The sequence below is a fragment of the Paraburkholderia mimosarum LMG 23256 = NBRC 106338 genome (assembly GCF_000739815.1).
GTDB lineage: Bacteria > Pseudomonadota > Gammaproteobacteria > Burkholderiales > Burkholderiaceae > Paraburkholderia > Paraburkholderia mimosarum.
Genome location: NZ_BBJJ01000001.1, coordinates 228,444 through 284,628 on the forward strand (window position 1 = coordinate 228,444; position 56,185 = coordinate 284,628).

General features: G+C 61.8%; 50 protein-coding genes, 1 tRNA gene and 4 pseudogenes (1 of these 55 running past the window's edge). 34 read left to right on the forward strand and 21 right to left on the reverse strand.

Features of this window, described 5'->3' with window-relative positions; translation table 11 throughout:
- Window positions 1–69: 69 nt before the first annotated feature.
- Window positions 70–876 (forward strand): GTP cyclohydrolase FolE2, encoded by an 807-nt coding sequence (gene folE2, locus BMI01S_RS00970; RefSeq protein ID WP_028211034.1) that lies wholly within the window; start codon window positions 70–72, stop codon window positions 874–876.
- A 75-nt stretch (window positions 877–951) separates the two neighbouring features.
- On the opposite strand, the gene tsaD is transcribed toward folE2, so the two are convergent.
- Window positions 952–1,980, reverse strand: a complete 1,029-nt coding sequence (tsaD, locus tag BMI01S_RS00975) for a tRNA (adenosine(37)-N6)-threonylcarbamoyltransferase complex transferase subunit TsaD (protein WP_028211033.1) — start codon at window positions 1,978–1,980, stop codon at window positions 952–954.
- A 169-nt stretch (window positions 1,981–2,149) separates the two neighbouring features.
- Here tsaD and BMI01S_RS00980 point away from each other — a divergent pair, with 169 nt between their 5' ends.
- The 4 genes from BMI01S_RS00980 to dnaG all read left to right on the forward strand — a co-directional run bounded on the left by BMI01S_RS00980 (window position 2,150) and on the right by dnaG (window position 6,461).
- Complete coding sequence (locus BMI01S_RS00980; RefSeq protein ID WP_028229820.1) at window positions 2,150–3,370, forward strand: BaiN/RdsA family NAD(P)/FAD-dependent oxidoreductase; 1,221 nt, start codon at window positions 2,150–2,152, stop codon at window positions 3,368–3,370.
- 222 nt (window positions 3,371–3,592) lie between these two features.
- The gene (gene rpsU, locus BMI01S_RS00985; RefSeq protein WP_013434742.1) at window positions 3,593–3,805 is read left to right on the forward strand and encodes a 30S ribosomal protein S21; all 213 of its coding nucleotides are present in this window, start codon (window positions 3,593–3,595) and stop codon (window positions 3,803–3,805) included.
- Between the two features lie 223 nt (window positions 3,806–4,028).
- Complete coding sequence (locus BMI01S_RS00990) at window positions 4,029–4,475, forward strand: GatB/YqeY domain-containing protein (protein WP_028229821.1); 447 nt, start codon at window positions 4,029–4,031, stop codon at window positions 4,473–4,475.
- Between the two features lie 111 nt (window positions 4,476–4,586).
- The gene (gene dnaG / locus BMI01S_RS00995; RefSeq protein WP_028211030.1) at window positions 4,587–6,461 is read left to right on the forward strand and encodes a DNA primase; all 1,875 of its coding nucleotides are present in this window, start codon (window positions 4,587–4,589) and stop codon (window positions 6,459–6,461) included.
- Window positions 6,462–6,572: 111 nt separating this feature from the next.
- Here the strand turns inward: dnaG and BMI01S_RS42835 are convergent, their stop codons facing one another.
- Window positions 6,573–6,803: a hypothetical protein gene (locus tag BMI01S_RS42835; RefSeq protein ID WP_028211029.1), complete on the reverse strand. Its 231-nt coding sequence runs from the start codon at window positions 6,801–6,803 to the stop codon at window positions 6,573–6,575.
- On the opposite strand from BMI01S_RS42835, the gene rpoD reads away from it, so the two are divergent.
- The 5 genes from rpoD (at window position 6,751) to iolB (ending at window position 13,266) form a co-directional block, all read left to right on the forward strand.
- Window positions 6,751–9,006, forward strand: a complete 2,256-nt coding sequence (rpoD, locus tag BMI01S_RS01005; protein ID WP_238327712.1) for an RNA polymerase sigma factor RpoD — start codon at window positions 6,751–6,753, stop codon at window positions 9,004–9,006. The genes BMI01S_RS42835 and rpoD overlap by 53 nt on opposite strands.
- Before the next feature lie 171 nt (window positions 9,007–9,177).
- Window positions 9,178–9,265: transfer RNA gene (locus BMI01S_RS01010), tRNA-Ile, on the forward strand.
- 583 nt (window positions 9,266–9,848) lie between these two features.
- Entirely contained in the window at window positions 9,849–10,901 is a 1,053-nt protein-coding gene (uxuA, locus tag BMI01S_RS01015; protein WP_028211027.1) for a mannonate dehydratase, read from the forward strand.
- Entirely contained in the window at window positions 10,888–12,423 is a 1,536-nt protein-coding gene (locus BMI01S_RS01020; protein WP_036044062.1) for a mannitol dehydrogenase family protein, read from the forward strand. The genes uxuA and BMI01S_RS01020 overlap by 14 nt, the downstream gene beginning before the upstream one ends.
- A gap of 12 nt (window positions 12,424–12,435) precedes the next feature.
- The gene (iolB, locus tag BMI01S_RS01025) at window positions 12,436–13,266 is read left to right on the forward strand and encodes a 5-deoxy-glucuronate isomerase (RefSeq protein WP_028229822.1); all 831 of its coding nucleotides are present in this window, start codon (window positions 12,436–12,438) and stop codon (window positions 13,264–13,266) included.
- Between the two features lie 16 nt (window positions 13,267–13,282).
- Here the strand turns inward: iolB and BMI01S_RS01030 are convergent, their stop codons facing one another.
- Complete coding sequence (locus tag BMI01S_RS01030) at window positions 13,283–14,278, reverse strand: LysR substrate-binding domain-containing protein (RefSeq protein WP_028229823.1); 996 nt, start codon at window positions 14,276–14,278, stop codon at window positions 13,283–13,285.
- Between the two features lie 184 nt (window positions 14,279–14,462).
- Between BMI01S_RS01030 and BMI01S_RS01035 the strand changes: the two genes are divergently transcribed.
- Together BMI01S_RS01035 and BMI01S_RS01040 are read left to right on the forward strand one after the other, a co-directional pair.
- A complete protein-coding gene (locus tag BMI01S_RS01035) occupies window positions 14,463–15,629 on the forward strand; it encodes a M24 family metallopeptidase (RefSeq protein WP_028229824.1) in 1,167 nt (388 codons plus the stop codon).
- Window positions 15,630–15,718: 89 nt separating this feature from the next.
- A complete protein-coding gene (locus BMI01S_RS01040) occupies window positions 15,719–17,104 on the forward strand; it encodes an MFS transporter (protein WP_028229825.1) in 1,386 nt (461 codons plus the stop codon).
- 296 nt (window positions 17,105–17,400) lie between these two features.
- Here BMI01S_RS01040 and BMI01S_RS01045 read toward each other — a convergent pair whose 3' ends face one another.
- Window positions 17,401–18,711, reverse strand: a complete 1,311-nt coding sequence (locus BMI01S_RS01045; protein WP_042287963.1) for an MFS transporter — start codon at window positions 18,709–18,711, stop codon at window positions 17,401–17,403.
- A 232-nt stretch (window positions 18,712–18,943) separates the two neighbouring features.
- Here BMI01S_RS01045 and BMI01S_RS01050 point away from each other — a divergent pair, with 232 nt between their 5' ends.
- The 6 genes from BMI01S_RS01050 to BMI01S_RS01075 all read left to right on the forward strand — a co-directional run bounded on the left by BMI01S_RS01050 (window position 18,944) and on the right by BMI01S_RS01075 (window position 25,508).
- Window positions 18,944–19,789 (forward strand): phytanoyl-CoA dioxygenase family protein, encoded by an 846-nt coding sequence (locus BMI01S_RS01050; protein WP_042287966.1) that lies wholly within the window; start codon window positions 18,944–18,946, stop codon window positions 19,787–19,789.
- Window position 19,790: 1 nt separating this feature from the next.
- Window positions 19,791–21,230, forward strand: coding sequence for an aldehyde dehydrogenase family protein (locus BMI01S_RS01055; protein ID WP_036044064.1), 1,440 nt, complete (start codon window positions 19,791–19,793; stop codon window positions 21,228–21,230).
- Between the two features lie 78 nt (window positions 21,231–21,308).
- On the forward strand, window positions 21,309–22,223 hold the full coding sequence (locus BMI01S_RS01060) for a LysR family transcriptional regulator (RefSeq protein WP_042287969.1): 915 nt from the start codon (window positions 21,309–21,311) through the stop codon (window positions 22,221–22,223).
- Window positions 22,224–22,248: 25 nt separating this feature from the next.
- Window positions 22,249–23,196, forward strand: a complete 948-nt coding sequence (locus BMI01S_RS01065; protein WP_028211019.1) for a D-2-hydroxyacid dehydrogenase — start codon at window positions 22,249–22,251, stop codon at window positions 23,194–23,196.
- Window positions 23,197–23,378: 182 nt separating this feature from the next.
- A complete protein-coding gene (locus tag BMI01S_RS01070; RefSeq protein ID WP_028229828.1) occupies window positions 23,379–24,542 on the forward strand; it encodes a CaiB/BaiF CoA transferase family protein in 1,164 nt (387 codons plus the stop codon).
- A gap of 33 nt (window positions 24,543–24,575) precedes the next feature.
- A complete protein-coding gene (locus BMI01S_RS01075) occupies window positions 24,576–25,508 on the forward strand; it encodes an HpcH/HpaI aldolase/citrate lyase family protein (RefSeq protein ID WP_028229829.1) in 933 nt (310 codons plus the stop codon).
- Window positions 25,509–25,675: 167 nt separating this feature from the next.
- On the opposite strand, the gene BMI01S_RS01080 is transcribed toward BMI01S_RS01075, so the two are convergent.
- The 8 genes and pseudogenes from BMI01S_RS01080 to BMI01S_RS01110 form a co-directional block, all read right to left on the reverse strand.
- Window positions 25,676–28,327 (reverse strand): ATP-binding cassette domain-containing protein, encoded by a 2,652-nt coding sequence (locus BMI01S_RS01080; RefSeq protein WP_028229830.1) that lies wholly within the window; start codon window positions 28,325–28,327, stop codon window positions 25,676–25,678.
- A 30-nt stretch (window positions 28,328–28,357) separates the two neighbouring features.
- The gene (locus tag BMI01S_RS01085; protein WP_028229831.1) at window positions 28,358–28,660 is read right to left on the reverse strand and encodes a putative quinol monooxygenase; all 303 of its coding nucleotides are present in this window, start codon (window positions 28,658–28,660) and stop codon (window positions 28,358–28,360) included.
- 359 nt (window positions 28,661–29,019) lie between these two features.
- Window positions 29,020–29,577: pseudogene (locus BMI01S_RS01090) on the reverse strand (zinc-binding alcohol dehydrogenase family protein); the annotation flags it as partial.
- A gap of 314 nt (window positions 29,578–29,891) precedes the next feature.
- Window positions 29,892–30,248, reverse strand: a complete 357-nt coding sequence (locus BMI01S_RS01095; protein ID WP_028229832.1) for a host attachment protein — start codon at window positions 30,246–30,248, stop codon at window positions 29,892–29,894.
- 88 nt (window positions 30,249–30,336) lie between these two features.
- A pseudogene (locus tag BMI01S_RS01100) lies at window positions 30,337–31,550 on the reverse strand (alkene reductase).
- Window positions 31,551–31,661: 111 nt separating this feature from the next.
- The gene (locus BMI01S_RS41805) at window positions 31,662–31,823 is read right to left on the reverse strand and encodes a hypothetical protein (RefSeq protein ID WP_167334401.1); all 162 of its coding nucleotides are present in this window, start codon (window positions 31,821–31,823) and stop codon (window positions 31,662–31,664) included.
- A 316-nt stretch (window positions 31,824–32,139) separates the two neighbouring features.
- Window positions 32,140–32,670, reverse strand: coding sequence for a DUF1269 domain-containing protein (locus tag BMI01S_RS01105; protein ID WP_028211012.1), 531 nt, complete (start codon window positions 32,668–32,670; stop codon window positions 32,140–32,142).
- A gap of 334 nt (window positions 32,671–33,004) precedes the next feature.
- The gene (locus tag BMI01S_RS01110) at window positions 33,005–33,778 is read right to left on the reverse strand and encodes a helix-turn-helix domain-containing protein (protein ID WP_238327710.1); all 774 of its coding nucleotides are present in this window, start codon (window positions 33,776–33,778) and stop codon (window positions 33,005–33,007) included.
- A gap of 625 nt (window positions 33,779–34,403) precedes the next feature.
- Here BMI01S_RS01110 and BMI01S_RS01115 point away from each other — a divergent pair.
- From BMI01S_RS01115 to BMI01S_RS01125, 4 genes are all read left to right on the forward strand, one after another.
- The gene (locus tag BMI01S_RS01115; protein ID WP_028229834.1) at window positions 34,404–34,979 is read left to right on the forward strand and encodes an HdeD family acid-resistance protein; all 576 of its coding nucleotides are present in this window, start codon (window positions 34,404–34,406) and stop codon (window positions 34,977–34,979) included.
- 159 nt (window positions 34,980–35,138) lie between these two features.
- Entirely contained in the window at window positions 35,139–35,768 is a 630-nt protein-coding gene (locus BMI01S_RS01120) for an Hsp20/alpha crystallin family protein (protein ID WP_028229835.1), read from the forward strand.
- 61 nt (window positions 35,769–35,829) lie between these two features.
- Complete coding sequence (locus tag BMI01S_RS40580; RefSeq protein ID WP_154671115.1) at window positions 35,830–36,072, forward strand: hypothetical protein; 243 nt, start codon at window positions 35,830–35,832, stop codon at window positions 36,070–36,072.
- Between the two features lie 137 nt (window positions 36,073–36,209).
- Window positions 36,210–39,041: an ATP-dependent Clp protease ATP-binding subunit gene (locus BMI01S_RS01125; RefSeq protein ID WP_028211008.1), complete on the forward strand. Its 2,832-nt coding sequence runs from the start codon at window positions 36,210–36,212 to the stop codon at window positions 39,039–39,041.
- A gap of 70 nt (window positions 39,042–39,111) precedes the next feature.
- Here the strand turns inward: BMI01S_RS01125 and BMI01S_RS01130 are convergent, their stop codons facing one another.
- The 4 genes from BMI01S_RS01130 to BMI01S_RS01145 form a co-directional block, all read right to left on the reverse strand.
- The gene (locus BMI01S_RS01130; RefSeq protein WP_028229836.1) at window positions 39,112–39,384 is read right to left on the reverse strand and encodes a UBP-type zinc finger domain-containing protein; all 273 of its coding nucleotides are present in this window, start codon (window positions 39,382–39,384) and stop codon (window positions 39,112–39,114) included.
- 55 nt (window positions 39,385–39,439) lie between these two features.
- Complete coding sequence (locus BMI01S_RS01135; protein ID WP_244145267.1) at window positions 39,440–40,654, reverse strand: NAD(P)/FAD-dependent oxidoreductase; 1,215 nt, start codon at window positions 40,652–40,654, stop codon at window positions 39,440–39,442.
- Window positions 40,655–40,852: 198 nt separating this feature from the next.
- Window positions 40,853–41,092: a DUF6566 family protein gene (locus tag BMI01S_RS01140; RefSeq protein WP_051381256.1), complete on the reverse strand. Its 240-nt coding sequence runs from the start codon at window positions 41,090–41,092 to the stop codon at window positions 40,853–40,855.
- 27 nt (window positions 41,093–41,119) lie between these two features.
- Complete coding sequence (locus tag BMI01S_RS01145) at window positions 41,120–41,362, reverse strand: hypothetical protein (RefSeq protein WP_028229838.1); 243 nt, start codon at window positions 41,360–41,362, stop codon at window positions 41,120–41,122.
- A gap of 611 nt (window positions 41,363–41,973) precedes the next feature.
- On the opposite strand from BMI01S_RS01145, the gene BMI01S_RS01150 reads away from it, so the two are divergent.
- Entirely contained in the window at window positions 41,974–42,540 is a 567-nt protein-coding gene (locus BMI01S_RS01150) for a phosphate-starvation-inducible PsiE family protein (protein WP_028229839.1), read from the forward strand.
- 51 nt (window positions 42,541–42,591) lie between these two features.
- Here BMI01S_RS01150 and BMI01S_RS42840 read toward each other — a convergent pair.
- Window positions 42,592–42,879 (reverse strand): annotated as a pseudogene (locus BMI01S_RS42840) (XdhC family protein); the annotation flags it as partial.
- A gap of 777 nt (window positions 42,880–43,656) precedes the next feature.
- Window positions 43,657–44,419: pseudogene (locus BMI01S_RS01160) on the reverse strand (DMT family transporter); the annotation flags it as partial.
- 80 nt (window positions 44,420–44,499) lie between these two features.
- On the opposite strand from BMI01S_RS01160, the gene BMI01S_RS01165 reads away from it, so the two are divergent.
- From BMI01S_RS01165 to BMI01S_RS01210, 10 genes are all read left to right on the forward strand, one after another.
- On the forward strand, window positions 44,500–45,480 hold the full coding sequence (locus BMI01S_RS01165) for a chromate resistance protein ChrB domain-containing protein (protein WP_036044067.1): 981 nt from the start codon (window positions 44,500–44,502) through the stop codon (window positions 45,478–45,480).
- Window positions 45,477–46,661 carry a chromate transporter gene (locus BMI01S_RS01170; RefSeq protein WP_028229842.1) on the forward strand — a complete coding sequence of 395 codons (1,185 nt, stop codon included), beginning with the start codon at window positions 45,477–45,479 and terminating at the stop codon, window positions 46,659–46,661. The genes BMI01S_RS01165 and BMI01S_RS01170 overlap by 4 nt, the downstream gene beginning before the upstream one ends.
- Before the next feature lie 105 nt (window positions 46,662–46,766).
- Complete coding sequence (locus BMI01S_RS01175) at window positions 46,767–47,357, forward strand: superoxide dismutase (RefSeq protein WP_028229843.1); 591 nt, start codon at window positions 46,767–46,769, stop codon at window positions 47,355–47,357.
- Between the two features lie 39 nt (window positions 47,358–47,396).
- A complete protein-coding gene (locus BMI01S_RS01180; RefSeq protein ID WP_051381258.1) occupies window positions 47,397–47,717 on the forward strand; it encodes a hypothetical protein in 321 nt (106 codons plus the stop codon).
- A gap of 40 nt (window positions 47,718–47,757) precedes the next feature.
- Window positions 47,758–48,189 carry a chromate resistance protein ChrB domain-containing protein gene (locus tag BMI01S_RS01185; protein ID WP_028229845.1) on the forward strand — a complete coding sequence of 144 codons (432 nt, stop codon included), beginning with the start codon at window positions 47,758–47,760 and terminating at the stop codon, window positions 48,187–48,189.
- Complete coding sequence (locus tag BMI01S_RS01190; protein ID WP_028229846.1) at window positions 48,176–49,432, forward strand: MFS transporter; 1,257 nt, start codon at window positions 48,176–48,178, stop codon at window positions 49,430–49,432. The genes BMI01S_RS01185 and BMI01S_RS01190 overlap by 14 nt, the downstream gene beginning before the upstream one ends.
- A gap of 117 nt (window positions 49,433–49,549) precedes the next feature.
- Window positions 49,550–50,473, forward strand: a complete 924-nt coding sequence (locus BMI01S_RS01195) for a DUF1259 domain-containing protein (protein WP_028229847.1) — start codon at window positions 49,550–49,552, stop codon at window positions 50,471–50,473.
- A gap of 81 nt (window positions 50,474–50,554) precedes the next feature.
- Window positions 50,555–51,598, forward strand: coding sequence for a YncE family protein (locus tag BMI01S_RS01200; RefSeq protein ID WP_042288087.1), 1,044 nt, complete (start codon window positions 50,555–50,557; stop codon window positions 51,596–51,598).
- 148 nt (window positions 51,599–51,746) lie between these two features.
- Complete coding sequence (locus BMI01S_RS01205) at window positions 51,747–52,895, forward strand: DUF3182 family protein (protein WP_028229849.1); 1,149 nt, start codon at window positions 51,747–51,749, stop codon at window positions 52,893–52,895.
- Window positions 52,892–53,671, forward strand: a complete 780-nt coding sequence (locus BMI01S_RS01210; RefSeq protein WP_028229850.1) for an alpha/beta hydrolase family protein — start codon at window positions 52,892–52,894, stop codon at window positions 53,669–53,671. Before BMI01S_RS01205 ends, BMI01S_RS01210 begins: the two co-directional genes overlap by 4 nt.
- Before the next feature lie 62 nt (window positions 53,672–53,733).
- On the opposite strand, the gene BMI01S_RS01215 is transcribed toward BMI01S_RS01210, so the two are convergent.
- From BMI01S_RS01215 to BMI01S_RS01225, 3 genes are read right to left on the reverse strand one after another with little or no spacing between them, the layout of a single operon-like run.
- Window positions 53,734–54,231 (reverse strand): TPM domain-containing protein, encoded by a 498-nt coding sequence (locus tag BMI01S_RS01215; RefSeq protein WP_028229851.1) that lies wholly within the window; start codon window positions 54,229–54,231, stop codon window positions 53,734–53,736.
- A 2-nt stretch (window positions 54,232–54,233) separates the two neighbouring features.
- Window positions 54,234–55,064 carry a TPM domain-containing protein gene (locus BMI01S_RS01220; RefSeq protein ID WP_407668919.1) on the reverse strand — a complete coding sequence of 277 codons (831 nt, stop codon included), beginning with the start codon at window positions 55,062–55,064 and terminating at the stop codon, window positions 54,234–54,236.
- 17 nt (window positions 55,065–55,081) lie between these two features.
- Window positions 55,082–55,708 (reverse strand): LemA family protein, encoded by a 627-nt coding sequence (locus tag BMI01S_RS01225; protein ID WP_042287984.1) that lies wholly within the window; start codon window positions 55,706–55,708, stop codon window positions 55,082–55,084.
- Window positions 55,709–56,110: 402 nt separating this feature from the next.
- Here BMI01S_RS01225 and BMI01S_RS38720 point away from each other — a divergent pair, with 402 nt between their 5' ends.
- On the forward strand, window positions 56,111–56,185 hold the 5' end (the start) of the coding sequence (locus BMI01S_RS38720) for a DUF2933 domain-containing protein (protein WP_028229853.1). Its footprint extends 186 nt past the window's final position; the window shows 75 of its 261 coding nt (coding positions 1–75); it begins with the start codon at window positions 56,111–56,113; its stop codon lies beyond the right edge, outside the window.

A 56,185-nucleotide genomic window follows, 5' to 3' on the forward strand; every position in this document is an offset into this window, starting at 1 on the left:
TATCTGGCCGTTGTTTGGTCGCCGTTTGAAATTTGCGCGCCGCTTTCCGCGCGGCTTGAGGATAAGAACATGAATCAGATGAACCCGGCCTTCGTGATGCCGGACGTCCAGAGCTCCGTCGATACCCGCCAGATCGCGATCCAGCGCGTGGGGGTGAAGGCCGTGCGCCATCCGCTCACGGTCAAGACGGGCACGGGCGACGTCCAGCCGAGCGTCGGTATGTGGAACCTCGACGTTCATCTGCCGGCCGACCAGAAGGGTACGCACATGTCGCGCTTCGTGGCGCTGCTCGAAGAAAACAAGGCGCCCCTGGAACCCGCGACGTTCCGCATGATGCTGGCCGCGATGCTCGCGAAGCTCGAATCGCAGGCGGGCCGTATCGAAGTGACGTTCCCGTATTTCGTGAAGAAGGTGGCGCCCGTATCGGGCGTCGACAGTCTGCTGGACTACGAGGTCACGCTCACGGGCGAGGCGCGCAACGGCCAGGCGCGTCTGTTCCTCAAGGTGCTCGTGCCGGTGACGAGCCTCTGCCCTTGCTCGAAGAAGATCTCGCAGTACGGTGCGCACAACCAGCGCTCGCATGTGACGATGGATGTCGAGTTCGAAGGCGATCTGCCGGTCGAAGACCTCATTCGCATTGCAGAAGAAGAGGCTTCATGCGAGCTGTGGGGGCTGCTCAAGCGTCCGGACGAGAAGTTCGTGACCGAGCGCGCGTATGAGAACCCCAAGTTCGTGGAAGACCTCGTGCGCGACGTGGCCGTGCGCCTGAACGCCGATGCGCGCGTGATCGCCTATACGCTCGAAGCCGAGAACTTCGAGTCGATCCACAATCACAGCGCCTATGCCGTGATCGAGCACGACAAGCGCCTGGGCTGAGCGCCGCTCCTGGTTGCGTCATCAACGAAAAAGCCGCCCACGGGCGGCTTTTGTACTAGAGCAGCGGCAATCGCATCAATGCTGCGCGAGCGATGTCAAATCCCAGCGCGGCTTCACCGTGAACGCATAGTCGCGCGTGGCCTGCTCCGGCCAGCGCTGCAGACGCAGCGCGCCCGCGAGTGCGATCATCGCGCCGTTGTCGGTGCACAGCGAGAGATCGGGGTAGTGCACCTCGAAGCCGCGCTTTTGCGCCGCCGCCGAAAGTGTCTCGCGCAACTGTTTGTTCGCGCCCACGCCGCCCGCCACCACGAGGCGCTTCATCTTCGTGCGCTTGAGGGCTGCGAGCGATTTCGCGGCCAGCACCTCGACGGCTGCGTCGACGAAACCGCGCGCAATATCGGCCTTGCCCTGCTCGCAGATATTCGTGCCGAGCTTCTTGACCTGCGTGAGCACCGCTGTTTTCAGGCCGCTGAAGCTGAAGTCGAGATCGCCCGAATGCAGCATCGGGCGGGGCAGTTCGACTGCGCCCGGGGTGCCGAACTCCGCGAGCCGCGACACTTCCGGGCCGCCGGGATAGCCGAGGCCGAGCAGCTTGGCCGTTTTGTCGAAGGCTTCGCCGGCGGCGTCGTCGAGCGTTTCGCCGAGCGTCTCGTAGACGCCCACGTCGGTCACGCGCATCAGTTGCGTATGGCCGCCCGATACGAGCAGCGCGACGAACGGAAACGGCGGCGGCGCATCGACCAGCAGCGGCGACAGCAAGTGCCCTTCGAGGTGGTGAATACCCACGGTCGGGCGGTTCCACGCCATGGCGAGCGCGTTGGCGATACTCGCGCCTACGAGCAGCGCGCCGGCGAGGCCCGGACCCTGCGTGAACGCGATGGCGTCGATGTCGCTTTTCGCCGCGCCGCTCTTTGCGAGCACTTCCTCGAGCAGCGGCAGCGCGCGGCGGATGTGATCGCGCGAAGCCAGTTCGGGCACGACGCCGCCATACTCGCGGTGCATGGCGATCTGCGAGTGCAGCGCGTGCGCGAGCAGGCCGCGCTCGCTGTCGTAGAGCGCGAGGCCGGTTTCGTCGCAGGAGCTTTCGATGCCGAGAACGAGCATGGTGTAGAGCCAGGCAACGGCATTGCCTTGTAGAAGCAGGCAAAAATCGTCGCGAAATCAAGAAGTAAGGGAGCCCGAAAGTATAGCAGTGCGCGTGAAAGCCGGCTGCGTGCGGCAAGCCCCGCTCTCCGGGGACGAGCCCCGCCGCCGCGCAGGTAGAATGCGCGCCATGGAATCTTTCGATATCGCCGTGATCGGCGCAGGGGCGGCCGGCATGATGTGCGCGGCGGTGGCGGGCCAGAAGGGCCGCCGCGTGGCGCTGATCGACCACGCGCCGCGTCTCGCGGAAAAAATCCGCATTTCGGGTGGCGGCCGCTGCAACTTCACCAATCTGTACGCGGGCCCGGCCAACTATCTTTCGAGCAATCCGCATTTCTGCCGCTCGGCGCTCGCGCGCTATACGCCGCGTGACTTTCTCGCGCTGCTGCGCCAGCATCGCGTGACCTGGCACGAAAAGCACAAGGGCCAGCTCTTTTGCGACCAGTCGAGCGACGCGATCATCGACGTCCTGCGCGCCGAATGCGACGCGGGCCAGGTCGCCTGGCGCCGGCCGTTGCCCGTCGAGGCCGTGAGCCAAACCGACGGCGCGGGCTTCACGCTCGGCACACCGCAGGGCCAGATACGCGCGAAGGCGCTCGTGATCGCAACCGGCGGTCTCTCGATTCCGAAGATCGGCGCGACCGACTTCGCGTATCGCATCGCGAAGCAGTTCGGCCACAAGCTCGTCGACATGCGCCCGGCGCTCGTGCCGCTCACGTTCGCGCAAGACGAGTGGGCCCCTTACGTGCCCCTCGCGGGTGTTTCGCTCGAGGTTCACGTCGCGACAGGCGAGCGCAAGGCCGGCGGCGCCTTCGACGAAGACCTGCTCTTCACGCACCGTGGCCTCTCCGGCCCCGGCGTGCTGCAGATTTCGAGCTTCTGGCAACCGGGCCAGCCGATCCGAGTGAACCTGATGCCTGAGCGCGACGCTTCTGCGGCGCTGATCGAGGCCAAGGGCGAGACCAAACGCCAGATCGGCAACCTGCTCGCCGAATGGGTGCCGGCGCGCCTCGCGCACGTCTGGCTGGAGGCGCACGAGGTGAGGGCCGACGCGCGCCTCGCCGACCTGCCCGACAAGACGCTGCGAAAGATCGGCGAAGGACTCGCGCAGTGGACGCTCACGCCCACGGGCACCGAAGGCTACAAGAAGGCCGAAGTCACGCGCGGCGGGGTGGACACGCGCGAACTCTCCTCGGCGTCGATGATGAGCCAGCGCGTGCCGGGCCTCTATTTCGTGGGCGAAGCCGTGGACGTGACGGGCTGGCTCGGCGGCTACAACTTCCAGTGGGCGTGGGCCTCGGGCGTCGCGGCCGGGGAGGCCGCCGCGGAGTACGCGGCAAACGCGGGCTAGTCGCCCTCGGCACGCTGCCGCGCGGCGCCGCTCGTGGCCATCGGCCTCACGCGCGGCGACTTCGCCCATGCCGTTGCGCGCGATGCGGGCACTGGCGGCCCGGCCTCGTTGCGCGGGGCGCGCGGGTTGACGGGGGCGGGTTTCCCCGCTCCCGGAGCGGGCGATGCGCGACTGCGGAACTGCTATACTCAGTCCTCTTTACCCCCGATCCGTTATTGGAAAATGACGACCATCCGCGTAAAAGAAAATGAACCCTTTGAAGTCGCCATGCGCCGCTTCAAGCGTACGATCGAGAAGAACGGTCTGCTGACCGAACTTCGCGCGCGCGAGTTCTACGAGAAGCCGACGGCTGAGCGTAAGCGCAAGAAGGCAGCGGCGGTGAAGCGCCACTTCAAGCGCCTGCGCAGCCAGATGCTGCCGAAAAAGCTGTACTGATTCCGGCGTCGTCGCGGCGCGTTTCCACACACTTTCAGCGTGGATTTCCTGCGAATGACGCGGCGATCTGGGCAGCCGGCTCGCGGTGTGATGACATCGTGCCTCGCGGCCGCCGCTGCCCTCTGGTGTGGTCGCAACCAAGTCGAATCTGCGCCGACCCGCCTGGAAGCGTTTCCAGGCGGGTTTTTGCATTCCTGCAACCCCAACGCAATTCAGGTGAGTGATGAGTCTCAAAGACCAGATCAATGACGATATGAAGGCCGCGATGCGCGCCCGTGAAAGCGAGCGCCTCGCTACGATTCGTCTGCTGCTCGCCGCAATCAAGCAACGCGAAGTCGACGATCGCGTGACGCTCGACGACGCCGGCATCACGGCAGTCATCGACAAGATGATCAAGCAACGCAAGGATTCGATCAGCCAGTTCGAGGCGGCGGGCCGCACCGATCTCGTCGAAAAGGAAGCCGCCGAACTGACCGTGCTGACCGCCTATATGCCCGCGCAGCTCTCCGATGCCGAGATTGCCGCCGAAGTCGAGGCCGCGGTGGCTCAGGTCGGTGCCGCCGGCCCGCAGGACATGGGCAAGGTGATGGGGGTGCTCAAGCCCAGGCTCGCCGGCCGCGCCGACATGACGGCGGTCTCCGGGCTCGTCAAAGCTGCGCTTTCGAAATAAGCGTGCCCGGCTTGCGCGCGGCGTAGGCCCGGCCTCCGGGCGCCGCCGCGAGGCCCGTACACAACGTACACGGGCCGTGCGAGCCCCGGCCGCCCGAGCGCGTCTGCCTCGATGATTCCGCATTCGTTTTTGCAGGACCTGCTGAACCGCGTCGATATCGTCGACGTGGTGGGTCGCTACGTGCAGCTCAAAAAGGGCGGCGCGAACTTCATGGGGCTGTGCCCGTTCCACAACGAGAAAAGCCCCTCCTTCACCGTTAGTCCAACCAAGCAGTTCTATCATTGCTTCGGCTGCGGGGCGCACGGCACCGCCATTGGCTTCCTCATGGAGCACGCGGGGCTGACCTTCCCGGAAGCCGTGAACCAGCTGGCCCAGTCGGTCGGCCTGAGCGTGCCGCAAGAGCCGTCGCCCATGCGTGGGGCCGGGGCTGGGGCACCGGGCGGCTACGCGCCAACCGCCTCCAAAGCGGTCACGACCGCGCTTTCCGAGGTGATGCAGACCGCCTGCGACTACTACCGCAAGCAGTTGCGCAGCGCACCCAACGCCATCCAGTACCTCAAGAAGCGCGGCCTCACAGGCGAAATCGCCGCGCGCTTCGGCCTCGGCTATGCGCCCGATGGGTGGCAGAACCTCGAAACCGCGTTTGCCAACTATCGCGACGACGCGCTGGTCGAAGCGGGTCTCGTCATCGTCAGTGAAAAGCAGGACGCGCAAGGCGAGTCGCGCCGCTATGACCGCTTCCGCGACCGCGTGATGTTCCCGATCCGCAACGTAAAGGGGCAGGTGATCGGCTTTGGCGGCCGCGTGCTCGACAGCGGCGAGCCCAAGTATTTGAATTCCCCGGAAACGCCGCTATTTAACAAGGGCAGCGAACTGTACGGGCTGTTCGAGGCGCGCCTCGCGATCCGGGAACAGCGCTATGTTCTGGTGGTCGAGGGATATATGGACGTCGTCGCGCTCGCCCAACTGGGTTTCCAGAACGCGGTGGCGACGCTCGGCACGGCATGCACGCCGATTCACGTGCAGAAGCTCATGCGTCAGACGGATACCGTCATCTTCAGCTTCGACGGCGATTCGGCGGGCCGGCGTGCCGCGCGGCGCGCGCTCGACGCGTGCCTGCCGCACGCGGCCGACAACCGGACCATCCGGTTCCTGTTCCTGCCCCAGGAGCACGATCCGGACAGCTACGTGCGCGAGTTCGGTGCCGAGGCGTTCTCGGAGCAGGTCGAACGGGCCATGCCGCTGTCCCAGTTCATGCTCAACGAAGTGCTGGCGGACAAGGAACTGGACCAGCCTGAAGGGCGCGCGCGGGCGCTCTTCGACGCCAAGCCGCTGCTGCAGGCGCTGCCGGCGAACGCGTTGCGCTCGCAGATCATGCATATGTTCGCGGACCGCCTCGACGTGCCGTTCGAGGAAGTGGCCGCGCTGTGCGAAGTCGATGCGCGCATTGCCCAGGCGGCGCGTCAGGCCCCGGCGCGCAAGGACCGGCACCTTGTGACCGGTATCGAACGCAAGGCGCTGCGCAATCTGGTGATGCACCCGCGCATCGTGCTGCAACTCGACGAAGACGCCGAAAAAGCGCTGATCGGACTGACGCGCCACGGCGAGTTGTTCGAGGAAGTGACCACCCACGCCCGGGCGCTGGGCGGGTCGGCGGAATTTCAGCTGCTTTCCGACCTGCTGAGAAATGGGGCCAATGCTCCGACCTTCGAGGAGATTTTTCGCGAAATTCTGGACTATGATGAAAACGTTCGGGATTTGCTGATGAAAAATCCGGAAGATGGCTCCGCGGTGGAGGAGCGTCGCGAGCAGGAGCGGCTCGTGAGCGAAGAATTGGCGGCGGCGATCCTGAAGATGCGGTACGACGCCTGTTGCGAGCGCCTGGACGCGCTTTCGCGGCAGTCGCGGCATACGCCGGAGGAGCTTGCCGAGTTGATGTCACTGAATCAGACACGCGCTGACATGAAGCGTCAGCTCGGTTTGTAGGGAAGGGACCGCACGAAGGGATTATTGCGCTGCGTGGTAAAATAACAAGTTTTCAGCGGTTTTTTTGTTTTTTCCGGGCGGACATAACGGGTTGGGGTAACCCGCGACTGTTCAGTTATCCAGCAAGGGCGGAATGGCAATGGCAAAGACTACAGGCGGAAAAAAGGCGACAGGCAAGGGCTCGACGGAGCCGACCAGCAAGGTCACAAAGGCCACAGTTGCCAGTTCCGCCCGTTCGTCGGGCACGGAGTCCACCAGCCGAACCGAGCCGGGTACCCGGAAGAGGTCGATGGCTGCTTCGGCTGCGCGAGCAGCACCGGCGCGTGCGGCAAAAGCCGCCACCCAGCCGGCAACGAAGCGGTCCGGGTCGAGAAGTGCAAGGGAAGTGCCTGCCGTCGCGGACGATGCGGCAGCGCGCGAGGCTCAAGCATCCACGGTTCAAGAGGCTGTTGTCCAGCAGCCGCGAGTCGAGACTATAGCCGGTACGGCGAACTCCATGACGAAAAAGCTGAATGAAGTACCCGTCGATGACGACGCAAACCAGAGCGAAGACAGCACGCCCGCCGCGGGCAAGGGGGAGAAGACCTCCCGTGCGCGTGACCGGCGAGCGAAGGAAAAGGCGCTGCTGAAGGACGCGTTCGCGTCGTCGCAGCCCGGCACCGCCGAGGAACTCGAAGAGCGCCGCACGAAACTGCGCGCGCTCATCAAGCTCGGCAAGGAGCGCGGCTTCCTCACGTATGCGGAAATCAACGATCACCTCCCGGACAACTTTACGGAAACCGAGGCGATCGAAGGCATCATCAGCACGTTCAACGACATGGGCGTGGCCGTCTACGAGCAGGCGCCCGACGCCGAGACGCTGCTGCTCAACGACAACGCGCCCAACGCTTCGTCGGATGACGAAGTCGAAGAGGAAGCCGAAGTCGCGCTCTCGACCGTCGACTCCGAATTCGGCCGCACGACCGACCCGGTGCGCATGTACATGCGCGAAATGGGCACGGTCGAGCTGCTCACGCGCGAAGGCGAAATCGAAATCGCCAAGCGCATCGAAGACGGCCTCAAGCACATGGTCATGGCGATCTCCGCTTGCCCGACCACGATTGCCGACATCCTCGCCATGGCCGAACGCGTGGCCAACGACGAGATTCGCGTGGACGAACTCGTGGACGGCCTGATCGATCCGAACGCCGAGGACACCGACGGCTTCAATGCCAAGGAAGCCGAAGAGATCGAGAACGAGAGCGAAGAGGACGAAGAGGAAGAGGAAGAAGAAGAGGAGGAGGAAGAGGACGACGGCGCGGCGCAGGCGACGGCCAACGCGGCGCAGCTCGAAGCCCTCAAGCGTGCGTCGCTCGACAAGTTCGCGCTCATCAGCGAATGGTTCGACAAGATGCGCCGCGCGTTCGAGAAGGAAGGCTACAAGTCGAAGTCCTACCTCAAGGCGCAGGAAACCATCCAGAACGAGCTGATGTCGATCCGCTTCACGGCGCGTACCGTCGAGCGCCTGTGCGACACGCTGCGTGCCCAGGTGGACGAAGTGCGCCAGGTCGAACGCCAGATCCTGCACACGGTCGTGGACAAGTGCGGCATGCCGCGCTCGGAGTTCATCGCGCGTTTCCCGGGCAATGAAACCGACCTCGAGTGGTCGGAGAAGATCGTCGCCGAGAGCCATGCCTACAGCGGCATCCTCTCGCGCAATATTCCTGCGATCCGCGAACAGCAACAGCGCCTGCTCGACCTGCAGGCGCGCGTGGTGCTGCCGCTCAAGGACCTGAAGGAAACCAACCGCCAGATGGCGGCCGGCGAACTGAAGGCGCGCCAGGCGAAGCGCGAGATGACCGAGGCGAACCTGCGTCTCGTGATCTCGATCGCGAAGAAGTACACGAACCGTGGTTTGCAGTTCCTCGACCTGATCCAGGAAGGCAACATCGGTTTGATGAAGGCGGTGGACAAGTTCGAATATCGCCGCGGCTACAAGTTCTCGACCTACGCGACGTGGTGGATCCGCCAGGCCATCACGCGCTCCATCGCGGACCAGGCGCGCACGATCCGCATTCCGGTTCACATGATCGAGACGATCAACAAGATGAACCGCATCTCGCGGCAGATCCTGCAGGAAACCGGTCTCGAGCCGGATCCGGCAACGCTCGCCGAGAAGATGGAGATGCCGGAGGACAAGATCCGCAAGATCATGAAGATCGCGAAGGAACCGATCTCGATGGAAACGCCGATCGGCGACGACGACGATTCGCATCTGGGCGACTTCATCGAGGACAACAACACGGTGGCGCCGGCCGATGCCGCGCTGCATGCCTCGATGCGCGATGTCGTGAAAGACGTGCTCGATTCGCTCACGCCGCGCGAGGCGAAAGTGTTGCGCATGCGCTTCGGCATCGAGATGAGCACCGATCACACGCTCGAAGAAGTGGGCAAGCAGTTCGACGTCACGCGTGAGCGGATTCGCCAGATCGAAGCGAAGGCGCTGCGCAAGCTGCGCCACCCGAGCCGCTCGGACAAGCTCAAGTCGTTCCTCGAAGGGAATTGAGGTTGGTTAGTTTTAATGCACGGAAGTCGCGTGCACGATGGCCAGGCTGGCCCGGTTTCGTGTAGTATGTCGGCCTGTCATCGAAAAGCCCGGCCTTTGGGTAGACCGGGCTTTTTTGTTGATGCTGTGTTGTTGCAGGTCTTTTGTTCTCGCTACGCTTCGTAGCTTCGTGGGCCGGACGCCGTGTTGGTTGCAGGCAGCGGACTCATAATCCGCCTCCGAAAGGACATCGTGGGTTCGAATCCCACCCGGCCCACCAGAATAAAGCTTTTTGCTTCAAGCGTTTAGGCTCAGCGCCAACTGCCTTTAACGCTACTGCGCCCAAAGAATCCGCCGGGCACTGTGCCCAGAGTGTGCCTCACTCTGGGCTCTTCACTTCACCACAGCGAGCCGTGGCCCGCTTTCTTCACTGCCCATCAGCACTGCGTCAGCGTGCGGTTTCAGATGGTCAGGCGCGAGATGCGCATCCCGCAGCACCATCTCGTAGCTCGCTTAGGAATCCTTACATTTGTTCGCCCCGGCGAACTCCGCAAGGCTGAATGGGCCGACTAACGCGTGGGCGCGACCTCCGGGAACTTCGACAACTGCCTTGAGGACGCCGCAATTTGAGGTATTCCATAATCATATAGATACAGCCTTATTCTTCATTATAAAGGCATGGCAATCGTCGTTAGTATGCAGAGACCTGGCTGTGCCCCCGCATGGACCCCGACAGGCGCTCGGCGTCCATACGCCGCGTCGCTGCGCAGGGGCCAACGCGGAAAGGCCGAACCAACCGTTCACTGATACGCAGCGTCGTTGAAGGCGCAGCGAGCCTGTGAGGAGGAGACTCGAACGTGAAAATGACCTTTCGCTGGTATGGCGACACCGACCCCGTGCCGCTCGCTTACATCCGTCAGATCCCTGGCATGGTCGGGGTCGTCTCGGCGATCTATGACGTGCCTGTGGGCGAGGTGTGGCCGATCGACAGGATCCTGTCGCTGAAGGAGAAGATAGAGGCTCACGGCCTGACGCTGGAAGTGATCGAAAGCGTGCCGGTGCACGAGGACATCAAGCTCGGCAAACCGACGCGCGACACGCTCATCTCCAACTACGGCCAGACGCTGCTTAACCTCGGCGCCTGCGGTGTGAAGGTGGTCTGCTACAACTTCATGCCGGTTTTCGACTGGACCCGCACCTCGCTGGAAATGCCCCTGCCTGATGGATCGACGACGCTCGCGTTCGACACGCAAGCGATCCGCGAACTCGACGTCAGCCATGGTATCCAGCTGCCCGGCTGGGACGCGAGCTATCGGCCCGAGCAATTGAAAGCCCTGTTGCGCGACTACGAAGCGCTTGACGAAGCCGGTCTCTGGGCCAATCTCGACTACTTCCTGCGCGCGACGATTCCGGTGGCCAAAGAAGCCGGGATCAAGATGGCGATCCACCCCGACGATCCGCCGCGGCCGATTTTCGGGCTGCCGCGCATCGTGAAGAATCGTGCGGACCTGCAGCGCGTGCTGGCTATCGTCGACGATCCGGCCAACGGCCTGACGCTGTGTTCGGGGTCGCTGGGCGCGGACCTGCAGAACGATATTCCGGCTCTGGTGCGCGAGTTTGGCGCGCGTGGCCGGATTCATTTTGCACACCTGCGTAACGTGCAAACCAATGCGGCGGGCGATTTTCATGAGACCTCGCATCGCTCGGCCGACGGCTCGCTCGACATGGCGGATATCGTCAAGGCCTATTTCGAAACCGGCTTTGAAGGCTATGCAAGGCCGGACCATGGGCGAATGATCTGGGGCGAAACGGGCCGCGCCGGCTATGGGCTGTTCGACCGCGCGCTGGGTGCGGTCTACCTGAACGGCATCTGGGAAGGCCTCGCCAAACATCCGGCCGATCATGCGGCTGAGTAACGCCGCCTTGCCTTCACTGGTGGCGAGCGCTGCTGGCGAAGTCGTCGTTCCCGGCTACGATCGCGCGAGCCTCGCACCGGGCATTGTCCATCTGGGCCTCGGGGCGTTTCATCGCGCGCACCAAGCCGTGTACACGGAGCACACGTTACGCGCTGGCGATCACCGCTGGGGCATCGTCGGCGTGTCGTTGCGACATGCGGACACGTCGGAGGCGCTCACTCCGCAGGATCATTTGTATGCCGTAGATGTGCGCGACGGCACCGCGGAGTCGTTCCAGGTAGTCGGTGCGCTGATCGCCTCGCTGGTCGCGCCACAGTCGCCCGCCGCCGTGCTCGATGCGATGACCGATCCGCGCTGCCATATCGTCAGCCTGACGATCACAGAGAAAGGATATTGCCGCAGTCCGGCCAGCGGCGCGTTGCAATTCGATCATCCCGACATCGCCCATGATCTGCGCGAGGCCGCCGCGCCGCGTAGCGCGATCGGCTTCGTCGTGCGTGCGATGGCGCTGCGCCGCGCGGCCGGTCAGGGCCCGTTTACCGTGCTGTCGTGCGACAACCTGCCGTCCAACGGCGATACGATGCGCGCATTGACGCTGGCGTTCGCGCGCCAATCGGATCCTGTGCTGGCCGACTGGATCGAGCGGGAGGGCGCATTTCCCAATACCATGGTGGATCGAATCGTGCCGCTTACCACCGAGGCCGATCGCGCGCGCGTAGCGAAGCAACTCGGCGCCGACGATGCGTGGCCGGTAATGACCGAGCCGTTTTCGCAATGGGTGATCGAGGACCGCTTCGCGGGACCGCGGCCGGCGTGGGAGCGCGCAGGCGCGACGCTCGTCCTTGACGCGCGTCCCTATGAGCAGGCCAAATTGCGGATGTTGAACGGCACGCATTCGGCGCTCGCGTACCTCGGGTCGCTGATCGGCTATGACACCGTCGATCAGGCGATCGGTGTGCCGGCCGTGCTGAACTTTGTCGAAAGCATGTTGCGCGACGAGGTGGAGCCGACGCTGTCGCGCCCCGCTTTGGCCAGCTATCGCGCTGAACTGTTCACGCGTTTTCGCAACGCCGCGTTAGATCACCGCTTGCAACAAATCGCGACTGACGGCTCGCAGAAACTGCCACAACGCTGGCTGGAAAGCGTGCGCGCCAACTTGAAAAGCGGCGCGCCGACCGAATGTCTTGCCTTTGCGCTGGCCGGCTGGATCGCGTACCTCAGCGGTCAGGACGAGACAGGGCGCACCTACGCGATCGCGGATCCTCTCGCCGACAGACTGACCGAAGCGGTCCGGGCGACCTTGTACGCAGATGCCATTGATGCGGTACGAACACTGTTCGAAATCGAGTCGATTTTTGGATGCGATCTGCGTGCACAACCGCACTTCGTCGCGCAAGTCGCACGCCATCTGGCGGCGATTCGCGCACAAGGCGCCGTCAAAGCCATGGACGCTTGTACCGCCTCAGGCCATGCACGTAGCCGCCGCGAACGCCGCATTCCGGCGGGTAGTGGTACTAAATAACTGGAGGAAGACATGAGCGAACTGCTCGTCAAACCGTCAAAACATGGCGAAGATGGCCATATCATCCATGTCACGCCGGCGAGCGCCGGCTGGAAATACGTCGGCTTCGATGTTTTCGACCTGAAGGTCGGCGCCACGGTCACGCAGGATACAGGCCATCGCGAAGTCGTGATCGTAGTCGTCAAGGGTCACGCGATGGTCGGTTGTGAAGGGCTGGCGAGCCGCGCGATCGGCGCCCGGATGTCGCCGTTCGAAGGCGCGCCGTGGTCCATGTATGTGCCACCCCATACGCGCTACACGATCGAGGCCGCGGACGACGTCGAACTCGGCATCTGCTCCGCGCCCGCTAAGGGCGGTCTGCCGCCGCGCTTCATTGCACCTGACGAGGTAAAGCAGGAAACCCGCGGCGCTGGCACCAACCTGCGTCACGTGCGCCACATCCTGCCGGAAACCGAGCCGGCGGAGAGCTTGCTGGTGGTGGAATCGGTGACGCCAGCGGGCAACTGGTCCAGCTACCCGCCGCATCGGCACGATACCGACGATGGCGAGCAGCAGACCTATCTCGAGGAAACCTATTACCACCGCGTGTCGCCGCCGCAGGGCTTCGCGATTCAGCGCGTCTATACCGACGACCGCAGTCTCGACGAAACGCTCGCGGCGTACGACAAGCATGTCGTGCTGGTGCCGCGCGGCTATCACCCGGTTGCCGCCGCGCACGGCTACGACCTCTACTACCTGAATGTGATGGCCGGTCCGCGTCGCACCTGGCACGTACACAACGAACCGGCGCATGAATGGTTACTACAGCCCGGCGCAAGCGTCGCGGTGGACGGCCCGCGCTGAGTCCCGTCGCGGTAAGTCAGTCGCTGTCGGCGTCGGGGCCTTGGGTATCGAATCCGGCGGCCTCGCGCAGCGCTTGCAACATCGCCCGTGCACCCGGTGAGAGCCTGTCGCCGCGCCGTGTGACGATGCCGGCCGGTCCGAGCTTCAGATCGAGTTCGAACGGCAGCGGTTCGAGCGCGCCGGCAATGCAATATGGCTGCACCGGGTCGCGCGCAAGCGGCGCGATCATATCGCTCATTTGCAGCAGACTCGTGATGACAGGCAGCGACGAGCTCTCGACCACATCCGTGGGCAACGTGAGCTTCCGTTCGAGAAAAAGTTGCGTGAACTGATTGCGCATCACGTTGCCTTTCGGCGGCAGGATCCACGTTTGCGGCGCCAGTTCGTTCCAGCTGAGCGTCTTGCGCTTGACGAGCGGATGGCCAACGCGTGCGAACAGCGCGTGCTGTGCTTCCGCGAGCGGGGCGTAGTGCAGTTCCGCCAGATCGTCCGGATTGCGAATTCGCGCGACGATCATATCCAGCTTGCCTTCCTGCAGACGCTGCACCAGCACCTCACTGAACTCCATCTCGATGTTGATGCGAATCTGCGGAAAGCGCTTCTTGAGTAGCGCCACGGCCTTCGGGACGAGGTTGGTGGCCGCCGTGATCTCGGTGCCGATCATCGCCTGCCCGGTCAGGCCCGCTTTGAGCGCGGACACTTCGTCGTACGCGTGCCGCAGCTCGGCCAGCACGCTGCGTGCATGGCGGATCAGCACCTCGCCGTACCAGGTGGGCTCGACCCCGCGCGGATGCCGTTCGAACAATGGCACACCCATCGTCTCTTCCAGTTCCCGCAGCAACTTGGTCGCCCCGGGTTGGGTCATGTGCGCGGCGTCCGCCGCGCGCAACACCGAGCGATGAGTGTCGAGCTGAACGATCAGGGCCAATTGGCGCGTCTTTAGACGCGTGGGGTCGAAGCGGCCCGTCGCGATGGCCCCGGCGCCGTTGTCCGGATGAATTGTCGAGGTCACGGTCGCCTCCATGTATTCCGTATCGATATAGGTTTCGCGTTATTTTTCATTATAAAAGCATATCGATCGATTCTACGATGCAGTAGACGCCCGGCATTCCAAGGCGGGCGAATTCCCATCATGGGCATTGAGACCGGCTGCATCCAGCATCCGCGCATGCAGCCGTACAGGAGACGAAGACGCAATGAACATCCGTACCGCAGACATTCCGCCGGAAGGCATCACAACCGACGAGTTCCTCGGCCGCGTCGCCAGGGTCCGCAGCGCACTCGACGAGGCGGGCCTGGTCGGCCTGCTCGCCTTCGGCGATTGCTGGCGTGGCGCGAACATCGGCTACTTTACCGAATTCCGCCCGCTCGACGGCGTATCGGACATCGCCAACGCGATCCTGCTGCTGCCGGTGGACGGCGACCCCGTGCTGTTCGTGTCGGATCAATGCTTTGATTACGCGACGAGCGTGACCGCCTTCGAGGTGCGCAGCCTGCGTGAAGTCACGCAACAGGTGCAGGCATTTTCGGCACGGTACCGCAGCGGCACGGTCGGCCTCGCCGGCGCCGCCTATATCCCCGCGGACCTGTTGCAGCGCCTGAACGCCGGTCTCGGCGAACTGAAGTTCGAACCGACGATGGTGCTGGCCGAAATCAAGGCGATCAAGAGCGAGGCCGAGGTCGCGCTGATGCGCAAAGCCGCCGCCTTGACCGATTCGGCGATGGCCGCGATTCGCGACGCGCTCGCCGACGGCCGTCCCTACACCGAGCGTGAACTCGCTTTGATCGCTGACCGCGCGATGCTCGCGGGAGGAGCGGACCGGACCGCGTTCGATTCGATGGTGCAATCCGGACCGCGCTCGGCCTATAACCTGGCGCGCCCCACCGACCGCATCCTGCAACCGGGCGACCTCATCATGACTGACATCGGTGCCCGTTATCGTGGCTACGTGGCCGATGGCGGACGCGGTTTCACCTACGGTCCGGCGAATCCCGAGAAGATGGCGATCGTCGCGGCAGCGGCCCGCGCGGTCGAAGCGGGGCTGGCCGCCGCGCGTCCCGGCATGGCGGCCCTCGAACTGAACGCGGTGATCCAGCAGGCGCTGGTGAAATCGAACTACGAGCAATACTCGAGCGAAGCGCGCGGCCACGGCACCGGTCACGGCACCGGCATGGACCCGGAAGAAGAAGCGCCGTGGATCGGGCCGGGCAACAAGACCGTGCTGCAGGAAAACATGGTCTTTACCCTGAAGGCGACGATCACGGTGCCGAACGTCGGCGGTTTGCGCACGGAACGAATCGTGCGCTTGACCTCGGGCGGCGTCGAAACCCTCGACCAGTTTCCGATGGAACTGCACTGGTGAGCCCAGTGAACTGATCGTAACGTGCGGGCGAACCCGCGCCGCCGACACGCAGCAGTTCAAAACATAGATTCCCAGAGAAGGGAGGAGACATGAATACATCGCCCATTTCATCCGGCAACGCGCCGGTCATCAGCCGCTCGGCCGTCAACCGTGTGCTGGTCGCTTCGGTGGTCGGGACCGCCATCGAGTGGTACGACTTTTTTCTCTATGCCACCGCTTCGGCGCTGGTCTTCGCCAAGCTGTTTTTCCCCTCTTTCGATCCGATGGTCGGCACCATCGCGGCGTTCGGCAGTTTTGCGGTCGGCTATCTCGCACGGCCCTTCGGCGCCGTGTTTTTCGGACACTTTGGCGATCGCATCGGACGTAAGGCGACGCTCGTCGCGACGCTGACGATCATGGGCGTCGGCACCTTCGTGATCGGCCTGCTGCCGACTTACGCCTCGATCGGCGTCTGGGCGCCGATCCTGCTGGTCGCGATGCGCTTCCTGCAAGGGCTCGGCGTCGGCGGCGAATGGGGCGGCGCGGTGCTGATGGTGGTCGAAACGGCGCCGGCCAGAAAACGTGGCTTCTTCGGCGCGTTCCCGCAATTGGGCGTGCCGCTCGGGCTGATGCTCTCGACGGCGGTGTTCAAAGCCGTGTCGAGTATGCCGTCAGACGCGTTCTATTCGTGGGGATGGCGCCTGCCGTTCCTGCTGAGCGTCGCGTTGATCGCGATTGGCTTGTTCATCCGCCTGCGCGTCATGGAGTCGCCGGTATTCGAACAGATCAAGGCGAGCAAGCAGGTCGTGAAGGCGCCGCTGGTCGAATTGCTGCGCCGGCATCCGAAAGACCTCGTGCTGACGATCGGCACGCGCTTCGCGGTCGACATTACCTTCAACGTGATCAACGTGTTCGTGCTGGTCTATGGCACGACGCGGCTCGGCCTGCCAAAGGGCATGCTGCTGAACGCCATCATTCTCGGCTGCGCCTTCGCGCTGATCACGCTGCCATTGTTCGGCAAACTGTCGGATCTGATTGGACGCCGGACCGTCTTCATGCTCGGCGCGGTGTTCGTGGCGATCTATGGATTCGCGTTCTTTCCGTTGCTTGAGACACGCAATACGACCATGATTTTCGTGGCGTACGTCTGCGGTATCGCGTTGAGCCAGGCGTCGGTGTACGGCGTGCAATCGACGTGGTTTGCGGAACTGTTCGGTACGCGGGTGCGCTATACGGGTGCTTCTCTGCCGTATCAGATCGCCGGCATCATCACATCAGGACCGACGCCATTGATCGCCACCTATCTGTTCGCGACGTATGGCCAGACGCTGCCCATTTCGATCTATATCGCGGCGACAGGGTTGCTGAGCCTCGTGTGCGCGTTTTTCCTCGCTGAGACTTTCAAGCGGGATCTGTCCGCAGAGCCGGAAGACGAGGCGGCCGCAGCGCCAGGCGCGCGTGCGTCCGCGCACTCGCCGCATCCCCTGTCACGCTGAGCGCAAATCGATCCTGCTGCTATGCCGTCTATGACCTGGTCATTTTCGGCGCTGGAGCGGAAGCAGGCGAGGGACCGTCGAGTCGCCAACGCGGGTCGAATGGGAGCCTCGTCGGCCCGCGGCGGCCAAGGAGATCAAGGAACTGATCGAGACGCTCTGGACCCGGCTGACCACATACGGCCGGGTAAAATTCACCCATGCTCTCTGCCTTGCCCCGTGACTGGTCCAACAGGATGGCGTGGCGAGCGAAGTAGCGCGATGCCTGTTCTTTCGCGAAGGCGGCGTCGCGGCTGCTCTCAACGATCAATCAATCGCGACGGGAAACAGAACACGATCAGGCTGCCAACGATCATGCTCGCGGCAAGGACATACAGCCCGATGCTCGTAGTGCCCGTGTTTTGCTTGATCCACCCGAGCATGTACGGGCTGACGAAGCCTGCCAGGTTGCCGACCGAGTTGACGAGCGCAATTCCCGCAGCGGCCGCCACACCGCCAAGCAACGCAGGCGGCAGATTCCAGAACTGCGAAACGACGGACAGGACACCCATAGTGCCGATCGTCAGTCCGCACACGGCCAACACGGTGCTATGAGGATACTTCGCGGCGAGCCCGAGGCCGATTGCCGCGACGACACCAGGCAGCGCGAGATGCCAACGGCGCTCACGTGTCTGATCCGAATGCCGCCCAACAAGGAACATTGCAATGACAGTCGCGGTGTATGGAATCGCGGTCAGCAAGCCGACCTGTAACGGATCCGTGACGCCGGTGTCCTTGATGATAGTGGGCATCCAGAACAGAACGCCGTATTCGCCCATCAGGATAAAAGCGTACATAACGCACAGGATCCACGTGCGGATGTCGGTGAAAGCGCCCCGCAGCGAATGCACCTGCGCCTCGGGAATCTCGCGTTCCAGATTCGCCGCGAGCAATTGCTTCTCCGCTTCTGTGAGCCATTTGGCGGAGCGGACGTCGTTGCCTAGTACAAAAAACACAGCGATGCCGAGCAGTACCGACGGCATTGCCTCGAGGAGGAACATCATCTGCCATCCGGACCACGCGCTGATATTGCCTGATGAATGCATGATCCAACCGGAAAGCGGGCCGCCGAGCATGCCGGCGAGAGGAATGCCAGCGAGGAATAGCGCAGTGATGCGTCCACGGCGCGACGACGGATACCAGTACGTCAGGTATAGCAGGATGCCAGGGAGAAAGCCGGCTTCGGCTACGCCGAGAAAGAAACGCATCACGTAGAAGGTGGTCGGCGTCTTGACGAAAACCATCGCCGCCGAAATAAGGCCCCACGTAATCATGATCCGGGCGATCCAGATCCTCGCGCCGACCTTGTGCATGACGATGTTGCTAGGCACTTCGAATATCACATAGCCGACAAAGAAGATACCGGCGCCGAGACCATAGACCGTTTCACTGAACTTCAGCTGATCGAGCATCTGGAGCTTGGCGAAACCGACGTTCACGCGGTCGAGATAGCCAGCTGTGTAGCACATGAGCAGAAAGGGGATAAGTCGCCACGACACCTTCGAATAGACACTGCGCTCGTCCGGGGGGGCCTCCACATATGCAATGGCGGCCGGCGTGTTGATTGACATGTCTCGCTCCATGATGAACTGGCAAATGAGTTGGCAGATTTCTCACTGCGCTTTTGTCTGCTCCAGCCGGGCCTGATCGATCTCGGCCCGATGGACAAGCCAAGTATGCAAGAACAGAGGGGCGGGGTCATTCTCAACCTGGCAACGCCGACATCGCGATTGAACAACGAAAGGAGATACCTGCTGTTTTAGACTTGCTTCGTAGGCTGGATTGACTAAACAAGGAGACGAGATGGAATTGACCAGGCAACAGATTGTGGATTACCACCGTGACGGATTCATCGTTATTCCCAACTGCTACAGCAGTGAGGAAGTGCGCGCCCTCAGGAAGGATACCGAGCGTTTGTGCGCGATCGAGGCGGATTCCGTCTTCCGCGAACGCTCGGGTGCGGTACGCTCAATCTTTCGGGTCCACGAAAACGACGGCCCCGTTGCCTCGCCGCAGTATCGGGCGCTGTCGCGCACACCGCGCCTGCTGCGTCCGGTGATGCAAACGCTCGGCAGCGACGAGGTGTATATCGCCCATACCAAGGTAAATACCAAGTCTGCGCTCGAGGGCACAGGCTGGCTTTGGCATCAGGACTTTGGTTATTGGGTGCATGATGGATATCCCGAGCATGACATGCTGACGGCGATGGTCATGCTCAGCGACACACAGGAAATCCATGGCGCGCTGTATATGATTCCAGGCAGCCATAAATTAGGTCTCGTGGACCATTACTACGACGATAGCCAGGCCGCTTACCAGTTGCCGCAACGCACAGTACAGCGTGATCAGATCAAGAAGATCCTTGAGACGTCGGGCGCGCCGGTGCCGATCGTCGGCAAGGCGGGCACGCTGGTGCTGTTCCACTGCCTCACCATCCACGGCTCCGGTGTGAACATGTCGGCGGAGAACCGCTGGCAGGCATACATCACCTATAACCGCGTTGCGAATCGTCCACGTGCCGTGGAAAAGCCGCGTGGCGACTTCGTGCGTTCGACCAACTGGGTGCCGCTCCAGATCGAAAGCGACGATGGCATTCTCACCGCCGAACCACGCGGGATGGAACGAGAAATCTCGGTACAGGGGAAATAACGTGACGACAGCCCATCATTTCATTGGTAATCAATGGGTGGCTCCCTCGAGCGGCGGCACGATTGCCGTGATCAACCCGTCCACAGGTCTGGAGTTAGCGCGCATCGCTCGTGGCAATGCGGCCGACATCGACGCCGCCGTCAAGGCAGCGCGCAAAGCCTTCGACACCACCTGGCGGCGTGTCGGTCCAGTCGAGCGCGGCCGCATTCTCGCGCGCCTGGGCCAGCTAGTGCTCGACAATCACGAGACGCTGGCGCGCATCGAATCGGAGGACACGGGCAAGCCGCTAAAGCAAGCCGCGGCCGATATCACCGTATGCGCCCGCTACCTGGAATTCTATGCGGGTGCCTGTGACAAGCTGCATGGAGAGACCATTCCTTTTCTGCCTGGACATACGGTGCTTGCCGTTCGCGAGCCGCATGGCGTGACCGGGCATATCATTCCATGGAATTATCCCGCCGCGATGTTCGGACGCAGCGTCGCGGCTTCGCTTGCGGCCGGCAACACAAGCGTGGTGAAGCCGGCCGAAGACGCCTGTCTCTCGTATCTCAAACTGGCCGAGCTTGCGGCCGAGGCGGGGCTACCCGCAGGTGTGCTGAACATCGTAACGGGCTACGGCCGTGAAGCTGGCGTCGCGCTCAGCGAACATCCCGGCATCGCACATATCTCGTTTACGGGCTCTCCCGCAACGGGCACCGCCGTCGCACAGGCGGCAGCCAGGCACCATTGCCCCGTGACGCTCGAACTCGGCGGGAAGTCTCCGCAAATCGTCTTCGACGACGCCGATCTGGATGCCGCGTTGCCGGTCATTCGCAATGCCATTGTGCAGAATAGCGGGCAGACGTGTTCCGCCGGTAGCCGCTTGCTGGTGCAGGCTTCGCGTTATGAGGAAGTCGTCGAACGATTGGCGCGCAGCTTTGAAGCGGTTACGGCCGGCCCCGCGGAAGGAAACTACGATTGCGGGCCGTTGATCAACGCAACCCAGCTCGATCGGGTAAAAACCTTCCTTGCCAAGGCCGATGCTGACAAGATCCGCGTTGCCGCGACTGCGAAGCTTGCGCCGGATGCGGCGCAGGGAGGGTACTTTCAGCCGCCTGTGCTTTTGCGCGACGTACCCCACATGCACACGCTTGCCCAGGACGAAGTCTTCGGTCCGGTGTTGGTTGCAATGCCATTTTCGGATGAAGCGGAGGCCGTTCGTCTCGCGAACGACACGGCATTCGGTCTGGTTGCGGGTATCTGGACGCGCGACGGCGCCCGCCAGATGCGTCTGGCTCACGCGTTTCATGGAGGTCAGGTGTTCGTCAATTGCTACGGCGCAGGCGGAGGCATAGAGTTGCCGTTCGGCGGTGTAAAGCAAAGCGGCTATGGTCGCGAGAAGGGGATGGAGGGCCTGTTGAGCTTTACGACGCTGAAGACGATCACTCTTAATCACGGCTGAGGGCACACGTCAGGTGCGCAGGCCTGAATACCGGGACCGTGCCTTGCGCACCCAACTCGCGTTGCCGGAGCAATCTGCATGCGAATTGATCTTGTAACGTTAAATATATTCCTGACTGTTATTGAAGAACGCAATTTCGCGCGGGCCGCCGAGCGTCACTTCATTGCGACTTCCGCCGTCAGTAAGCGGATCAGCGATCTCGAAGACGCGCTCGGGGTGCAATTGCTCGAGCGCCGCAACGTGGGGGTTCGGCCGACGCCTGCCGGACTGGAACTCGTGACGCACGCGAAGGACATGATGCTGGTGATGGCGCGCATGCGCGCGCAGATGAGCGAATTCGGCGACGGCTCCAAGGGCGAAGTCCGTGTGTTCGCAAACAGCACCGCGATTGTCGGTTTTCTTGGCCCGACCATTCGCACCTTCCTGGAAGCCTATCCGCAGATCGACGTTCATCTCGAAGAATGGAGCAGCCCGTTCATCGTTCGTGCGTTGCGCGACGGTCTCGCGGATCTGGGCGTGTTCTGGTCTGGTGTCTCGACGGCTGGACTGACAGTGCATCCGTTCAGACGTTCGAACCTCGTCGTCGTGGTTCCCTTGCAGCATCCGCTGGCGGACCGAAGTGAAGTCTCCTTCGCCGAGACGCTCGATTACGATGTGATTGCCTTCCACGAAGGCAGCCTGATTTTCCGGATGATGCAGTCGTGTGCCGCGGACTTGCAGCGCAAGTTGCGTGTCCGCCTGCAGGTAACGAGCTTCGATGCCATGCGCACCATGGTGCGCGCCGGAATTGGCCTGGCAGTCATGTCTGACGTCACTGTGAAAACGCCGGATGAAAGCTATGGCTACAAGATCGTCCCCTTTAGCGATGAGTGGACGAAGCTTGAGAGCCTGATCGGCTACCGTGACTTCGATGCATTGCCGCGTTGTGCGCAAAATTTCGTTCGCCATCTGCAATCTCCACACCCCGGTCTGATTCAGGGACGGGAGACCTAACCGAACGTTGGGGATACCTACTCACATGAGCCATATTGTTTTTCTGGACAGTGCAACGTTGCCTGTACCAGTACCTCGTCCCCGGTCATCCGACCGCTGGACAGAGCGCCCCAGTACCCGCGAGCATGAGCTTGTCGATGCGCTGGCAGACGCCGACATTGCCATCACCAACAAGGTTCCGCTTCGGTCTGACACGCTGCGGCAACTTCCGCGGCTCCGGTACATCTGCATTGCGGCCAGCGGTAGTGACAGCGTAGATCTAGCCTGGTGTCGTGAACACGGTATTCAGGTGTCCAATGTGCCTGCGTATGCTGCATTGAGCGTCGCCGAGCATGTAATCGCCTGCATTTTCATGTTGCGGCGGAAAATGCTTTCCTACAGTCAGTTGGCCGCTTCGTCTGCGTGGACCGCGTCGCCGGTATTTTGTGTTCACGGCGCGCCCATTAGCGACATACGCGGTGCAACGCTCGGTCTGATCGGCTTGGGCGCGATCGGCAAGGAGGTTATGAGGATAGCGACAGCACTGGGAATGCGGGTGCTGGCAAGCGAGCGCAAGGGCAGGTCTGAAGCGCGGCCAGGCTATACCTTGTTTGACACGGTGATTTCCGCCAGCGACGTGATCTCATTGCATTGCCCTCTATCAGTTGACACGGAAGGTCTGATCGGAGAGCGCGAGTTCTCGATGATGCGTCCCACTGCAGTGCTGATCAATACGGCGCGCGGCGCGCTCATCGACGAGCGCGCGCTTGAGGCCGCGCTTTTCAGGCAAACCATCGCCGGTGCGGCGCTTGACGTGTTGCAGGTTGAACCACCGCACGAGCAGCATCGCTTCGTCACCGGTCAGCCGGACAATCTGTTGCTGACGCCGCACGTGGCATGGGCAAGCTCATCCGCTGTCGAGACGCTTGCGCGTGCGGTTTGCGCCAACGTGGAGAGCTTTCTGGAGCAACGCACCCTGAATCGGGTTGCCTGAAACGATGTACTACATTCGGCCGTTCGTTCGATCATCGGTGCAAGTCTTCAATCGCGAACGCGGCATTCGGAAATCGATGATTCACAGGCCGCATCGCCTGCGAGAAACTTTCTCGGTGAGTTGGGTGCAATCAATCAGGCAGCCCATTAGACAGTCGTCAACCAACTGAGAAAGCGTCGGATATGAACCTTCCCCTGGATAACATCACGGTGGTTTCGCTCGAACAGGCAATCGCTGCTCCGCTCGCCAGTCGGCATCTTGCCGATTGGGGGGCGCGTGTCATCAAGATTGAACGACCGGGCAGCGGCGATTTTGCCCGCGGATATGACAAGGCGATGCACGGCATGTCGAGTCAGTTTGTTTGGGCAAATCGCTCAAAAGAAAGCTTGGCATTAGACGTGAAGTCAGAGTTCGGGCAGGAGGTACTGGAAGAATTGTTGCCACGCGCGGACGTGTTCATTCAGAATCTCGCGCCTGGCGCTGCGAAGCGACTCGGGCTCGACGCCAGGTCACTCATTGAGCGCTATCCGCGCATCATAGCTTGCGACATCTCGGGCTATGGTTCGACGGGGCCGTATGCAAAGAAGAAGGCCTATGACTTGCTGGTTCAATGCGAAACCGGCTTCCTGTCGATCAATGGAACACCCGATGAACAGGTAAAGTGCGGTTTGTCTATCGTCGATATCGCAACCGGCATGTATGCGCTGAATGGCATTTTGCTTGCGCTCTATCGGCGCGAGCGGACAGGCAGGGGCACCGCATTGGAAGTCTCGCTGTTCGATGCTATGGCCGAGTGGATGAGTTACCCTGCGTACTACACACGCGACAGTGGCAAGCCCGTCGAGCGCTCCGGCGCTCGTCACGCAACTATCGCGCCATATGGGCCATTTATCGCGGGCGACGGCAAAACGGTTTTCTTCGGAATCCAGAACGAGCGGGAGTGGCGGAATTTTTGCGAAAAAGTGCTGGGTGATGCGAATATTCGCACCGATCCGCGCTTCGCGTCGAACCCGGATCGCGTGCGCAATCGCGATGCCCTTGAAGCATTGATCAACGAGTACTTCGCCAAATGGACGAGCGCAGAGCTGGGGGATCTTCTCGAACGGGCGGCCATCGCCAATGGCTGCATGAACACAGTCGAAGATTTCCTCGCGCACCCGCAGTTGCACGAACGCGGGCGAGTGGCGTCCATCGGGAGTCCGGAGGGCCCACTTGAGGTGTTTTTGCCGCCGGTCATTATTGACGGACTGTCGCCAGCGATGAAAAGCGTGCCCGATGTAGGCGAGCATACGGACGACATCCTTGGGGAGCTGGGACTGCATCCGTCCCGCCTGCGCATCGCCTGACCGACCCCTGAACCGTACGAGGATCATAGTTCCATGCGTGTTACAAGAACGTTTCTTGCGGTACCGGCCCATCAGCGTCGGATGGTCGAATCGGCGGCCCGCAGTTCGGCGGACGCAGTCTTTCTCGACCTGGAGGATGCCGTGCCGCAAGCTCAAAAGGAGACCGCGCTCCTCGGCGCTATCGCGGCGATCAACGAGCTGGACTGGGGAAAAAAAACTGTAAGCGTGCGCATCAATATGGCGGCGAGCGCGACCATCGAAAGGGAGGTGGCGCAGTTGTCGATGTTCGCGCCGCGGCTGGACACGCTCCTCGTTCCAAAGGTTGAGTGTACTGCCGACGTGGACAGCGTTGTCAGACTGATCAACCTGCGCAGCAGGCGTGGGAGGGCGCCACTCGGTCTGGAAGTGATGATCGAGACGGCTCTCGGGCTTACGAACTGCGAGCAGATCGCGGGACATTCGGAATTGATCGAGTCACTGCATTTTGGCGTAGGCGACTTTTCGGCATCGATTGGGGCAAAAGGTGTCGATATCGGGCTTTCACATCCCGGATATCGTCTGACCGCGCGCTCTGCGCAAGGTGATTACTCAAGCACGGCGCTCGATATGTGGGCTTATCCGATGATGCGTATCCTGGTCGCGGCGCGCGCTCACGGCCTGAGAGCAATCGATGGGCCCTGCGGAGCGTTTCATGATCGCGATTTGACGTCGTCACTGGCTATCAAGGCTGCAACAATGGGGTTCGATGGAAAGCAGGTCATTCATCCTTGCCAGATCGATGCGACGCGCCAGGCGTTTGTTCCGGGCGACGACGAGCTATGCCAGGCTCAGCGTGTCGTAGCGGCGCTCATTGAAGCGGAGCGCGACGGACGTGGCGCCGTTCAGATCGATGGCAAACTGGTCGACTATGCGAACATCCGGATGGCGAGACGTGTAATTGCGATGGCGGCAAACGTAGACTTGTAACGGATTCGACGCTGTTGAACTCGGATCCCCCATTTCGAAAACCGAGCAGGCCTTCACGCGATCGAATGCCTTTTCCCGAAAGCGTGCTGGCGTCGGCTAAACGCGTGGCAGAAGGCAGGCGTCTGGAACAAGTTGCATGGGCTGCTGCTCGACCGCTGTTTTCATGTTTACGGCAAACGATCGCGCAGATAGGCGGCCGTGCGGCTTTCTGCCACTTTCGCAACTTCACGAGGCGGGCCGCACGCAACCGTCCTTCCGCCGTCGTCGCCCGCGCCAGGTCCGATGTCAATCAGCCAGTCGCTGTGCGCCGCAACACGCATGTCATGCTCGACGACGATCACCGTGTTGCCTGCGTCGACGAGTCCCTGCAACTGCGTCATCAGACGGTCGACGTCGGCGGGGTGGAGGCCTGTCGTCGGCTCGTCAAGGATGTAGAGCGAGTCACCGCGCTGCGCGCGCTGCAGTTCGGTCGCGAGCTTGATGCGCTGCGCTTCGCCGCCCGATAACTCCGTCGCGGGCTGTCCGAGCCGTAAATAACCGAGGCCGATGTCCTGCAGCACTTGCAGCGCGCGCATGACTTGCGCTTCGTCGGCGAAGAAGTCGCAGGCGGCATCGACCGTCAACCCGAGCACCTGCGCGATGTTCTTGCCACGCCATTCGATTTCGAGCGTCGGCGCGTTGTAGCGCGTACCGTGGCAGGTGGAGCAGGGCGCGTACACGCTCGGCAGGAACAGCAGTTCGACGCTGACGAACCCTTCGCCTTCGCACGTCGGGCAGCGGCCTTTCGCGACGTTGAACGAGAAGCGGCCCGCGTCGTAGCGGCGCTTGCGGGCGGCCGGCGTCTCGGCGAAGAGCCTGCGCACCTGATCGAAGAGGCCGGTGTAGGTCGCGAGATTCGAGCGCGGCGTGCGGCCGATCGGCTTCTGGTCAACGCGCACGAGCCGCCGGACCGCCTCCATTCCTTCGACGATGTCGCCGCCCGTGGGCTGTGTATAGGCGGCGAGGAGCGGGTCGAGTTCTTCGTCGGCGTCCGGTGTGATCGTGCGGCCGAGGCGACCCGCGACGAGCTCCGGCAGCGCCTGACTGACGAGGCTCGATTTGCCCGAGCCCGATACGCCGGTCACGGTCGTGAAGCAGCCGAGCGGAAACGCCGCGTCGAGTCCGTGCAGATTGTTGCGCGTGATTTTCGCGAGCCGCAACCAGCCCGAAGGCGTGCGCGGAGCGTGCGCGGCACGCTTGTGCATGCCGAAGAGATGCTTGCGCGTCTGCGACGCTTCGACCTTCGCGAGCCCCGCCGGCGGCCCGCTGTACACCACGTGACCGCCTGCTTCGCCCGCGGCCGGGCCTACATCGACGAGCCAGTCCGCACGTCGCATCATGTTCAGATCGTGCTCGACGACGAAAAGCGAATTGCCCGCCGCCTTCAGCCGCTTGAGCGCCGTGAAAAGCGCTTCGCCGTCGGCAGGATGCAATCCTGCCGACGGCTCGTCTAGCACGTACACGACGCCGAATAGTTGCGAGGCAAGCTGCGTCGCGAGCCGCAAGCGCTGCAATTCGCCCGATGAAAGCGTAGGCGTCGAGCGATCGAGCGCGAGGTAGCCGAGCCCGAGGTCGATCAGCGTCGTGAGGCGCTCGAGCAATTCCTCCGCGATGCGCTGCGCTGCGACGCGCTTCTCGTCCGACATGTTGGGCGTACGCCGCACGTTCGGCGCCGCCTTGTGCGCGGAGCCGCCCGCTGCGACGCGTTTCTCGGTCGCTTCGCGCATCGCCTGCTTGCCAAGGATAGCGCTGTCGCCGTCGATGCCGTGGGTGTGCGCGGGCAGTTCGCCGCGCGCGATCGGGGCGAGCAGGTCGGCGAGGCGCGCGAGCGGCATCTGCGAGAACGCGGCGATGTCGAGTCCGGCGAACGTCACGGACAACGCCTCGCGCTTCAATCGCTTGCCGTGACATGCCGGGCACTCCCGGCCGATCATGTAGCGCGATACGCGTTTCTTCATCAGCGCGCTTTGCGTATTCGCGAACGTGTGCAGCACATAGCGGCGCGCGCCGGTGAACGTGCCCTGATAGCTCGGCTCCATCTTGCGCTTGAGCGCAAGCCGCGTTTCCTCGGGCGTTAAGCCGGCGTAGACGGGCACCGTGGGCGAATCGTCGGTGAAAAGGATCCAATCGCGGTCCTTCTTCGGCAGCTCTCGCCACGGAATATCTACGTCGTAGCCGAGCGTAACGAGGATGTCCCGCAGATTCTGCCCGTGCCAAGCGGGCGGCCACGCAGCGATCGCGCGCTCGCGGACCGTGAGCGTGTCGTCGGGGACCATCGACTTTTCGGTGACTTCGTACACACGTCCGAGCCCGTGGCACGTCGGGCAGGCGCCTTGGACCGTGTTCGGCGAGAAGTCCTCGGCGTAGAGCATCGGCTGCTTCGGCGGATAGCTGCCGGTGCGCGAGTACAGCATGCGCACGAGGCTGGAAAGCGTCGTGACGCTTCCCACCGACGAGCGCGCGCTCGGCGTGCCGCGCTGCTGCTGAAGCGCGACGGCGGGCGGCAGTCCTTCGATCGAATCGAATTCGGGCACGCCGACCTGTTCGATCAGCCGGCGCGCGTAAGGCGCGACCGACTCGAAGTAGCGCCGCTGCGCCTCGGCGTAGAGCGTGCCGAACGCAAGTGACGACTTGCCGGAGCCGGACACGCCTGTGAATACAACGAGCGCATCGCGCGGAATGTCGACGTCGATATTCTTCAGGTTGTGTTCGCGCGCGCCGCGAACGCGCACGAAGCCATCGCGCGCGGTTTCGGGGGAGGGTTTCGGACGGGAGTTCATCCGCTGCGGAAGCGGCAATCCGCAGGCCAGCTAGCCGGGCAGCTTCGCCGCGAGCACGTCGACGTGCGCGATTTCGGGCGGCCTGGCAAGATGGTCTGCGGCTTTCGCCATCAGCGCCTCGGCGACCTTGCCCGCGAGATGCGCCTGGCGACCGGCTTCGTCGGGAAAAGTATCGAAGATGCCGAACGTGGACGGCCCGAGGCGCAGGCCGAACCACGCGATCGTTGCGGGCTCCGCTTCGACGAGCGGCAATCCGCCCATCAGAAAGGCTTCTACTTCCTGCTCCCTGCCCGGCTTCGCTTCCAGCCGGACGAACAACGCGGTCTTGACCATGACATCGCTCCTGTTGCACGCACCGAGGTGACGGACAAAGATACGTGCTCCGCACCAGGTGTATTGATCATAGTGACGCATGGTTAAGAAAGCGAGGACACTCTGATCGGCAGCCCGATTCGATGCCCAGGATGTGGGGCATGGCCAGGCCGGCGCCATTGCGCGCAAACTTGTAGTCCACCGGGTTGATGCTCGAGGTGCCGTCACTCGCAGGCGGACTTCGCCCGAGCCGGGCGTGGGGATGAGAACATTTGCGGGCACCAGTGTGTAGTCCGCTCTCGCCTGTTGAAGAAGCAGAGTTTTCATTGTGTAATTCATGCGATGGCAGCTTTGGTTTTCATGGCGCGTTTCTCAAAATCTCAAAAGCCGGACAGCACGATCTTGCCGCGCGCCTTGCCGCTCTCGAGCAAGGCATGGGCGCGGCGCAGATTGGCCGCGTTGATGGTGCCGAAATGGTCCGCCAGCGTCGTGCGCAGCACGCCGGCGTCGACCAGCTCGGCGACCCGGACCAAAATATTGTGCTGCTCGATCATGTCCGGGGTCTGGTACATCGAGCGGGTGTACATCAATTCCCAGTGCAGCGAGATGCTCTTGGGCTTGGGGATCGGCGCGTCGAGCGACACGGGGTCATCGATCAGCCCCAGCTTGCCCTGCGGCGCCAGCATCTCGGCAATTTCGACCAGGTGCTTGTCAGTGTGGGTCAGGCTCGCCACGTAATCGACCTCGTCGATGCCAAGGCCGCGCAACTGCTCCGGCATCGGCTTCGTGTGGTCGATCACATGGTGCGCACCAAGCTCGCGCACCCACTCCCGTGTTTCCGGCCGCGATGCGGTGGCGACCACGGTCAGGCCGGTCAGCTGGCGCGCCAGCTGGATCAGTATCGAGCCGACGCCGCCGGCGCCCCCAATGACCAGCAGCATCCGGATGAGGCACACTTTGGGCACGCTGGTGAGGCAAGCAATGGCTGAGCAACGGACAGCCCCGGCATACTGGGCGCGAAGGAGCGCAAGAAATAGCAGACGAGGGGTCATGATTGCAGCCGATACGAACTGGAGCGGCGAGGATCGACGCCGCCTGTGACGGCGTCTGGCATAAGTTGCTCGGCGGCTAACATGAACTTTCAGGGCCGACTAAGTAAAAGGGCACACGCAAGATGGGGCGGTAACCTCCGCGGGAACAAGCTACATCAATGGATGACTCATTTAATGCGGTCATGACCGGGAGGTCGCCGTTAATGCCTTCGCAGGTGCGCTTGAATTTCGCGCGCATCGAGGGCCGAGAGATCTTCGTTGATCTCTTCGAAAATCAAGTGACGCGTCCCCTCGCTCAGATGAGCGTGCAGCATCCCGAGAAACTTCGGCTCGACGGCTAAGCGCAATCGCTGATACCGCTGATGGAGCCGTCCCTGTTCGATGTAGTCGGCGACGGTCCTGGCGAATTTTTCGCGATCCTTCTCGCTCAGCGTCCGTCCATCAGGGACGACATTGACGAGGTCTTCGATTTCCCGCAAGTCCAGTTTAAGTCCCAGTGTCTCGAAGACTCGAGCACGGCTGCCGTCGGCAACGACAACCCAGGTAGTGACAGCCATGATGCGCCTCTCAGTGTGATTGGTCGCCGGCTCGGCGGCCATCGCAAATCGTCGAGTCACGCTAGCGAGCTCGCGGGTCAGCGACACTCTATCTCCAACGCCCATCGATGACGGACCGTGGGGCCTCCCCTCGTTCCTGCGCGAGCGACGGATAATCCGTATATCCGCGCTCGCCGCCTCCATAGAACGTGGACGGATCCGGCGAATTGAGCGGAGCGTGCAACCGCAAGCGTTCCGGCAGGTCGGGATTGGCGATGAACAAGCGTCCGAACGCGATCAGGTCCGCGTTGCCGTCCTCGAGCCATCTTTCCGCACTGCCGCCGTCGAACCCGCCCGCGACCATCAGCACGCCACGGTAGGTGCGGCGTATCATCTCGCTCATGCGTTTCGCGCGCGCCGTGAAAGCGACATCCTCACCGGTTGCCGCCAGCGCGGGATTGACGATGTGCAGATAAGCCAGCCCGTATCGATTGAGCTTCTCGATGACATAAGAAAAGGTCGCCTCGGGATCGTCGTCATGCATGTCGTTGAAGGTCCGAGAGGGGACAGCCGGACGCCGACCTTTTCCGGCCCCCACACTTCGCAAACCGTTTCGATCACCTCGAATAGCAGCTTGGCCCGACGCTCGCTCGATCCGCCGTATTCGTCCGAGCGGCGGTTCGTGCCGGACAACAGAAACTGATCGAGCAGATACCCGTTCGCTGCGTGCACTTCGACGCCGTCCATTCCGGCAGCCTTTGCGTTGCGCGCACCTCTGAAGTATTGGCGCCCGAGATACGGCATCTCTTCGACCTGCAGCGCGCGAGGCGTGACGCAGGGCGCGACGACACCTTCGCCGCGCTCGTTCTCGATGAACGCCTCCGCTTTCGGCCGAACAGCAGAGGGCGCAACGGGCAACATTTCATCGGGCTGCAACGAGGGGTGCGATATGCGTCCGACGTGCCACAGCTGCATGAACATCAACCCGCCCGTCTCGTGCACGGCGTCCGCCACGAGCCGCCAGCCTTCGACCTGCTCGCGACTATGGATCCCAGGCGTCCATGCATAGCCCTGTCCTTGCATCGACACCTGCGTCGCCTCGCTGATGATGAGCGCGGCCGCTGTGCGTTGCGCGTAATAGCAGGCATTGAGCTGCGTCGGGGTGTTGCCTGGTCGGCTTGCGCGCGAACGCGTCAGCGGCGCCATCACAACACGATGACGCAAGTTGTGGGGTCCTACCTTTACGGGTTCGAAGAGCTTGCGCAGCGGGACTTGCTCGTCGCGCTGCCCGGCTTCTCCGGGCGCGATTTCGGTATCAGGCATATCCGCTCCTTGTGTTTTTGACTCGGCCCGAAAGGTGCTGCTTCGACGCGTCGATGCGTCGGCGTCAGATCACATCGACATGATTCCGCTTGGTGCCGACGACGACTGCGTTTACGTCTTCGCGAGTTGTTCTGGCTCGGGGTGAACGGCGACTGGATCGCTCGCAGGAAAGGTCTCTGCGAGCGCTTCGTCGAGTTGTTCATCCACGGTCATCGGCGCTTCCTGCGCCTCGACTTTCGATTTCCGGATGTCGACGCGACTTCCCATCGTCATATAGCGCTCCATAAGGGAACCAGCGGAATCTCGCTATCGCACCGGCGTTGCGCGCATGCAATCAAGGTCGTTGGAAGCGCAAATCGGCGCATGCGTGAAGCAGGAGATGCTGGACACCACGCATCTCGCGTGCTCGGCCGCATCGTGCCTGACAATCTGCTCGCGAAGGCGTGATCCCTCTCCAATGTCGAACTGCGCGCCGATGTGATCGACGTCCACACGGAATGATCCGCGAAAATTATCGGGACGCCGATCCGGCCCAAATGAGAACTTCAACAGAATTCAAGATCACAACCCTGATCCAGTGCAGCGATGCTTATGCTGTCGTACCACTGCTGTTCAGGCTCTCTACCGCCTTCCTCAGGCGTTCCTCCTGATCGTTCGTGAGAGACGTCTTTAATACCTTTCCGCCGAATGGCTTCAGCTCTGGCAGAACCTTATCGAAATTCACGTGACGCACGAGGATGAACAGCGCCGACGAACCCGGCTCAATGTTCTGGCCCGTCGAGCGCATGAAATCGTCATCGATTCCATAGTCCGAGAGCGCGCCCGACAATGCGCCCGTGCCAGCACCAATGGCCATACCTGTGGCCAGCCCGGCGAGCGGATTGAGCAACACCAGCCCGACCAGTGCACCAAATAGACCACCCCAGGCCGCGCCACTGAGAGCGCCGATCTTGACGAGATCGACGGCTTGCTTGAGGTGTACCTTGCCGTTCGCGCTACGGACCACGATGCAGGCGTCCTCAAGGTCGATCAGATGTTCCTTTTGCATCTGCTGGAGTTTGGTCAGCACCTGATCGGCTGTGTCTTCGCCTTTGAAACTTACAACGACTAGATCGCTCATCGATTTACTCCTTTGCTCTGGGAAACAAGCCGAGGCTCTTCCGCGGGCAGATGGTTGAATTCATGCTCAGTGCACGCGCGCGTGCCTCTCGGCCGCACCGCAAAGCCGCTGCGGGGCCAGCCAACCTTGCATATGCCGCCGGCGCGCACCTTGGGACTTCGCCGGGGCCATTGACGCGACGACGATGGCATCAAGACTAGTTTCTTGCGGTTTGCACTTCTTCCTCATTCCTGCAGGACGTGACGGATCTCTGCGCTTTGAAGTAGTGCGTTGCCTTGTCGAGGACATGTTGAAGTCCCGCGGTCATTGTTCTGCTCGCAACTTCCCAAGTTAATCAGCTTCCGACGTTTCGGTGGGTAAGCCGGAATGCGCGAGGCGTCATACCGGTATATCGATGAAAGACGTCGGTGAAATGCTGCTGAGTCTGAAACCCCGCCCGCGCGCCAACCTCAACCAGGGGAATGGCCTCCTCGCATAACATCGTCCTGGCAAACTTCACTCGTTCGAGTGTCACATACAGATGGGGCGGTTTGCCTGTCGCCGTTTTGAAAACGTGTGCAAAGTTTGAGGCACTCATGTGCACCAGGACTGCGAGTTGTTCGACCAAAATGGTTTCGGCTATGTGCTCATGGACGAAAACTTGAATGCGAGTCAGCATTTGACGCGTAAGCGGCGTGTTCGGCTCGGCCCCACCAGCACAGTGCCCGTAACGCAGAGCGATGTGCACCGAGATGACATCGGCAAAAGCGTCTGCGCAGGCAGCGTCGACGAGATCCGCGTGATGCAAGGCACCCAATGTATCCACGGCCTCGCGTACGAATGGATCCCAGGACTTAGACCATTTCGGGACCGCCAAAAACGCCTCTTGCGAGACTTGCCCAAATATGCCTGATGCGAGTGCGATAACCCATCCATTGGGATCGCTGTCAACGGTCGTGGCCAGCGTCGCTCTCGTCGGAATAACTGCGGCAAATGGTGCACCTATCAGGATGGAGTGGCTCATTCCGAGGTCGTCGCAGCCCGCAGCACGCACGACAGTGGAACCTGTCGGTACAACTAGCTGCAGTCCCGGCATCAAATTTAGCCAGTCGGTAAAAGCGACGTTCATCGGCTGGCAGCGTAGGCCATGATTCGGGGTCGATCTTGTAGGCTGATTCATGATAAGCGGGCTAGTTGCTACCTCGTCGCGTTACGAAAGCTTAGGCCAGGTTCAAGGCTGCTTAAGACGGATTCGTCATATAGGCGGAAGCTACCCATCTCGTTTAAAGTCGCTGCTGTATCGCAACTCGCATACCTGTACACCCTTTCAGTATGCATTCGACAGGCTGACGCTTACGCCGGTATCACGCAGCGTAAGCGATGGGGTTGCACGCGAGGTCAGATATGTTGCCCACAGCCCCGATGCTCGACCGCTCACGCGAGTTGCAGCGCTCGATTTAGGCGACGTTGAGATTCCCTTCGTTGGGTTCACGATGCGATCCGGGGCCAGCAATGATCAGGTTAAGGCCGGACTGTGAGGGGCGTGAGTTCATGTTAGAACGCCTTGCGGCGAACTATAGAAATCGGAGATGGATAGTTTATTTTTCGTGCATCCGAATGCCCGTCTCGATGCCAATCAGCATCCCTAATTAATGAGCGCAGAATTGCGAAACGCATGGCAGAAACGCGAAAGAATCGCAGATTCACGGGGCCTAGACTGAAATTCATCACCCGACGTACAGCTGGAGTCCCACATGGATGATCTGCTTGGGCGCGCTTGGTGGATGCTCATTCTTCGTGGCACTGTAGCGGTGCTGTTCGGCACCCTGGCGTTATTCTGGCCCGGTCTCACTCTCCTGCTGCTTATCACCCTCTTTAGCGCCTACGCAATCGCCGGCGGCGTTGTCGCGATTGTCGCGGCCATCCGCTACCGCGTGACGCATGGCGGCTGGTGGGTGCCCTTGCTGCTCGGCATCTGCAGTATCGGCGCCGGTGTGATAGCCGCGTTGATGCCGGGAATTACTACCGTTGTGCTGGTCGCCGTAATCGGCGCAAACGCGATTATTACCGGCGTATTCGATCTGATCGCAGCAACGCGGCTACACCGGCGCCTGCACAACGCGTGGATGCTGACGTTGACTGGAGTGCTTTCCGGGCTTTTCGGCATCTTCGTGCTGCTCTTTCCGGGCGCCGGCGCACTAGCGCTCGTCTGGCTGATCGGCGTGTATGCGTTGTTCACGGGCGCGCTGCTGTTCGTACTCGGCATCACTGCGCGTGCCTGGCACCATGACGACCTTACCGGAGAGTCACACGCATCATTGCATCCGTAAGCGCAGCGCTCACTGGCACTCGTGGGTCACACGGTTAGCGGCGGGTGGTGCCACGCCGGTCGTGCCCCGGCATCACGGAGGTCGAATGGACCGCCCGTCATCTCCAGAGTGGTCCAGCCTCAAGCCTGGCACTGGCGCGCCTCACGTAAGGAGAATCACATGCCTCTGGATCTCGACAAATGGAATCCGTTCCGATTTTTACGTTCGCACGCGCAAAAAGGCGCATCCGGCCACGTCGGTGCGCCGCGCACCAGTCAGCAAAGCGCCTCGCGAAACGGACAACCGGCTGACACGCAAACGGGCAACCGGGCTCCGGCGCAAGCCGCTGCAGCGCCGGTCTCACTTGCGCCTGCCAGTTGGCCGCTGCCTGATCCGGTTCATTTGTTTACCGAATTGATCCGTGATCCGTTCGGCGGCCGTGGACCACTCGGAAACTGGTTCGGCGACTTCAGCGCGAGCGAGTTTCAACCGCCAATCGACGTCACCGATGAAGGCGACGCACTGCGTATCGTCGCCGAATTGCCGGGCATGACCCGCGACGACGTCGAACTCGAAGTGATAGACGACATGCTGATCATGAGCGGCGACAAACGCTTCGAATCGACGAGCGAAGAACAGGGATGCTATCGGGTCGAGCGGTCGTTCGGACATTTTCAGCGCGCAGTCCCGCTGCCCGCGGGCGTTGATCTCGATCGGGCAGAGGCCAGATTTGAAAACGGCGTGCTGACGCTGCGCGTTCCCAAAGCGGCCGGAGAACCGGCAGCGAAGCGGCGCATTGAGATCAAATAACCCCATCCGCACTCCGCGGTCTCGATGACTCGCCCAGCATCGAGCAGCACGCGGGAATCTTTTGAGTGACAACCCGACACTGGTTGCAACCGGACCCATCCTCAAGCGCCAGGAAGTGCTGCCTCGCAGCGACGAAGAACTGAAACAAGCAGCGAGCGGACTTGAAGTGCAATCGCTCACGGGAGGGCTGGTGAGCCAGTTGCCCAACGCGTGGATGTGTGCGGTGCTGCTGCCGGCGCGCACGGGTAGCGGAACAGGGTGCCACGGGAACAACGGATCAATCGACGTGCCGTCCACTGTATGACCTCGATTCGAGTACAGCGCGAGCGGGGCGCGGCATGCAAACAAGGCGACATCGGAATAAGCAGCGGAATAGATATTTTCCACCCACCCATTACCCGCGCGGGAAGCAATGCCCGCACGGACAAAAAGGAGATCATCATGGCCGAGTGCAGCGTTTGTGGAAAGCCCGCAACCTCACAGATCACGATCACCGAAAACGGTCAACGCCGTCAACTGATGCTGTGCAATGAGCACTACATGGAGTTCATGACGCGTAATCAGCGCCATGTGTCGCCGCTCGAGTCCCTCTTTCACGGCGGACTGTTCGACAGTCTGTTCGACGACATGTGGCCGCAGATGGAAAGCGGCCGCGGTACCCGGTTCACCGGACCCTCGCCCGGACAATCCGGCGGCGCGAATCAGCGTACAGCCGCCGGCAGCGGGCAAATGGTCGATTCAGCGGGCGGCCACCCAGGCGGCCGCACACGCCGGCAGCGCCGGGCGCGTGAAGCGGTGGACCTGCAGACGTACCTGAGCCAGAGCGGTCTTGACCGCCTGCAAGCCGCGGCTCAAGCCGCGGTCGAATATGGCAAGAACGAAGTCGATACGGAACACCTGCTGCTGGCGCTTGCCGATAACAATGTGGTGCAGGAAATCCTGCGCGAATTCAAGCTTGATCCCGAAGAAATCAAGACGACCATCGACCAGAGCGCGCCACGTGGCACCCGCAAGGAGCCGAGCGACAACGAGCAGATCGGCGTGTCGCCGCGCGCCAAGAGTGCGCTGGAAAATGCGTTGAGGTCGTCGCTGGAACTGGGGCACAGCTACGTCGGACCAGAGCACATTCTGATTGGGCTCATCGAGGAAGAAGACGGCTTTGCAGGTGAATTGCTGCGCAAGCTCGGGCTGTCGCCGCAATCGATGCGGCAAAAAGCAGTCAAGGTGGTCGGTAAGGGCGCCGAAGACGGCAAGATGGAAGACCGCTCCACCACGCCCACGCTCGACAAGTACGCGCGCGATCTCAGCGCGCTTGCGCGCCAGGGGAAGCTCGATCCGGTGATCGGCCGTGACAAGGAAATCGAAACCACCATTGAAGTGCTCGCGCGGCGGCGCAAGAACAATCCGGTGCTGATCGGCGAACCTGGGGTGGGCAAGACCGCTATCGTCGAAGGTCTGGCGCAACGCATCGCTCAGGACCAGGTGCCGGAAGTGCTGCGCGGCAAGCGCGTGGTCGAACTGAATATCAATAGCGTCGTGGCCGGCGCGAAGTATCGTGGCGAGTTCGAGGAGCGCGTCAAGCAGGTACTGGATGAGATCATCGAGAACCAGGACCGTCTGGTTGTATTTATCGACGAACTGCATACGATTGTCGGCGCGGGCCAGGGCGGCGGCGAAGGCGGCCTCGATATCGGCAATGTCTTCAAGCCGGCGCTCGCTCGCGGTGAACTGCACCTCGTCGGTGCGACCACATTGAACGAATACCAGAAGTACATTGAAAAGGACTCGGCCTTGGAACGGCGCTTTCAGCCCGTGATGGTGCCCGAGCCTGGCGTCGAGGAAACGATCGAGATCCTGCGTGGCCTGCGCGACCGGCTCGAAGCCCATCACAAGGTGAAAATTACCGAAGAGGCGATCGCTGCAGCGGCAAAGCTTTCGGATCGCTACATCGCCGCACGGTTTTTGCCGGACAAGGCAATCGATCTGCTCGATCAGGCCGCCGCCCGCGTGCGCATTTCGTCGAATTCACGTCCGCAGCCGTTGCACGATGTCGAGGCAAGCATCCGCCGCATCAAGCAGGAACAGGACGCGGCCAGCGCCGCAAAACAATTCGATAAGGCCAAGGAACTGGAAGGACGGCTCGTCGCAGAACAAAAGCGCCTGCATGAAGCCACCGAAACATGGAAGAAGGAGCGCGGCACCAGTTCGCAGGAAGTGACGGCGGAAGACATTGCGCAGATCGTTTCGTCGCTCACGGGCGTGCCGCTATCTGAACTCACGGCCGAGGACCGTGAAAAGCTGTTGCGACTGGAAGACCATCTGAAGGAACGCGTGGTCGGCCAGGATGAGGCCGTCTCCGCCGTCGCCAAAGCGGTGCGGCTTTCGCGCGCCGGTTTGACAGAGGCCGGCAAGCCGACTGCGAGCTTCCTCTTCCTTGGGCCCACGGGCGTGGGTAAAACCGAACTCGCGAAGGCGCTAGCCGCTTCGGTGTTCGGCGACGAGAGCGCGCTGGTGCGCATCGACATGAGCGAGTATTCCGAGCGTCATACGGTGGCGCGGCTGGTTGGCGCGCCACCCGGATATGTCGGCTACGAGGAAGGCGGACAACTCACCGAGCGCGTGCGGCGCAGGCCATATTGCGTGGTGCTGCTCGACGAAATCGAAAAGGCGAACTCGGAGGTGCACAACATCCTGCTGCAACTGTTCGACGAAGGGCGGCTCACCGACGGCAAGGGGCGTCTGGTCGATTTCACCAACACGATCATCATCGCGACCAGCAATATCGGCTCGCAACTGATCCAGGACAACATGAAGGCCGACGCGAAGCAGCTCGATTATCCTGAACTGCGCGACCGGTTGATGGAAATGCTGCGGCATCATTTCAAGCCCGAGTTTTTGAACCGGGTCGATGAAGTCGTCGTGTTCCATGCGCTCGGCAAGGAGCAGATCCGCCGTATCGTAGACCTGCAACTTGCGCGCGTACGGCGTACTGCGCTGGCCCAAAACATCGATCTGTCGTTCGACGACGCGTTGCGCGATCATCTTGCGCAGATCGGCTATGACCCCGAGTTCGGCGCGCGGATGCTCAAACGCAAAATCCGTCTCGAGGTGGAATCGCAACTCGCCGATGCGCTGTTGGGAGGCGACGTGCGCGACGGCGACAAGGTCACGATGACCTACGATTCGGGTACGCACTCCGTGCGTGTGCAGAAAGGAGGAGCACCCACGGAAGCGCCCAGCGAGGCGTCGAAGCAGGCACCGGCGCATGCTTGACGCGCTGGCATGCTGAAGGGAAGTGAAGGGAAGAACGCAAGGCCGCCCGCCCGGGCGGGCGGCCTCGCCGTCAGGATTCAAGCTCACCCGCGACGATTTCGTCGCGATAGCACCAGATCCACGTTTCGCCGGGCTCGATTGAACGCACCAGCGGATGGCCGGTCGCGTGAAAATGCCTGCTTGCATGCCGGTTGGGCGACGAATCGCAGCAGCCGACGTGTCCGCAAGAAAGACAAAGCCTCAAATGTACCCACGGCTGGTTGAGCTTCACGCAGTCCTCGCAATAGTCGACGGACGTGTGGAAAATCAGGGCTTCGCCCAGGTGCGTGCAACCAGGGGTCATGATCGTTCTCCTCGGACGGGTGCGCGCAGACGCGCGCGGATCAAGGTCGCGCTTCTCAAGCGCTATTGAGGTAGCGATGTACCAGCGCCACAGCCATTGCCCCCTCGCCAACTGCCGACGCCACGCGTTTGATCGACGCGTGGCGCACGTCGCCCGCCGCGAATACGCCGGGCATGCTGGTTTCCAGATGCAGCGGCGCGCGGTCGAGCGGCCATTTCAGGTCCGTTGGATATTCCTGCAGATCTGGGCCGGTCACGAGATAGCCGGCTTCATCGCGGACGATGCCGACTTCCTTCGCCCATTCGGTCTGCGGCACACCGCCAATGCAGACGAATAGCCAGTTCGTTTTGACCGTGCGGGCCTGGGCGGTTCGCACATCGGTCAACGTGATCTCCTGCAACACGTCGCTGCCTGCGAGGGCGGTAACTTCGACGCACGTGCGCACTTCAATGTTCGACGCCGATGTAATGCGATCCACCAGGTATTGTGACAACGTGTTCTTGAGCGATGCGTCCCGCACGAGCATGAAGACGCGGTTGGCGGACTGCGAAAAATGCATGGCGGCCTGTCCCGCCGAATTGCCGCCGCCCACCACATATACGTCATCGCCATGGATCAGCGCGGCCTCACTGGCGCCAGCGCCGTAATAGAGGCCTGCACCGAGAAAGCGCTCTTCACCTGCCAGACCTAGCGTGCGATATGCCACGCCGGTCGCGCAGATAGACGTGCGCGCCGTGATACGCGTGCCGTCTTCCAGAAATACGATGCCCTGGCCGGGCGGGAATTCCGCGCGCACGCCGGTGCGCGCGAGCAGGATTTCGGCGCCGAACCGGATGGCCTGGTCGCGCGCCCGTTCAGCGAGCTCCGCGCCGCTCACGCCCTTTGGAAAGCCCAGATAGTTCTCGATCTTCGAACTGCTACCTGCCTGTCCGCCCAGAGCCCAGCGCTCTACCAGTACGGTATGCAGTCCCTCCGATGCACCGTACACCGCGGCGCTCAATCCCGCCGGTCCTGCGCCGTAAATCGCAAGATCGTAGGCCTCACGGGATGGACTCGCAAACCAGCCGAGCTTCTCGGTGATTTGCCGGATGGTCGGACATTCCAGCCGCGTTCCGTCGTGGAAGACGCAGACCGGCAGGCGGGAATCGGAAACGTGCTGTACGCGCGCCAGTTCCTCAGCTTCCTTATCGCTGCCCAGTTCGATCCATTCGAACGGTATGTCGCAGCGATGCAGGAAGTCGCGTATCGCGTAGCCATGTGCGCTGCGCATGCGTCCATAAATCCTGACCATGAATATGCTATCCACCTTTGAGGACGTCACGACTTCGTTTCGTTTTCTCGCGCTTCACGAGCAGGCGGCCGCGCCGGGATAACGGCGGTTGGCCGTATTAGTGCACCGTAAGCACATCGGAATTTGGCGTCTTTCGAGAAGCTGCCGGATTTTGTTCGCTATCCGCTGATGGTCCCATCACATCGGGTTGTGCGACTCTTCCAGCTTGTGATCGATAAATCGCGTGCCCCATTCGATGCCGTCGCGCACCGCCTCCGCCTGCGTAAGCCATTCCGGCTGAATTGTCTCCAGACGGAATTCGGCCACGGAACTATCGGCATGGCGCACACTCACCTTCGCCTGCCACGCGCCGTATGCATTCTGCTCCGGCTGTACCGCGATCTCGTAGCCTCGATGCTCAAACACGTGCCTTTGCATGAGCGGCTCCGGTTTCGTATCAAGGCGTCAATCTGGAAGCACGAACTCGGTGCGCATGTCTTCGATCACCTTCTGGACATGATGTGCGCAATCTACGCCGAGGTCATTGAGCGGCACCATGTTCCAGTTGCGGCCGGATGCGTCAGGCGGGTGCCGCTCCGGTAGCGGTATGCGCACCCGCAAAGCTCCCGGCACGTCAGCGGCGATTTTCACCATGCGGTTCTGCAGTTCGTCGCGAATCTGCTCAGCGGTTCGAACGGTCTTCGGCATCGGCCTGCCTCCCTCGGTTGCACGTCCCAATCGGGACTGAATAGCTCATACGTGCCTCTTGCGCGAGCATGCACCGACGATGCATTAAGTCTAGTCTCTGATCCGGGGGATGTACGGATAATCGCTCACTTCTGCGGACTGCATCAAGGGAAGGCGCGCCGCAAAGCTGCTCTTCGGAGAAATGCCCAAAAGGCCACAAGGGCCCGATCTGCTCCAGGCCGGCCCGTATCGTATCTAAAGCCGGTGTCCGCAGCTGATGAGCTGCTGGCGAGCTGACAAGAACGAAGATACTCGACCTGCTAGACTCAAGCGACCGGGCCAGGCTTGAGCGTATTCCATATTGCGCTCGTTAGGGTACAGTGCATGGACCTGCTGCTTCAGGCTTAGTACCTCTTCGAATACATGACAGGAACCTGTATCAGAATCGCGAGATAGTTCGACCTCTGCTATCAATAACTGAATATGTCAGTATCCACAAAGAAGCCGCGCAAACGCGGAGGACCGTAGCATGTGCGTTACGCGACCGTCGAATGGACTGTGCACGGCGCATGTGCAATCCATGCACGTGCGGTGCGCTCGCGGCGCAGCGACGGCCCTCCGGGAGTCAAATCATGGAAAGTAAGAAAAGCTGGCTACGCAAGGATCTCGATGCGTTGCGTCAGCAGTGGGACATGCTAACCTTTTATGAACGATTCGAGCAGCTTGTCGGGCATGTGCTGAGCGTCGTGATTTCCATCATTATCCTCGTGTCGCTCTGGCAGTTGATTCGCGCGGTGAGTTCATTGCTGGTTTCGGACGCGCTGAACCCGCTGGATCACGCGGTGTATCAGACCATCTTCGGGATGGTCATGACGCTGCTGATCGCAATGGAATTCAAACATTCGATTACGCGCGTGATGTCGCGGCGCGATCACATCGTGCAGGTCAAAACGGTGCTTCTGGTCGCGCTGCTGGCCATCGCCCGCAAATTCATCATTCTCGATCCGGCCAGTGCGCCCGCCCAGATCGCGGCGCTTGCATTTGCGCTGGTGGCACTGGGGATCGTCTACTGGCTGATGCGGCAGCGTGATGACCCGCTCGACGCGACGATCGCCGTGCAAGCGGAGCGTGATCGCGAGGTGCACGCGCAGCGACAGCAAGGGGGACCGCCCCGCGACGGCGGTCAGACCGACAATTGACGTGAGTCGCCGCGTTCGTCACCTGATGAGCGTAAGCTCTTAACACACGCCGGCAACGCTCGTGCACCGCGCGTCCGACCGCGGTCGGCAGTATTCCGGAAGGACCAGGGAAGCGTCCGTGGACTCCTCGGAAGCAACCCACTCGTCCGTATATTCCTCGCGCGGATCGCACACCGTGACCTGATAATCCAGCCCCACCGCGATGCTGCACAGATAGCGCGACAGCCGTCCCGCGCCGATCACCAGCATCCGGTAACGGGGCCCATGGATGGTCAGCAGCGTCGTCCCGTCGAAGACGACGCCGTCCGCCGCCTGCGCGGGTTCGAGGCGCGCAGCGCCCGGGACGGGGCCGACGACGATAGTACGGCGCGCCGTCTTTCATGAGGTGGGCGTCGTATCGCTAACCTACGGCATCGAGTCGTTGATTGCAGCCGGGCGTCCATCAAGGCCACCCGAGGCGATCGTGCAAGGCATACCACGGGGGAGACGGCGTGGCGTTGGGCCCACCATTCAAAGCGTTCCAGGGAGTTCCTGGACGTTCCGTTTTTCTCGCCCTCAGTCCAGATTCGATAGGGACGCCGGTCTTCCCGGACGTCCTTGGGTAGCCGCTTCATCCGTTGATTGCCGCCGATTCGTGGGGGTAGTTTTTGGGGTAGAACGCAGGCTATGAAGCGAGATACCCCAGTGTCCCCACCGAGACCGCAATCCGCAAAGCCAATGTCAAGCATGAAGCCTGTCACGCGGTAGCGACAGTCACGCATAAATTGAAAAGTAATCCGAAGTTTTTGCATAGCTAATCGCCATGATGGGCACGTTACGACGGAAGTCGTAAAGATTTGCTAGCTACGCAGAGGCAACGGGGCGAGCGGTATATCGGGCGAGCGCGTTTGCATGGCGGCCACTCTCCGGCGTCCTTGAGGCGGGCATGAATGTCGTGGGCTTCTTCTCCCATCGTCCGCCAGGGGGCATGTGCTAGTCCGCGCTGACGACAAGAAGACGACCTGCTGCCGGCATTCGGCGCATTGCGTCGAATGTCCTTGACTTGCGACTGCGGACGTTGGTGTGCCATATCGACGCCAGGCGCGTGTTTCGCCGTCATACGCTTCGTGGTTTGGCCTAATGCTGATGACGATGGTGAATATCCGGGAAATGCGCGTGCGAGTGCGTGATGGGCAGGTGGACATGCGGATGGGTGTGGGGCTCGTCACCGGCATACGGAAAGTCGTGCTCGTGCTGATGATGTTCGTCGTGGCGGTGCCGGTGCCGGTGTGAGTGCTCCATCAGTTCGTGCGTATGCTCGTGCTCGTGGCGCTCGCGAAGATGAAGCCAGATGCCAGGCGCCATCAATGCTGCGGCGATCCAGAAGGTGATGGACGGAAGTTCTGGCCAGATGAGCAGTGAAATGGCGACACCGAACAACGGTGCGACCGAGAAGTAGGCACCGGTCCGTGCGGTTCCAGGATGACGAAGCGCGACGACAAACAGAACAAGGCTCACGCCGTAGCCGGCAAGCTCCAGTCGCGACCGCAATCGCAAGATTCACGGGACCAGCAATCAGACCTTTCAGACAGGCGATCACCATTGCGTCGTTCGCGGACACCTTGCGCGTGAGATTGTTGTCGATTGCCCAGCATAGGCACGCTCCGACGATTAGCAGCGCACCGGCCGACACACCCGTGTTCCCCGGCGTCCAGGACAGCATCACGCCCCCGGCGACGATCGCAACCATGCCGAGAAACACCTGCAGATCGACGTTCTCCCGAAAAACCACCCACGCAATCACGGCAGTCAGCACGCCCTCAAGGTTCAGCAGCAGCGAACTCGTTGCGGCCGGCGTGCTCGACAGACCAGGCATAAGGAGGGCCGGCCCGGCGACACCTGCCCGTATTCCGGCGTGGCAACGACGATCGCACAAAAGTTAACTTGTAGATTTAGCTACGCGTGTGTAAGGTAGTCTACATGGAAAATATCACAACCTGGTCGCTCCTCGTTCTGACGCTGCCAACGGAGAACGCGACTGCCCGAATGCGCTTCTGGCGCGCACTGAAGGCGAAAGGCTGCGCGGTGCTGCGCGACGGCATTTATCTGTTGCCTCACACGGAGGCGCGCGAGGAGATGCTGCGCGAACTGGCGGGTGCCATTGCTGACAGTGGTGGCACCGCGCACCTGCTGCGCGCGGCGAGCCTCGATACCGCACAGGAAGCGGAATTCCGGGCGCTTTTCGACCGCACTGACGACCATGCGGAGTTCATGCGCGCGCTGAAGGAGGCACGCAAGACGGTTTCCGGCCAGTCAGCGGCTGAGCTCACGAAGCTGTTGAGGCGTCTGCGCAAGGATTACGAGACCATCGTCGCAATAGACTTCTTCCCGGGCGATGCCGCTACCCGTGCCGAGGCTGCGTGGCAGGACTTCATCGGACTGGTCGATACCGTGCTTTCGCCGGGCGAGCCCCATTCCGCCGAGCGGCCGATCCGAAGCCTCCCAGTCAGCGACTATCAGGGGCGCACCTGGGCCACGCGCCAGCATATGTGGGTCGACCGCGTCGCAAGCGCCTGGCTGATCCGGCGCTTCATCGACCGCGATGCGAACTTCATCTGGCTCACCTCGCCCAGTGCCTGCCCGTCCAGCGCGCTCGGTTTCGACTTCGACGGCGCCGCGTTCACTCACGTCGGCGAGCGCGTGACGTTCGAAGTGCTGGTTGCGAGTTTTGGTCTCGACAAGGATCCCGCGCTGCTGCGACTTGGCGAGATGGTTCACGCGCTCGACGTGGGCGGCGCCCCGGTGCCCGAAGCCATTGGGTTCGAAGCCGTGATGGCAGGGGCGAGGGTGCGCGCGGCAAATGACGACCAGCTGCTGGATGAAATGGGTCGCGTCCTCGACTCGCTCTACACGCACTTTGTCTCCGCTGCAAAAGGCCGGGACGCCGGAGGACGATCGTGAGCACTACGACGGCGACGGCACCCGGCTACACGCTCGGCCAGCTGGTCCTGTACATGCTGCGGCTTGGCACGTTCGGGTTTGGCGGACCGGTGGCGCTTGTCGGCTATATGCATCGCGATCTCGTCGATCAGCGCAAATGGATCAGCGAGTCGGATTACCGCGAAGGACTGGCGCTCGCGCAGATGATGCCGGGACCACTGGCTGCCCAGCTTGGCATCTATATGGGCTACGTGCACTATCACATCGTAGGTGCAACGCTGGCCGGCATCGCGTTCGTGCTGCCGTCATTCCTGATGGTGGTCGGCCTTGGCTGGGCCTACGCCCACTTCGGCGGGCTCTCGTGGATGCAGGCGGCCTTCTACGGGGTGGGTGCCGCAGTCGTCGGAATCATCGCGATGAGCGCGTACAAGCTCACCACGAAGACCATCGGCAGGAACAGACTCCTGTGGGCGATCTACCTGACGGTCGCTGCGGTGACTGTCCTCACCGAATCGGAGATCGCGTGGCTTTTCATTGCAGGCGGCCTCATCAACTGGTTCGTCGTTGCCCCGCCGAAATGGCTCAGCAAGGGCGGCCTGAATGCTGCAGCAGCGGCGCAGCTGCCGGCTGCGAGCGGCGTGCTCAGTGGTCTCGACTGGCCACTGCTTGGCCAGATCGGACTGTTCTTCGCGAAGGCGGGCGCTTTCGTTTTTGGCTCGGGCCTTGCAATCGTCCCGTTCCTTTACGGCGGCGTGGTCACCGAGCATCACTGGCTCAACGACAAGCAGTTCGTCGATGCCGTGGCCGTCGCCATGATTACGCCTGGACCGGTCGTGATCACGGTTGGCTTCATCGGCTATCTGGTCGCTGGACTCCCGGGCGCCTGCGTGGCGGCGCTTGGTACCTTCCTGCCTTGTTATCTCTTCACGGTGCTGCCAGCGCCGTACTTCAAGAAGTACGGCAAGCTGCCCGCCGTCAAGGCATTCGTCGACGGCATCACTGCCGCTGCTGTTGGCGCCATTACCGGCTCGGTGATCGTGATTGCGCGGCGCTCGATCATTGACTGGCCGACGATCGCGCTCGCGCTCGCGACCGTGCTGCTGCTGTGGCGGTTCAAGAAGCTGCAGGAGCCGGTCATCGTCATCGCCGCGGCGCTCATCGGGCTTGCCGTCTATCCGCTCATTCATGCACACGGCGTATGAAAGCGCTGGGCGAACGAACCCGCGAGCGAATGCGCACGGCTGAACTTGCGTCGAGCTGGTGAGCTGTGCGCGTAGCGTCGTTGTCTGCAGCAACAGGAGTCGCCCATGAACTTCGAGATCAAACCCCTCGCCTGTGACCCTTCGCGGCTTGCCGGTCTGTCGGAAAAACTTGTCGTCAGTCACTACGAGAACAACTATGCGGGCGCAGTCAAACGCCTGAACGCAATCACCGCACAGCTTGCGGAAATCGACGTGTGCACTGCTCCCGTCTTCGTGCTCAATGGGCTCAAGCGCGAGGAACTGATCGCCGCCAATTCGATGATCCTGCATGAAATCTACTTCGAGTCGCTGGGCTCGAGCGACCCGGTCAGCGGAGCGCTCGAAACAGCGCTTGCACGCGATTTTGGCAGCGTTGAGCGCTGGCACGCCCAATTTTCCGCCATGGGCAAGGCGCTTGGTGGCGGCTCCGGGTGGGTGCTGCTCAGCTGGTCGCCACGCCTTGGAAAGCTGGTGAACCAGTGGGCGTCCGACCACGCGCATACGCTCGCCGACGGCGTGCCCATCCTGGCGCTCGACATGTACGAGCATTCATATCACATCGACTTCGGCGCAAAGGCAGGCGCCTATGTTGACGCGTTCATGGAGAACGTGAACTGGCAGAACGTCAGGACGCGATTCGAGTCGCTGATCATCTGAGCGCCCGGATGGCGATTTCTCGACACGAATGGGGAGGACATGATGTTGATTCCCAACCGGCGATATGCAATTGCCAGTCTGATTCTCGCGTGCGTGCTTGCGACAACCGGCTGCAAGCAGCGGCCTGGCGAAAAAGCGGCCGGCCAGACCATTGAGCTCTCACAGGTGCCGGCCCCTGTCAAAGCCACCATTGAACAGCAGGCACAGGGTCGCCCGGTCAGTGAAATCGAGAAGCACACCGCCCGGGGCGCGACCCAATATGACGTCACGCTGGGGTCCGGCGACCAGAAACAGACACTGCTTGTCGACGAGACTGGCAAGGTCGTCGCGACGAATGACGGCGAGAAAGACGACGACTGATCAGGCGTGACGTCACAGCTGCATCAAAGGAGGAGGCGTTATGAAATGGATTACGCGCGAACGGCCCAAAATCGACCGTATTGCCTGCCCGTGGCTGATTACCCGTTTCATCGACAAGGAACCAGAGTTCCTCTACGTGCCTCGCGACGAGGTTAAGCGCCTCGCTCAGGAAACTGGGGCGATTCCCTTCGACGTGCCGGACGTCGAACTCGGTCACCACGGCGAACTCTGCAGCTTCGATGCCTTCCTGCAGAAATATCAACTGGACGAACCCGCGCTGGTCAGGCTCGCCAGCATCGTGCGGGGCGCCGATACCGGGCGGCTCGATCTGGCGCCAGAGGCGACCGGGCTCTACGCCATCTCGATTGGCCTGTCGCGCAACTTCACCGACGATCATGAGCAGTTGCAGCACGGCATGATCGTCTACGACGCGCTGTATGCGTGGTGCAAGAGCAGCAATGAACGCACGTGAGGAACGTCGCTCCGTTTCGCTGGCAGCCCGGATATCAAGACGGGTGTTGCCAGCGGGCGCTGACCGCGCGGCGCGGCTGCTGCTGGTAAGCCGTGGACTGCGGGGCTTCTGTGACGGTTTCATCGCGGTGCTGTTACCCGCCTGGCTGCTCGCGCTCGGGTTCGCCAAGGTCGACGTCGGCCTGATCAGCACCGCGACGCTGGTCGGCTCCGCTGTTGCCACGATCGCAGTCGGTGTGCTTGCCAATCGCTTCGCGGCACGGCGGATGTTTATATTCGCCGCGGCACTGATGGTCGCGACCGGCCTCGGCTTTGCGGGGTTATCGTCGCTGCTGCCGCTGCTCATTGTTGCCTTTGTCGGAACGCTCAATCCGAGCTCGGGCGACGTCAGTCTTTTTCTCCCCCTCGAACAATCGCGGCTTGCGGGGATGGCGACGGGAGACGCACGAACGGCGCTATTCGCCCGCTACAGCCTGGTCGGTGCCGTTTCGGCAGCGGTCGGTTCACTCGCAGCGGGCGTGCCCGCATGGCTGGTAGCACACGCACGCATGGCGGAACTTACGGCCATGCGTACGATGTTTATCGTGTATGCGGTGACGGGCGGTGCGATCTGGTTGCTCTATCGTCGCCTGCCGCCCTCTGGCGCACAGACTTCCGGCCCGGGCGCACCGCTCGGTGAGTCACGGCGCATCGTGACGCGTCTCGCGTTGCTGTTCAGCGTCGATGCGTTTGCCGGCGGCCTGGTCGTCAATGCCTTGATGTCGCTCTGGCTCATGCAACGCTTCGGCCTGTCAGTCGGTGCGACGGGCCAGTTCTTTTTCTGGGCGGGGCTGCTCACCGCGCTCTCCCAACTGGCCGCACCGCCACTCGCCAGCAAGATCGGGTTGCTGAACACAATGGTGTTCACGCATATTCCGGCCAGCCTGTGCCTGATCGCCGCGGCCTTTGCCGCTTCGTTGCCGATGACGCTGGCGCTGCTGCTTGCGCGCAGCGCATTGTCCCAGATGGACGTTCCTACGCGCACCGCCTACGTGATGGCTGTCGTCACGCCGGCCGAGCGGGCCGCCGCTGCGAGCTTCACTTCGGTACCGCGAAGCCTCGCTGCCTCACTGGCACCGTCTCTGGCGGGAGGCCTGATCGGCATCGGCTGGCTCGGCGCACCGCTTGTCGCCTGCGGCGCCCTCAAGATCGCCTATGACCTGTCGCTGCTTTTCCTGTTCCGCCACGTCAAGCCGGATCGCTGAGAACAATGATCGAAATTCATTCCTGCAACGCAGGCGTGAGGAGACCAGCCAGAGCGCAGTTTTCGAAAGAACAAAATTGCTGCGTACTCGTGCACCCTGTCCGAGGAGGAATTTCTGATGTCATCGTTAAGACGCTTCTCACAAGCTTTAATCGTCGCCGCGAGTGTCTGTGCTTCTGTCAGCCCAGCCGATGCACAACAGCATGCGGCAATCGATACGGCTCGCATTGAACAGATTACCGGCCTGAAAGGGACATTCTCCAAACAGGATGACGTGTTCAAGATCTCGAAACCGCGCAACGATGTGAAGGTGCAGGTAGATGGCTGGACGATGCCGCCGTTCATGGGACTCACGTCCTATGCGGCGTTCAAGCCGGCCCACGGTTCGCAGGTCATGATGATGGGCGACACCGTGGTGTTCGAAGATGAGGTCAATCCGGCCATGAGTGCGGCGCTTGACGCCGGACTGGAAGTGACCGCGCTCCACAATCATTTCTTCTTCGATCAGCCCAAGGTGTACTTCATGCATATCGGCGGCACCGGTGATGCCGCAACACTCGCGGAGGGCGTCAAGAAGGTCTACGACAGGATCGCTGAAGTCCGCGCGGCCCACGCCGATCCTGAAAATGCCTTTCCCGGCCACATTGGGGATTCGAACAGCATCAGCCCCGCGCCACTCGAAGCGGTGTTCGGCTCGAAGGGGCAGACGAACAACGGCATGTTCAAGGTGGTCGTCGGGAGGACGGCCAGCATGCACGGCGTCACCGTTGGCAACGAGATGGGCGTCAACACGTGGGCCGCATTCGCCGGCACGGACGATGAGGCGGTAGTCGACGGTGATTTCGCCATGCGTGAAAGCGAGCTGCAGGCGGTGCTCAAGCGCATGCGCGCTTCGGCGATCAATATCGTGGCCATCCATCAGCACATGACGGGTGAGTCGCCCCGCATCCTGTTCCTGCACTACTGGGGCAAGGGTAAGGCCGTCGACCTGGCCCAGGGTGTCAAGGCGGCTCTGGACGCGCAGGCCGCGATCGCGCATTGACGCGCTGCGCGGCCATTCGTGCGCGACGCCATCGCAGCCGCCATGAGCGTAGTGGTGGCAGTCGCGCCGCAGGAGGAATTCATGAAAACCTTGCAACAGTGGCGTTTGCGCCCGGCGGTCCTGTTGTACCTCGTCCTCCTCGGTCTGTGCACAGCCTTGGGCGTTCTGGTGCATATGGTTCCGCCCGCTGTCGGGCAGGTGGTCAACACTCTCCCGCTAGCGCACGTCGCAGATATCCCGCTGCCGGGTCGCGCCACGCGGCTTGACTACGCAAGCTACGATCCCAATCGCCATCTGCTGTTCATCGCGCACCTCGGCGACGGAGAGGTGATTGCCGTTGATGTGAATAGTTCGCGCGTGGTCGCACGGGTTGCTGACGTTTCATCCGTGCATGGCGTACTTGCAATTCCCGAAATATCGCGCGTGTATGCCTCGGCGACGGGCACCGACGAGATCGTGGCCATCGATGAAACAACATTCAAAGTCGTCGCGCGCATGCCTGGCGGACACTATCCGGACGGGATGGCTTACGCGCCCGAGGTGCACAAGCTCTACGTATCTGACGAGACCGGTAGCACGGAAACCGTCGTGGATGTCCGGACCAACCAGCGTGTCGCGACGATTCCGCTTGGTGGCGAGGTTGGCAACACGCAATACGATGCGCAATCGCATCACATTTTCGTCAACGTGCAGTCACGCAACGAACTCGTCGAAATCGATCCGACGGTCGACAGGATCGTTGCCCGCTTTGCCCTCCAGGGAGCCGACGACAACCATGGACTGCTGATCGATTCGCGGGATAGCCTTGCGTTCGTTGCCTGTCAGGGCAACGACAAGCTGCTCGTGTTCGACATGGCAGCACGGCGGGTGGTCCAGTCGTTTGACATCGGCAAGGACCCGGATGTACTCGCGTTCGATCCGGCACCGGGCAGGCTCTATGTGGCCGGGGAAGCGGGCGTGGTTTCGGTTTTCAGTGTCAAGGGCCCGCGTGTAGCCAGCGTCGGCGAAGGGCGGCTCGGACCGAACGCGCACGTGGTCGCTGTCGACCCCGCGACACACCGTTCATATTTCCCGCTGAAGAACGTTGATGGACACCCGGTGCTGCGCGTGATGGCGCCCGGCTGATGTCTTCCATGGCTGAAATACAGTCTGACTCTGTGTCAATACGTGGGCTGGATATGAAAGTACTCACACTGCTCCTGATGCTCGCACAGCGTGCCGGTGCGATAACGCCCTGGATGAGACGATTACACTACGGCGCGGGGAGGACGACATGAAGGCGCGTTTATCGCCGGCGAAGCCAGCGCTGCCCGTTGTCCTCGTCTATCGTGGGTCACGCACGAGGGATCGGACCGGTCACGAGGTCGATACGCTTTGGGCGCTCGCGAGGCAGATTGCCGAACTGAAGGGCACGACGCTTGCGGGCGAGTTCAATGAGAGCGATGCCTATCCCGCGCATCGCTATCTGGTCCCGGAGGACACGCTGACGCTGACGCAAGCGCGCAAGCTCGGGGTACGATCCGTGCGCGATCTGTTCGGCGGCGTCGTGCCGTTTCCGTTCGTCGCGACGAAGCTGATCGCACACGCGCTGCCCGACGACGCGCAGGCTTCGCCGCCTGGCTGGTCGCGCGCATTCGGCGAACACATTGCTTCGCTGGTGTTGCCGGGCTATTCCGCGTTTTCGCGCGACGATGCCTGCAACGCGGCGCGCAGGCTCTGGACGCAGGGCCGTGTGCGGGTCAAGCGGCCCTATGGGATCGGCGGAGCGGGACAGGCACTGGTCGCCAATATGGATGAACTGAATGCGGAACTCGACGCGCTCGGCGGAGAGGCGCTTGCAGCGGAAGGCATTGTCGTCGAACGGCATCTGGACGACATTGAAACGTTGAGCGTCGGCCAGGTGACGCTCGACGATCTGGTCGCGAGCTACTATGGCGTGCAGCATCTGACGCTCAACAACCATGGTCACCATGTATATGGCGGCACAGACCTGGTGGTCGTGCATGGCGGCTTCGACATGCTTGCGCAACTCGAGGTCACAAGCGATATCCGTGAGGCGATCAGCAAGGCGCGCGCATTCGATGCCGCCGTGCAAAACGACTACGCCGGCATTTTCGCATCGAGACGCAACTACGACGTCGCGTGGGGCATCGATGCGCAGGGCGTGCGCCATTGCGGCGTGCTCGAGCAGTCGTGGCGGGTGGGCGGCGCAACGGGCGCGGAGCTCGGCGCGTTACACGTGTTCAGGGCGTACCCTCAGGTATGTGCGGTGCGCGCCTCGACACGTGAGCTCTACGGAGACGACGTACAGGTGCCCGACGGCGCCTGCATCATCTATCGAGGCGTCGATGCGCACGCGGGCGCCATCACGAAGTACTACACGGTGGATCGCCATACCTTGCAACGGAGCAGCGGAAAATGACAGCGGAACGTTATGGCGTGCAGATCAAGGTCGAGAACGGCTACCTCGACGGGACCCTGCTCGCACCGAAGACAACGGTGCCGGGCGTTCTTTTCGTGCACGGCTGGGGCGGCAATCAGGAGCAGTATCTCGAGCGCGCCCGGCAAACGGCGGCATTCGGCTGCGTCTGCCTGACCTTCGATCTGACGGGACATGGACGTACGCTCGATGAACAGCAAAAGGTGACGCGGGAAACCAATCTGCAGGACCTGCTTGCCGCCTACGACGCGCTCGTTGACCATCCGTTGGTCGATCGCGATGCGGTTGCTGTGATCGGCAGCAGCTACGGGGGCTATCTCGCAGCGATCCTGACGGAACTGCGTCCCGTGCGTTGGCTGGGTCTGCGCGTACCGGCGCTCTACCTCGACGAAGGATGGCACACGCCGAAGCGCGCGCTGCACGTCGAGCATGATCTCGTCGCGTATCGCAAACGCATCGTGCCATCGTCGGACAATCGCGCGTTGCGCGCGGCGGCCCGCTTTGGTGGAGATGTGCTGCTCGTCGAATCAGAGCATGACGAGATCGTGCCGCACACTGTGATCGCCAGCTATCTGCAGGCCTTTTTGCAGGCGCACTCGCTCACGTACCGGATCATCGAAGGCGCCGACCATGGGCTATCGGACGATCCCAGCCAGCGGGCCTATACCGCGCTTGTCGTGAACTGGCTGATGGAAATGGTCGCGGGCCGGCGAGCAGGGGTCCGCGGGACTGCGCCGGAGCATGCTGCGACCTGGTGAGCCCGCGAGCGATTCGTGCACCGATCACCGCGTGAATGCGACTTGTCCTCGGTATCGGGGCATCACATGACGACCGGCGAACTCGGCAACTCGTCGCGGGGAGGGCAGTGAGCCGGAAAATGCTTCGCGAGAAGTTGGGTAACCTGCTCTATACCTCGCAGGACGCCGGACTGGTACGCATCCTGTCGAAATGCTGCTTCCATCGCACGACAGATTGCCTCCCACTCGCTGCTATCTACTTTCGCGTGAATACCGCGGTCCGCAATGATTTCCACATCCCTGTCAGCAAGGAGAAGATAGATAAGCACGCCATTGTTGTACTCGGTATCCCAGACGCGGAGCTGGGAGAAGATATCAATTGCCCGCTCGCGGGCAGACACCCCTTTGAAAAGCGCAGCGCTGTGTAATGCCCCCTCGACCGCGAACCTGACCTGGCCAATGTGCGCCTGATGGCTTTTCTGCACTGCCTTCTCGATGGCATGAAGCGAACGGCGGGGGAAGGCTGCATTGACGTGCCAACGGGTCATGAAGAGGTGTCTGAAAAATCGCTTCGAGTCCATGATTACCACCTGCCTGATGCGCCGCCGCCGCCGAATCCGCCACCGCCGCCCCGAAAGATGTCGCGATTTGAACCGCCACCGAATCTGCCGGACCCACCGCCGATGAACCGGCCGCCAACATAGGCGCCCATTCCGCTACCCAGAAGCGTGAACATCAATGCAATCGCACCCGCAGCGACGGCAACGAGGAAGGCGCCAGACAGGAGCCACGCCAGCAACCCAATCAGTCCGCCCGTGACGATTGCGCCTGGCAGCCTGCCGATTATCGTGCGCAGTATGCCGCCTGCGATGACGGTCAGCATGAAGAGTATCGGCAGCAACCCCCTGGAACCGCCAGAACTTCGTTCTGGCGGTGCAGGCAATGGCTCGCCGTCGACAACACGCATGATGCTTTCGACGCCGGACGAGATGCCACCGTAGAAATCCGCCTGCCTGAATCGCGGAACAATCGTTTCGTCGATTATGCGGTTGCTCGTCGCGTCGGTGAGCACGCCTTCGAGGCCATATCCAACTTCGATACGCAGTGTCCGGTCGTTTTTCGCGACAATCAGCAGAACGCCGTCGTCGACATTCTTGCGGCCAAGCTTCCATTGCTCGACGACGCGCATCGAATACTGTTCGATAGTCTCCGGCTGCGTCGTCGGAACGATGAGGACAGAAATCTGTGCGCCCTTTTTGGCCTCGAAATCCTTCAGCGTCTGCTCGAGGGTCGCCCTTTGCTCGTCCGTGAGCGTGCCTGTCTCGTCTGTCACCCTTGCCGTCAAGACAGGCACAGCGACATCGGCCTGAACTTCAGCGCTGACAAACGAGAAGAGTGCGACGATGAGTGCAATCGCCACGCGCACGACGTTCAATTGGACACCCCGCCCGCTGACGCCGGCGGCGTCCCGAAATCCACGCGCGGCGCTTTCGAAACCTCGGCTTCGTTACTGACCGAGAAGCTGGGTTTTTCCTGAAAACCGAAGGCCTTTGCCGTCAGGTTGGACGGGAATGACCGTACCGTTGTGTTGTAAGCCTGAACGGCCCGGATATAGCGATTCCTCGCGACGGCAATGCGGTTTTCCGTCCCTTCGAGCTGCGCCTGTAAATCCCGGAAGTTCGCGTCGGCTTTCAGTTGTGGGTAGTTCTCGGAGACCACCAGCAACCTCGACAGGGACGAAGTCAGCTGCCCCTGTGCAGCCTCAAATTCGGCGAAGGCTTGCGGGTTCGAAAGCAGTTCCGGCGTTGCTTTGATCGAACCCACCTGTGCGCGAGCTTCGGTCACACGCGTGAGCACGTCTCTTTCATGATTCGCGTACCCCTTGACCGTGCTGACGAGGTTTGGCACGAGGTCTGCGCGGCGTTGATACTGATTCAGCACTTCCGACCAGCTTGCCGTAACCTGTTCGTCCTGGGTCTGGATGGTGTTGTAGCCGCAACCAGACAGCCCGAGAACGATAGCCAGCAGGAGCAAATTCCTGAGCGTGCGTGTCACCATTTTTCCAATCCGCAAGGAGCTGACGAGCGCGACGCGAAAGGGCACAGACAAGCTGCCACTCACTTGCACGCTCAGACCAGGATCTTCACGTTACGCGGCCGGCATCCGCCCCTTTTGATGCAGGTCAATGAGCGTCTCCGTTTCGCATTTGACGCGACGCTCATCTCGACACGGTGGCAATCTGTCCCCTTTCGATGTCAAGCCGTTGACTTGCATCAATATCTTCTGCCGCGTAGCCGGTAGCTTGAGGAAGACATTTCCAATATGGCTGCAGGACATAAAAGCTCGCGCCAGAGCAGTTGCGTCAGCGGCAGCACATGACTGGTGGCGATGCGCGCCGCACGGCGTGATATCAGTGTCTGGGTCCTGCTGGTCACGTAAATTCACTTCGGAGAATTTCTGATGGACGAGGTTCCACACGGCGCACGCCCTTTCTGGAAGTCACGGGCGGCAATTGCGATGACCGTCTTTGGTTTA

What these genes read in the sequence shown, in the direction of transcription:
- BMI01S_RS01085 (WP_028229831.1), bottom strand. Translation starts at nt 28,660, where the DNA reads ATGGTCAAGACCGCGTTGTTCGTCCGGCTGGAAGCGAAGCCGGGCAGG.
- folE2 (WP_028211034.1), top strand. Translation starts at nt 70, where the DNA reads ATGAATCAGATGAACCCGGCCTTCGTGATGCCGGACGTCCAGAGCTCC.
- BMI01S_RS01020 (WP_036044062.1), top strand. Translation starts at nt 10,888, where the DNA reads ATGCGGCTGAGTAACGCCGCCTTGCCTTCACTGGTGGCGAGCGCTGCT.
- BMI01S_RS01215 (WP_028229851.1), bottom strand. Translation starts at nt 54,231, where the DNA reads ATGGACTCGAAGCGATTTTTCAGACACCTCTTCATGACCCGTTGGCAC.
- BMI01S_RS01175 (WP_028229843.1), top strand. Translation starts at nt 46,767, where the DNA reads ATGAACTTCGAGATCAAACCCCTCGCCTGTGACCCTTCGCGGCTTGCC.
- dnaG (WP_028211030.1), top strand. Translation starts at nt 4,587, where the DNA reads ATGATTCCGCATTCGTTTTTGCAGGACCTGCTGAACCGCGTCGATATC.
- BMI01S_RS01040 (WP_028229825.1), top strand. Translation starts at nt 15,719, where the DNA reads ATGAATACATCGCCCATTTCATCCGGCAACGCGCCGGTCATCAGCCGC.
- BMI01S_RS01050 (WP_042287966.1), top strand. Translation starts at nt 18,944, where the DNA reads ATGGAATTGACCAGGCAACAGATTGTGGATTACCACCGTGACGGATTC.
- BMI01S_RS01125 (WP_028211008.1), top strand. Translation starts at nt 36,210, where the DNA reads ATGGCCGAGTGCAGCGTTTGTGGAAAGCCCGCAACCTCACAGATCACG.
- BMI01S_RS01065 (WP_028211019.1), top strand. Translation starts at nt 22,249, where the DNA reads ATGAGCCATATTGTTTTTCTGGACAGTGCAACGTTGCCTGTACCAGTA.
- BMI01S_RS01180 (WP_051381258.1), top strand. Translation starts at nt 47,397, where the DNA reads ATGATGTTGATTCCCAACCGGCGATATGCAATTGCCAGTCTGATTCTC.
- BMI01S_RS01200 (WP_042288087.1), top strand. Translation starts at nt 50,555, where the DNA reads ATGAAAACCTTGCAACAGTGGCGTTTGCGCCCGGCGGTCCTGTTGTAC.
- BMI01S_RS01140 (WP_051381256.1), bottom strand. Translation starts at nt 41,092, where the DNA reads ATGCAAAGGCACGTGTTTGAGCATCGAGGCTACGAGATCGCGGTACAG.
- BMI01S_RS01130 (WP_028229836.1), bottom strand. Translation starts at nt 39,384, where the DNA reads ATGACCCCTGGTTGCACGCACCTGGGCGAAGCCCTGATTTTCCACACG.
- BMI01S_RS41805 (WP_167334401.1), bottom strand. Translation starts at nt 31,823, where the DNA reads ATGACGATGGGAAGTCGCGTCGACATCCGGAAATCGAAAGTCGAGGCG.
- rpoD (WP_238327712.1), top strand. Translation starts at nt 6,751, where the DNA reads ATGGCTGCTTCGGCTGCGCGAGCAGCACCGGCGCGTGCGGCAAAAGCC.
- rpsU (WP_013434742.1), top strand. Translation starts at nt 3,593, where the DNA reads ATGACGACCATCCGCGTAAAAGAAAATGAACCCTTTGAAGTCGCCATG.
- BMI01S_RS01070 (WP_028229828.1), top strand. Translation starts at nt 23,379, where the DNA reads ATGAACCTTCCCCTGGATAACATCACGGTGGTTTCGCTCGAACAGGCA.
- BMI01S_RS01205 (WP_028229849.1), top strand. Translation starts at nt 51,747, where the DNA reads ATGAAGGCGCGTTTATCGCCGGCGAAGCCAGCGCTGCCCGTTGTCCTC.
- tsaD (WP_028211033.1), bottom strand. Translation starts at nt 1,980, where the DNA reads ATGCTCGTTCTCGGCATCGAAAGCTCCTGCGACGAAACCGGCCTCGCG.
- BMI01S_RS01135 (WP_244145267.1), bottom strand. Translation starts at nt 40,654, where the DNA reads ATGCGCAGCGCACATGGCTACGCGATACGCGACTTCCTGCATCGCTGC.
- BMI01S_RS01095 (WP_028229832.1), bottom strand. Translation starts at nt 30,248, where the DNA reads ATGGCTGTCACTACCTGGGTTGTCGTTGCCGACGGCAGCCGTGCTCGA.
- BMI01S_RS01150 (WP_028229839.1), top strand. Translation starts at nt 41,974, where the DNA reads ATGGAAAGTAAGAAAAGCTGGCTACGCAAGGATCTCGATGCGTTGCGT.
- BMI01S_RS01225 (WP_042287984.1), bottom strand. Translation starts at nt 55,708, where the DNA reads ATGGTGACACGCACGCTCAGGAATTTGCTCCTGCTGGCTATCGTTCTC.
- BMI01S_RS01195 (WP_028229847.1), top strand. Translation starts at nt 49,550, where the DNA reads ATGTCATCGTTAAGACGCTTCTCACAAGCTTTAATCGTCGCCGCGAGT.
- BMI01S_RS01075 (WP_028229829.1), top strand. Translation starts at nt 24,576, where the DNA reads ATGCGTGTTACAAGAACGTTTCTTGCGGTACCGGCCCATCAGCGTCGG.
- BMI01S_RS01060 (WP_042287969.1), top strand. Translation starts at nt 21,309, where the DNA reads ATGCGAATTGATCTTGTAACGTTAAATATATTCCTGACTGTTATTGAA.
- uxuA (WP_028211027.1), top strand. Translation starts at nt 9,849, where the DNA reads ATGACCTTTCGCTGGTATGGCGACACCGACCCCGTGCCGCTCGCTTAC.
- BMI01S_RS01035 (WP_028229824.1), top strand. Translation starts at nt 14,463, where the DNA reads ATGAACATCCGTACCGCAGACATTCCGCCGGAAGGCATCACAACCGAC.
- BMI01S_RS01185 (WP_028229845.1), top strand. Translation starts at nt 47,758, where the DNA reads ATGAAATGGATTACGCGCGAACGGCCCAAAATCGACCGTATTGCCTGC.
- BMI01S_RS01110 (WP_238327710.1), bottom strand. Translation starts at nt 33,778, where the DNA reads ATGAACGTCGCTTTTACCGACTGGCTAAATTTGATGCCGGGACTGCAG.
- BMI01S_RS00980 (WP_028229820.1), top strand. Translation starts at nt 2,150, where the DNA reads ATGGAATCTTTCGATATCGCCGTGATCGGCGCAGGGGCGGCCGGCATG.
- BMI01S_RS01105 (WP_028211012.1), bottom strand. Translation starts at nt 32,670, where the DNA reads ATGAGCGATCTAGTCGTTGTAAGTTTCAAAGGCGAAGACACAGCCGAT.
- BMI01S_RS01165 (WP_036044067.1), top strand. Translation starts at nt 44,500, where the DNA reads ATGGAAAATATCACAACCTGGTCGCTCCTCGTTCTGACGCTGCCAACG.
- BMI01S_RS01210 (WP_028229850.1), top strand. Translation starts at nt 52,892, where the DNA reads ATGACAGCGGAACGTTATGGCGTGCAGATCAAGGTCGAGAACGGCTAC.
- BMI01S_RS01190 (WP_028229846.1), top strand. Translation starts at nt 48,176, where the DNA reads ATGAACGCACGTGAGGAACGTCGCTCCGTTTCGCTGGCAGCCCGGATA.
- BMI01S_RS01080 (WP_028229830.1), bottom strand. Translation starts at nt 28,327, where the DNA reads ATGAACTCCCGTCCGAAACCCTCCCCCGAAACCGCGCGCGATGGCTTC.
- BMI01S_RS01145 (WP_028229838.1), bottom strand. Translation starts at nt 41,362, where the DNA reads ATGCCGAAGACCGTTCGAACCGCTGAGCAGATTCGCGACGAACTGCAG.
- BMI01S_RS01045 (WP_042287963.1), bottom strand. Translation starts at nt 18,711, where the DNA reads ATGTCAATCAACACGCCGGCCGCCATTGCATATGTGGAGGCCCCCCCG.
- iolB (WP_028229822.1), top strand. Translation starts at nt 12,436, where the DNA reads ATGAGCGAACTGCTCGTCAAACCGTCAAAACATGGCGAAGATGGCCAT.
- BMI01S_RS01120 (WP_028229835.1), top strand. Translation starts at nt 35,139, where the DNA reads ATGCCTCTGGATCTCGACAAATGGAATCCGTTCCGATTTTTACGTTCG.
- BMI01S_RS01115 (WP_028229834.1), top strand. Translation starts at nt 34,404, where the DNA reads ATGGATGATCTGCTTGGGCGCGCTTGGTGGATGCTCATTCTTCGTGGC.
- BMI01S_RS00990 (WP_028229821.1), top strand. Translation starts at nt 4,029, where the DNA reads ATGAGTCTCAAAGACCAGATCAATGACGATATGAAGGCCGCGATGCGC.